Annotated in this window: 38 protein-coding genes (1 of these 38 running past the window's edge); 16 read left to right on the top strand and 22 right to left on the bottom strand. The window is 71.3% G+C overall.

Annotated features, from left to right (window positions below; genetic code table 11):
• Nucleotides 1–130: 130 nt before the first annotated feature.
• The 6 genes from ACH4XV_RS37830 to ACH4XV_RS37805 all read right to left on the bottom strand — a co-directional run bounded on the left by ACH4XV_RS37830 (nucleotide 131) and on the right by ACH4XV_RS37805 (nucleotide 8,732).
• Nucleotides 131–703 carry a TetR/AcrR family transcriptional regulator gene (locus tag ACH4XV_RS37830; protein WP_395797290.1) on the bottom strand — a complete coding sequence of 191 codons (573 nt, stop codon included), beginning with the start codon at nucleotides 701–703 and terminating at the stop codon, nucleotides 131–133.
• A gap of 907 nt (nucleotides 704–1,610) precedes the next feature.
• Nucleotides 1,611–2,516, bottom strand: coding sequence for an ATP-binding cassette domain-containing protein (locus tag ACH4XV_RS37825; protein WP_395797288.1), 906 nt, complete (start codon nucleotides 2,514–2,516; stop codon nucleotides 1,611–1,613).
• Complete coding sequence (locus tag ACH4XV_RS37820; protein WP_395797286.1) at nucleotides 2,504–4,486, bottom strand: dipeptide/oligopeptide/nickel ABC transporter permease/ATP-binding protein; 1,983 nt, start codon at nucleotides 4,484–4,486, stop codon at nucleotides 2,504–2,506. Before ACH4XV_RS37820 ends, ACH4XV_RS37825 begins: the two co-directional genes overlap by 13 nt.
• On the bottom strand, nucleotides 4,483–5,421 hold the full coding sequence (locus ACH4XV_RS37815) for an ABC transporter permease (protein WP_395797284.1): 939 nt from the start codon (nucleotides 5,419–5,421) through the stop codon (nucleotides 4,483–4,485). The genes ACH4XV_RS37820 and ACH4XV_RS37815 overlap by 4 nt, the downstream gene beginning before the upstream one ends.
• 8 nt (nucleotides 5,422–5,429) lie before the next feature.
• Entirely contained in the window at nucleotides 5,430–6,956 is a 1,527-nt protein-coding gene (locus tag ACH4XV_RS37810) for an ABC transporter substrate-binding protein (protein WP_395797282.1), read from the bottom strand.
• Nucleotides 6,957–7,304: 348 nt separating this feature from the next.
• Nucleotides 7,305–8,732: a DUF3089 domain-containing protein gene (locus ACH4XV_RS37805; protein ID WP_395797280.1), complete on the bottom strand. Its 1,428-nt coding sequence runs from the start codon at nucleotides 8,730–8,732 to the stop codon at nucleotides 7,305–7,307.
• An 83-nt stretch (nucleotides 8,733–8,815) separates the two neighbouring features.
• Between ACH4XV_RS37805 and ACH4XV_RS37800 the strand changes: the two genes are divergently transcribed.
• Both ACH4XV_RS37800 and ACH4XV_RS37795 read left to right on the top strand, forming a co-directional pair.
• Nucleotides 8,816–9,508, top strand: a complete 693-nt coding sequence (locus tag ACH4XV_RS37800; protein WP_395797278.1) for a TetR/AcrR family transcriptional regulator — start codon at nucleotides 8,816–8,818, stop codon at nucleotides 9,506–9,508.
• A complete protein-coding gene (locus ACH4XV_RS37795; protein ID WP_395797277.1) occupies nucleotides 9,505–11,892 on the top strand; it encodes a family 1 glycosylhydrolase in 2,388 nt (795 codons plus the stop codon). The genes ACH4XV_RS37800 and ACH4XV_RS37795 overlap by 4 nt, the downstream gene beginning before the upstream one ends.
• Nucleotides 11,893–11,981: 89 nt before the next feature.
• On the opposite strand, the gene ACH4XV_RS37790 is transcribed toward ACH4XV_RS37795, so the two are convergent.
• Together ACH4XV_RS37790 and ACH4XV_RS37785 are read right to left on the bottom strand one after the other, a co-directional pair.
• The gene (locus ACH4XV_RS37790) at nucleotides 11,982–13,853 is read right to left on the bottom strand and encodes a glycosyl hydrolase (protein ID WP_395797301.1); all 1,872 of its coding nucleotides are present in this window, start codon (nucleotides 13,851–13,853) and stop codon (nucleotides 11,982–11,984) included.
• Nucleotides 13,854–14,289: 436 nt separating this feature from the next.
• Nucleotides 14,290–15,276, bottom strand: a complete 987-nt coding sequence (locus tag ACH4XV_RS37785; RefSeq protein WP_395797276.1) for a LysR family transcriptional regulator — start codon at nucleotides 15,274–15,276, stop codon at nucleotides 14,290–14,292.
• Nucleotides 15,277–15,384: 108 nt separating this feature from the next.
• On the opposite strand from ACH4XV_RS37785, the gene ACH4XV_RS37780 reads away from it, so the two are divergent.
• Entirely contained in the window at nucleotides 15,385–16,278 is an 894-nt protein-coding gene (locus ACH4XV_RS37780; RefSeq protein ID WP_395797274.1) for an NAD(P)H-binding protein, read from the top strand.
• An 86-nt stretch (nucleotides 16,279–16,364) separates the two neighbouring features.
• Nucleotides 16,365–16,730: a darcynin family protein gene (locus tag ACH4XV_RS37775; protein WP_395797272.1), complete on the top strand. Its 366-nt coding sequence runs from the start codon at nucleotides 16,365–16,367 to the stop codon at nucleotides 16,728–16,730.
• Here ACH4XV_RS37775 and ACH4XV_RS37770 read toward each other — a convergent pair.
• Complete coding sequence (locus ACH4XV_RS37770; RefSeq protein WP_395797270.1) at nucleotides 16,720–17,616, bottom strand: peptidase inhibitor family I36 protein; 897 nt, start codon at nucleotides 17,614–17,616, stop codon at nucleotides 16,720–16,722. The genes ACH4XV_RS37775 and ACH4XV_RS37770 overlap by 11 nt on opposite strands.
• A gap of 66 nt (nucleotides 17,617–17,682) precedes the next feature.
• Between ACH4XV_RS37770 and ACH4XV_RS37765 the strand changes: the two genes are divergently transcribed.
• From ACH4XV_RS37765 to ACH4XV_RS37745, 5 genes are all read left to right on the top strand, one after another.
• Complete coding sequence (locus ACH4XV_RS37765) at nucleotides 17,683–18,669, top strand: hypothetical protein (RefSeq protein ID WP_395797268.1); 987 nt, start codon at nucleotides 17,683–17,685, stop codon at nucleotides 18,667–18,669.
• Nucleotides 18,670–18,806: 137 nt separating this feature from the next.
• A complete protein-coding gene (locus ACH4XV_RS37760; RefSeq protein ID WP_395797266.1) occupies nucleotides 18,807–19,415 on the top strand; it encodes a PadR family transcriptional regulator in 609 nt (202 codons plus the stop codon).
• 47 nt (nucleotides 19,416–19,462) lie between these two features.
• Nucleotides 19,463–20,200, top strand: coding sequence for a VOC family protein (locus tag ACH4XV_RS37755; protein WP_395797264.1), 738 nt, complete (start codon nucleotides 19,463–19,465; stop codon nucleotides 20,198–20,200).
• Between the two features lie 960 nt (nucleotides 20,201–21,160).
• A complete protein-coding gene (locus tag ACH4XV_RS37750) occupies nucleotides 21,161–22,105 on the top strand; it encodes a Scr1 family TA system antitoxin-like transcriptional regulator (protein ID WP_395797262.1) in 945 nt (314 codons plus the stop codon).
• Complete coding sequence (locus ACH4XV_RS37745) at nucleotides 22,068–22,262, top strand: DUF397 domain-containing protein (RefSeq protein ID WP_395797260.1); 195 nt, start codon at nucleotides 22,068–22,070, stop codon at nucleotides 22,260–22,262. The genes ACH4XV_RS37750 and ACH4XV_RS37745 overlap by 38 nt, the downstream gene beginning before the upstream one ends.
• A gap of 44 nt (nucleotides 22,263–22,306) precedes the next feature.
• Here ACH4XV_RS37745 and ACH4XV_RS37740 read toward each other — a convergent pair whose 3' ends face one another.
• Both ACH4XV_RS37740 and ACH4XV_RS37735 read right to left on the bottom strand, forming a co-directional pair.
• Entirely contained in the window at nucleotides 22,307–22,702 is a 396-nt protein-coding gene (locus tag ACH4XV_RS37740) for an SRPBCC domain-containing protein (protein ID WP_395797258.1), read from the bottom strand.
• 5 nt (nucleotides 22,703–22,707) lie between these two features.
• Entirely contained in the window at nucleotides 22,708–23,310 is a 603-nt protein-coding gene (locus ACH4XV_RS37735; protein WP_395797256.1) for a CGNR zinc finger domain-containing protein, read from the bottom strand.
• Between the two features lie 218 nt (nucleotides 23,311–23,528).
• Here ACH4XV_RS37735 and ACH4XV_RS37730 point away from each other — a divergent pair, with 218 nt between their 5' ends.
• Nucleotides 23,529–23,942 (top strand): DUF3291 domain-containing protein, encoded by a 414-nt coding sequence (locus ACH4XV_RS37730; protein ID WP_395797255.1) that lies wholly within the window; start codon nucleotides 23,529–23,531, stop codon nucleotides 23,940–23,942.
• Between the two features lie 106 nt (nucleotides 23,943–24,048).
• On the opposite strand, the gene ACH4XV_RS37725 is transcribed toward ACH4XV_RS37730, so the two are convergent.
• The 3 genes from ACH4XV_RS37725 to ACH4XV_RS37715 form a co-directional block, all read right to left on the bottom strand.
• Nucleotides 24,049–28,449, bottom strand: coding sequence for a tetratricopeptide repeat protein (locus tag ACH4XV_RS37725; protein ID WP_395797253.1), 4,401 nt, complete (start codon nucleotides 28,447–28,449; stop codon nucleotides 24,049–24,051).
• A 754-nt stretch (nucleotides 28,450–29,203) separates the two neighbouring features.
• Nucleotides 29,204–30,127, bottom strand: coding sequence for a calcium-binding protein (locus ACH4XV_RS37720; protein ID WP_395797251.1), 924 nt, complete (start codon nucleotides 30,125–30,127; stop codon nucleotides 29,204–29,206).
• A gap of 511 nt (nucleotides 30,128–30,638) precedes the next feature.
• Entirely contained in the window at nucleotides 30,639–31,241 is a 603-nt protein-coding gene (locus ACH4XV_RS37715; protein ID WP_395797249.1) for a helix-turn-helix domain-containing protein, read from the bottom strand.
• 271 nt (nucleotides 31,242–31,512) lie between these two features.
• Between ACH4XV_RS37715 and ACH4XV_RS37710 the strand changes: the two genes are divergently transcribed.
• On the top strand, nucleotides 31,513–32,502 hold the full coding sequence (locus ACH4XV_RS37710; RefSeq protein WP_395797247.1) for an alpha/beta hydrolase: 990 nt from the start codon (nucleotides 31,513–31,515) through the stop codon (nucleotides 32,500–32,502).
• 58 nt (nucleotides 32,503–32,560) lie between these two features.
• Here ACH4XV_RS37710 and ACH4XV_RS37705 read toward each other — a convergent pair whose 3' ends face one another.
• The 6 genes from ACH4XV_RS37705 to ACH4XV_RS37680 form a co-directional block, all read right to left on the bottom strand.
• Nucleotides 32,561–34,102 carry a YfcC family protein gene (locus ACH4XV_RS37705; protein ID WP_395797246.1) on the bottom strand — a complete coding sequence of 514 codons (1,542 nt, stop codon included), beginning with the start codon at nucleotides 34,100–34,102 and terminating at the stop codon, nucleotides 32,561–32,563.
• 113 nt (nucleotides 34,103–34,215) lie between these two features.
• Nucleotides 34,216–35,565, bottom strand: coding sequence for a M20/M25/M40 family metallo-hydrolase (locus ACH4XV_RS37700; protein WP_395797244.1), 1,350 nt, complete (start codon nucleotides 35,563–35,565; stop codon nucleotides 34,216–34,218).
• 272 nt (nucleotides 35,566–35,837) lie between these two features.
• Nucleotides 35,838–39,212 carry a serine hydrolase gene (locus ACH4XV_RS37695; RefSeq protein ID WP_395797242.1) on the bottom strand — a complete coding sequence of 1,125 codons (3,375 nt, stop codon included), beginning with the start codon at nucleotides 39,210–39,212 and terminating at the stop codon, nucleotides 35,838–35,840.
• Nucleotides 39,213–39,871: 659 nt separating this feature from the next.
• The gene (locus ACH4XV_RS37690) at nucleotides 39,872–40,249 is read right to left on the bottom strand and encodes a nuclear transport factor 2 family protein (RefSeq protein ID WP_395797240.1); all 378 of its coding nucleotides are present in this window, start codon (nucleotides 40,247–40,249) and stop codon (nucleotides 39,872–39,874) included.
• A gap of 202 nt (nucleotides 40,250–40,451) precedes the next feature.
• Nucleotides 40,452–41,093, bottom strand: a complete 642-nt coding sequence (locus tag ACH4XV_RS37685; RefSeq protein WP_395797238.1) for a GNAT family N-acetyltransferase — start codon at nucleotides 41,091–41,093, stop codon at nucleotides 40,452–40,454.
• Nucleotides 41,094–41,172: 79 nt separating this feature from the next.
• On the bottom strand, nucleotides 41,173–41,637 hold the full coding sequence (locus ACH4XV_RS37680; RefSeq protein WP_395797236.1) for an SRPBCC family protein: 465 nt from the start codon (nucleotides 41,635–41,637) through the stop codon (nucleotides 41,173–41,175).
• 459 nt (nucleotides 41,638–42,096) lie between these two features.
• Between ACH4XV_RS37680 and ACH4XV_RS37675 the strand changes: the two genes are divergently transcribed.
• Nucleotides 42,097–42,579, top strand: a complete 483-nt coding sequence (locus ACH4XV_RS37675; RefSeq protein WP_395797234.1) for a hypothetical protein — start codon at nucleotides 42,097–42,099, stop codon at nucleotides 42,577–42,579.
• Here the strand turns inward: ACH4XV_RS37675 and ACH4XV_RS37670 are convergent.
• The gene (locus ACH4XV_RS37670; protein WP_395797232.1) at nucleotides 42,576–42,827 is read right to left on the bottom strand and encodes a hypothetical protein; all 252 of its coding nucleotides are present in this window, start codon (nucleotides 42,825–42,827) and stop codon (nucleotides 42,576–42,578) included. The two genes, ACH4XV_RS37675 and ACH4XV_RS37670, sit on opposite strands and share 4 nt — an antisense overlap.
• A 394-nt stretch (nucleotides 42,828–43,221) precedes the next feature.
• Here ACH4XV_RS37670 and ACH4XV_RS37665 point away from each other — a divergent pair, with 394 nt between their 5' ends.
• Nucleotides 43,222–43,920, top strand: coding sequence for a DedA family protein (locus tag ACH4XV_RS37665; protein WP_395797230.1), 699 nt, complete (start codon nucleotides 43,222–43,224; stop codon nucleotides 43,918–43,920).
• A 1,706-nt stretch (nucleotides 43,921–45,626) separates the two neighbouring features.
• Here the strand turns inward: ACH4XV_RS37665 and ACH4XV_RS37660 are convergent.
• Nucleotides 45,627–46,508, bottom strand: coding sequence for a LysR family transcriptional regulator (locus tag ACH4XV_RS37660; protein WP_395797228.1), 882 nt, complete (start codon nucleotides 46,506–46,508; stop codon nucleotides 45,627–45,629).
• 208 nt (nucleotides 46,509–46,716) lie between these two features.
• On the opposite strand from ACH4XV_RS37660, the gene ACH4XV_RS37655 reads away from it, so the two are divergent.
• From ACH4XV_RS37655 to nhaA, 3 genes are all read left to right on the top strand, one after another.
• Nucleotides 46,717–47,901: a nuclear transport factor 2 family protein gene (locus ACH4XV_RS37655; protein ID WP_395797227.1), complete on the top strand. Its 1,185-nt coding sequence runs from the start codon at nucleotides 46,717–46,719 to the stop codon at nucleotides 47,899–47,901.
• A 142-nt stretch (nucleotides 47,902–48,043) separates the two neighbouring features.
• A complete protein-coding gene (efeU, locus tag ACH4XV_RS37650) occupies nucleotides 48,044–48,904 on the top strand; it encodes an iron uptake transporter permease EfeU (RefSeq protein WP_395797225.1) in 861 nt (286 codons plus the stop codon).
• 196 nt (nucleotides 48,905–49,100) lie between these two features.
• On the top strand, nucleotides 49,101–50,492 hold the 5' portion of the coding sequence (nhaA, locus tag ACH4XV_RS37645) for a Na+/H+ antiporter NhaA (protein WP_395797223.1). 495 nt of this gene lie beyond the right edge of the window; the window shows 1,392 of its 1,887 coding nt (coding positions 1–1,392); the start codon lies at nucleotides 49,101–49,103; the stop codon falls past the right edge of the window.

Here is a 50,492-nt window from a genome sequence, read left to right as displayed (position 1 = left end):
GCGTGCCGGAGAAGCAGCCGCATAGTGGTTCTCTTCGGCTGTTTCTCCGGTGCGGCGAGGCGAGCGCAGCGAGGAGCCCGAAGGGCGGATGCCGGACGACGCGGCCCCGCCAAGATCCGCCGGACAGGACCTAGGGCTTCACTCGCAGGCCGGCGATCAGGATCTGCGCCAGCCGCCGCGCGTCGTAGCGCGCGTCGTTGTCGGCGCCGATGCAGAGGTTGCCGACACCGCGCATCAGCTCGTACGCCTCGATGTCGGGGCGAATCTCGCCGGCGGCGGCCGCGGCGGCCAGCAGTTCGGTGCACACCGGCAGGAGCCGATCGAGGAAGTAGTGCAGCAGCGCCTCGAAGCCGGCGTTGTCCGACTGCAACACGGCCGCGAGGCCGTGCTTGGTGACCAGGAAGTCGACGAACAGGTCGATCCAGCGCCCCAGCGCGGCGTACGGGGTCGCGCCGGTCGCGAGCAACTCCGGTCCGGCCTCGGCGCAGGTCTGCACCTGGTGCCGATACACCGCGATGATCAGGTCCGCCCGGGTCGGGAAGTGGCGGTAGATCGTGCCCGTGCCGACTCCGGCCCGGGCCGCGATGTCGCGCACCGGGGCCTCCACGCCCGAGGTCACGAAGACCGCGGCTGCGGCATCGAGCAGGATCTCCTCGTTGCGCCGCGCGTCCACGCGCTTGGGCCGCTCCACGCCGTCCTTCACCCTGCCGCCCCTCTCCCGCCGGATCCGCCGTCGGAACAGCGTTCCGCTTGTCCATGATGCCAGAGCGGGCACGGCGGGCCGGCCCCCGTTCGGCGCGACGATCGCGCGTGCCGGTCCCGGCGTGGCCGCCGCCTCCCTGCCGATCCGGTCGGCCCGCCGCCGGTGCGCGATACCGTGCGGGCCGGCCGCCGCGTCCCGGCCTCGCCCATCGTCGTGGCGCAAGTCCCGTGGGCCCGGCAGGCGTCGGCACCGCGGCAGGCCGGGGCGCCGACCTGCGGCGAGGGGGCCTTGGCCGCGGGGGCGGACGGGCGGATGCCGGCCCTCGCCGGGGCCGTGCTCGACAGGCCGGCCGACCGTGTCGGGCATGGCACGTTCGTGGCCGGGATCATCGCGGCGCGGCCGACGCCCGGGATCGGAGTTGGTCGGCATCGCCCCGGGCAGCCGCATGCTCGCCGTGCGCGCGTGCACCGCGCCGGGCGCCGTCACCGTCGGCGGCCTTGCCTGCGCCATCGTCACAGCGGTCCACGCGGGCGCACGGCGCCGAGGCGGACGATCCGCAGAGCTTCCCGGCGGCGTATCCCGACGTGCTCGCGGCCGACGCGACCTCGGCCCGGACGGCGCATGCGCGGCGTACTCCCAGGCCCGACCCGTGCCTGGCCCCGGCCGCGCCGGGCGGGTCGGTCCCGAGCGCGGGACCGGCCGGTCCGGGCCGCTTCGCCGGGAGCGGGGTGCGGCCGGTGGCGGTTCGGCGCCATGCGGAAGAGCTGCCACGGCCGGACCGACCCGGGCGACGGGTCCCAGGGCGGCGAGCCGGACCGGTGGCCGAACTCGGGCCGGCCCGCCGCCCTTCCGCCTCCTCGGCCGATCGGCGCCTCACCACCACCGAGTCTTCGCCGCGCCGCCCCGCCTACCCCACCCGCGCCCCCTGCGCCCCCTGCGCCCCCTGCGCCCCCTGCGCCGCCAACCGATGCCGGGCCGCGCGCCGTTCCGCCTGGCGGGCCGGGTTCGGTACCGGGGCCGCCAGCAACAGGGCGCGTGTGTACGGGTGTTCGGGGTCGGTGGTGACTCGCGCCGCGTCCCCGCATTCGACGATCTCGCCGCGCGACATCACCGCGACCCGGTCGCTCACGTGGCCGACCACCGACAGGTCGTGCGCGATGAACAGGTAGGCCACGCCCGTGGCCTGCTGGAGTTCGACGAGCAGGTTGATCACCTGTGCCCGGGTGGACAGGTCGAGCGCGCTCACCGGCTCGTCGCAGATGATCAGGCGCGGCGCGGGCGCGAGCGCGCGGGCGATGGCGACGCGTTGCCGCTGGCCGCCGGAGAGTTCGCGGGCCGAGCGCTCGGCGGTGTCCGCCGGGAGGCCGACCGCGTCGAGCAGTTCGCCGATCCGCTCACGCGCCGCCCGGCGGGTGTGCGTATGCCGCGCGGTGAGCGGTTCGGTGAGGATGTCCCCGATGGTCATCGACGGGTTCAGCGAGCCGTAGGGGTCCTGGAACACCACCTGGATGTCCCGGCTCAGCCCGCGCCGCGCCCGGCGGCCAAGGCCCTCGATCCGGGTGCCGGCGAAGGTGATCGTGCCGCCGGCCACCGGCGCGAGGCCGAGTACCGCGCGCCCGAGGGTGGTCTTGCCGGAGCCGGACTCGCCGACCAGGCCGACGGTTTCGTGCGCGTGTACCTCCAGACTCACCTCGTGCAGCACGCGCAGCGACGGGCGCCGCCGACCGCCGCTGCGGTACTCCACCACCAGTTTGTCGACGGCGAGCAGCGGCCGCGGCGCGTCCGCGGTGGCCGTCGCGTTCACCGGTTCCATACGATCACCTCGTTCTCCACGCGGACGCAGCGCACCACGCCGTCGCGGTGGGTGGTCGGCTCCGGGTGGACCGCGCAGTCGGGTGCGGCGTACGCGCAGCGCGGAGCGAATCGGCAGCCGCTGGGCCGGTCGTGGACCGAGGGCACCCGGTCCGGGATGGTGGGCAGTCGGCTCCGGGCGCCGGCGCCGTCCGCGATGGCGGCGAGCAGCGCGGCGGAGTACGGGTGCGCCGGGCGGGCGAACAGGTCCGCCGAGGTCGCGGTTTCGACGATCTCCCCGGCGTACATCACCGCCACCCGGTCGCAGATGTCCGCGACCACGCCCAGGTCGTGGGTCACCAGGATCATCCCCATGCCGTGCTCGCGCTGGAGCGAGCGCAGCAGGTCCAGGATCTCGGCCTGCACGGTGACATCGAGCGCCGTCGTCGGCTCGTCCGCGATCAACAGGTCGGGTTCGGCGGCGACCGCGCCCGCGATCAGGATGCGCTGGGCCATGCCTCCGGAGACCTGGTGCGGGTAGGCGGCGAACACCCGGGCGGGGTCGGCGATGCCCACCCGGTCCAGGAGTTCCAGGGCCCGGCGGCGGGCGGCGTCGCGGGACAGACCCAGGTGCGCGCGCAGCGGCTCGACCAGTTGGCTGCCGATCCGAAAGCTCGGGTCGAGATTGGACATCGGGTCCTGCGGGATGTAGCCGATCCGGCGCCCGCGCAGCGCGTTCACCTCCCGCTCGGACAGCGCCGCGAGGTCACGCCCGTCGAACACCACCCGTCCGGCCCGGATCTCGCCCCCGGCGGGCAGCAGGCGCAGTACGGCCAGCGCGGTTTGCGTCTTGCCGCACCCGGATTCGCCCACCAGGCCCAGGATTTCGCCCCGATCCACGCTCAGTGACACCGCGTCCACGACGGCGGCCTCGCCACCGGGCGTCGGGTAGGCGACCTCCAGGCCGTCCACCACGAGCAGCGCGCCGGTGTCCACGCCCACCGCCCGCTCGCGGGCCGACCCCCGTACCCGCCGACGCCGCGACGCCGGGGCCGGCTTGGGCACGTCCTCGAAGGCGTCCCGCAGTCCCGCGCCGAGCAGCGTGACCGCCAGCACGGTGAGGGTGATCGCCGCGCCCGGCCACACCGACAACATCGCGTTGTCGTACACGTGTACCGAGGCGTCGTTGAGCATCGCCCCCCAACTGGCCCGGTCCGCCTCGCCCAGGCCGAGGAAGGCGATGCCGGATTCGATGATCAGCGCGAGGCCGAAGATCAACGACGCCTGGGTGATGATCGGGACCCGCACCACGCGCAGGATGTGCCGCCCCATGATCCGGGGGTCGGACAGGCCGGCGACCCGCGCGGCGTCCACATACTGCTCCCCGCGCACCCGTTTCACCTCGCCGCGCACCAGCCGAAAGACGGGGGCGGCGGTGAGTACGCCGAGCACGACCATCGAGCCGACCAGGCCGGGCCCCTCCACCGCGACGAGGGCGAGCAGGACCACCACGCCGGGAAGGGCCAGGAACAGATTGGCCACCCAACTCGACAGCGCGTCCCACCAGCCGCCCACGTAGCCGGCCGCGAGCCCGGTGGGCACGCCGATCAGCAGCGCCACCCCGGTGGCGATGGCGCCGGCGAACAGGCTGGTGCGGCTGCCGTACAGCAGCCGGCTCAGTACGTCCCGGCCGGAGCCGTCGCCGCCGAGCGGATGGGTGCTCGACGGGTCGGCCAGGACCGCGTCCAACGCGGCCTTGTTGGGACCGTGTTCGCTCAACAACCCCGCGAACACGCCGGTCACGATCACCAGCAGCAGCACGGCCGACGCGGCGACCGCGATCGGGTCCCGGAGGAAGCGCCCGGCGGGCCCGTGCCGGCGCGGTGCGGCGGCCGGGACGGACTCGGCCGCGGGCCTGCCCCGTTGCGCGGACTCCGCCGGGGCCTGAGCGGCGGTCGGCGGCGCGATGGCCGCGGTCTGGTTGTCGTTCATCTCATGCCGACTTTCGGATCGAGCACGCCGGTCGCCAGATCGACGACCAGGTTGACGGAGACCACGACGCACACACTCACCAGGACGACCCCCTGCACGGTGGGTACGTCCGACTGCGAGGTCGCGCCGATGGCCAGCGAACCGAGACCGGGCAGCGCGAAGATCTGCTCGATCACCAGCGCGCCGCCGAGCAGCCCGATGAACTGGAGGCCGACCACGGTCAGCGCGGGCGGGGTCGCGTTGCGCAGCACGTGGACCAACAGCACGCGCCGTGGCGGCAGTCCGCGGCTGCGCAGGGTCCGTACGTAGTCCCGCTCCAGGACCGTGGCCACCGCGTTGCGGGTCTGCTGGGCGATCGCGGCGATCCCGGAGACGGCGATGGTGGCCACCGGGAGCACCAGCGAACGGGCCCAGTCCACGGGCGATTCGGCGAACGGTACATAGCCGGTGGCGGGCAGCCAGTCGAGCTTCACCGCGAACAGCGCCACCAGCAGGATGCCCACCCAAAGGCCCGGGATCGCGAAGCCGGCCACGGCGAGCACGTGCACCGAGCGGTCCACGATCCCGCGCCGGATCGCGGCGAACAGCCCGAGGGCGATGCCGAACAGCGCGCAGACCAGGGTCGCGGTCAGGGTCAGGGACAGCGTCACCGGCAGTTTGGTGCCGATCGAGTCGGAGACGTCGAGGCCGGTGGTCCACGAGGTGCCCAGGTCGCCGCGCAGCGCCGCCCACAACCAGTCCAGGTAGCGCGGCACGACCGGCCGGTCCAGGCCCAACTCCTCGCGTTTGGCCGCCAGTTGTTCGTCGGTGGCGGACACGCCCAGGATGCCGCGGCCCGGGTCGGGCAGCAGGTCCATCAGGAAGAAGGTCAGCGCGGAGACCACGAGCAGCAGGGCGACGGCCGAGATCAACCGACGGGTGAGGAAGGTGATCATGGCGACGCTCAGCCGGCGAGTTTGTAGTCGGACAGGGAGAAGAAGGTCTGTCCGGGCTGGTTGCTCAGCGTGATCCGCTTGGCCGAGAACATCACCGTCTCGCCGCGGAAGAGCGGCGCGAACCAAGCCTGTTCGACCACGTGTGCGTTCAACTGCCGATACAGCGGGCCCTGGTCCTGATCGCTCGCCTTGGCGATCCGTGCCAGCAGGTCGACCGCGACCGGGTCGTTGACCTTGAACGGATTGGTCGGCGCGGTGGGGGACAGCAGCGCGTTGGCGTCGATCCAGTTCTGCGTGGTGCCCCAGACGTACATGAACGCCGGGAATCGGCCGCTGAAGTACTGCACGGAGAGCTGGTTGGTGCTCACCGGGGTGTACTCGACCTTGATGCCGACCTGGTTCAACTGCTCGGCCAGCACCGGGTAGATCGCGGGCACGAAGGCGTTCTCGCTGGGCAGGCTGAGCTTGAAGCCGTCGGGGAAGCCGGCCTCGGTGAGCAACTGCTTGGCGCGGGCCGGGTCGTAGGGATACTTGCGGTCCAATTCCGGGTCGTACGCCGGGGATCCGGCCGCGAACATCTGCGTGGTGGGGGTGCCGACGCCGGCCATGATGGCCTTGAGGATGCCGGGGCCGTCGACCGCGTGGTTGATCGCCTGGCGCACGCGGGCGTCCTTGAGCGGCGGGGCGATCTTGCCGTCCCGGTCGACCAGCCACAGGCCGGTGACCTGGCCGGGTTGGCGGGTCACGGTCAGGCCCGCCTGTTTGGCGGCGTCCATCCGGGCCGGGGCGCCGATGCCGGCGTCGGCCTGGCCGGTGAGCAGCGCGGTGGTGCGGGCGTTGGTGTCCGGGATCGCCTTGATCACGACCTTGTCGAACGGGTACGCCGCGGGGGTGCGGTAGCGCGGGTTGCGGGTGTAGGTGTAGCGGTCGCCGCGGGTGGTGTGGCCGGTGTCCAGGATGTACGGGCCGGTGCCCACGGGTTGTGCGTTGGCGTCGGCGAAGGCTTTGGGGCCGACCATCATCCCGGCGACCAGGCCGAGGTTGAACAGCAGCGCCGGATCCGGGGTTTTCAGGGCCAGTTCGACCTCGGTGGGGCTGTTGACCGTGACGCCGGCGACGGTGGCGACCGCGAACGAGCTGGGTCCGTTGCTCGTGGCCATGCGGTCCAGGTTCTGTTTGACCGCGGACGCGTCGAACGGGGTGCCGTCGCTGAACGTGACGCCCTCGCGCAGGGTCATCCGCAGGTGCCGGCGCTCGGGGTCGGTGTAGGTCCACGCGGTGGCCAGCCCCGGGCCGACGCTCTGGTCGGGGTTGACCGTGGTGAGCGCGTCGTACAGGGGCTGGAGGTAGGCGAGCATGTTGCCCCCGGCCGTCTTCGCCGGGTCCAGGCTCGCCGCGTCGGCCGCGGCGGCCAGGGTCAGGGTCTTGCCGCCGGCGCCCTTCGAGGTGTTCGAGCCGCCGCAGCCGGCGACGGCGGCCACGACGAGTCCGGCGGTGGCGAGGGCCGCTACGCGGCGGCGTCCCAGGATGGTCATGACTGGTCCTTAGTCGAATTCGCGGGACGAATTCGGGAATCGAATTCCCCGGTGCGGTCGGCCGGCCGAAATGTTGGCCGTTACACGTAACGGAAGCGTGCGGTCGGGATACCCGGCGTATTCACGCGACGGTTACGTGGGTCGATGGATATGGCCGGGCATTTCGGCCGACCTCGCGGCGTGCTCGAATCGCCGCCGGACGGCCCGGGGATGCGGGTGGGCGCGGCCGGTGCTGCGGCGGTGCGGGTGCGGTGGCGCGGATGTGGTGCGGGCGCCGGGTGGGGCGGGCCGAGCGGGCCCGGGTGGGCCGAGCGAGCCGGGTCGGTCGGCCCGGGTGGGCCGGTCGGGTCAGGCCGGGTGGGCCGCCCGCCACGTGTTCGCCTGGGCGGCGATCAGCGCGGTGAGGTCGCCCATCGCGACGTTGTAGTCGACGGTGTGCGTGCCCAGCGGGACGGACAGGCCGCTGTCGGGGAACATCCCGGCGCCGCCGGTGATGTCGAACCAGGTCGCGGTGCCGTTCGCGTCCTGGGTGAAGGCGCACTTCCCGCTGATCCTGTCCTGGTACCGGGTGTAGCCGGACGGGTCGTCGGCCAACTCGTACGCGGACAACACGTGCGCGAGGTGGCCGCGCGGGTTGAGCCAGTTGCCGTCCATCAGACGGCGGGTGGGCATGTACATGTCCAGCGGTGTCGCCGTGTCGGCCGCAGTGCCGCGCAACAACGCGGCCGGGTTGACGCACATCATCTGGTGCCCCGGTATGGGTGTGCGGCCGAACGCCGATCCGGCCGGGAGCCCGCCCCCGGGCGGCAGCGCGTAGCTGTTGTACGCCACCACGCACCCGGTCGGGATCGGCGCCTGGGGCCCGGAGCGTACGCACGTGGGGATGTGCTGGAACGTCGAGGCCGGGTCGGCGCCACCGCCCTGGGTCCCACCGATCGGCACCTGGAGGTAGCCGCCGAGCAGCACCGCCGACACCAACCGGTCCTGCACGGCCGGGTTGCCGTCGATCTCCTGCTGCATCACCCGGGACAACACGCCGGTGCCCTGGGAGTGGCCCAGGAGCACCACACCGCGCCGCTGGTGGGTGACCGGGTCGGTGTTGTGGTTGGCCCAGTAGTCGCGCCAGGCGTCCAGGACGTCGCGCGAGCCGGTCTCCGCGTCCAGCGGCACGCCCAGGCCGCCGACCAGCAGTTCGGAGAAGGACGCCTGCCGATACATCGGGGCGAACACCCGACACGTGCCGGCGAAGCGGCCGATCTGGTCGAGGGCGGCCGCGAGCGCGCTGTTGGACGGGCTCGGGGGCAGGGATCCGATCCGCAGGAGCGGGTTGGGCAGCAGGTCGACGGTGGGGTACGCGTAGAAGCAGTCGATCTGCGGGTTCGCCGGCGCGGCGAACGGCTCGGGTACGCGCGAGCCGTCGGCGCGGACCGAGGTGGCGTCGAGCGTGGTGGTCGCCCCGTTGAGGTAGCGGGCGCTGAACGTGCCGTCGGGGCCGGGGCGTTGCGGGTTGCCGGCGAGGTCCTGGTTGCACGGGTTGGTCGCGATGCCGGGGCGACAGAGCCAGACCGTCTCCTTGAGCGGGGAGGTCAGGCTCTTGCCGGCCGCGTCGGCGGTCGAGGTGGTGTTCGCCGGGATGTTCGTGGCGGTGTTCGCGGCGATGTTCGTGGCGCTGTTCGGCGTGCTGTTCGGGGCGGCGGACGTGCCCGTCGGGATGACGGCGGCGGCCAGGGTCAGGGACAGCGCGCCCAGGGCGAGGAGGATTCTCGATCTGCTCATGGCGTGAGCTCCGATCCAGGTGTCGTGAACTTTCGACGGGATGGAACTTACTAAGGACTAAGTAAATAATCTAGAGTGCCGATGTGACTGAGAATTCGGATGCACGTAAACCAGCCGTCGGCCGCGCGCGGGGCCGCACCAAGGCGCCGACCGCGAAGGGGGAGGAGCGACGTCGGGAGATCGTCGCCGCCGCGTCGGAATTGTTCGCCCGGGCGGGCTTTCGCGGCACCGGTATGGCGGAGGTGGCCCAGCGGGTCGGCATCACCGAGCCCGGCCTGCTCTACCACTTCGGCAGCAAGGAGGGCCTGCTCCGGGCCGTGGTCGAGCACCGGGACCTGCGCAGTCAGGCATTCGCCCGGGACATCGCCGCGGTGGGCGGGCTCCAGGCGCTGCGGGAGATGCCCGCGTTCGCCCACCGCAACCGCGAACAGCCCGGTCTGGCCAAGCTGTTCGCGGTGCTGCTCGCGGAGAACCTGGATCCGGGCGACCCGGAGCACGACTTCTTCGTCCGGCGCTACCGCGAGATGCGCGCGGTGGTCGCCGGGATGATCCGCGAAGGCCAGCGCGGCGGCGAGATGCGGGCGGACGTGAGTCCGGAGCTGAAGGCGATCGAGATCCTGGCCGCGCTCGACGGCATCGCCTCCCAGTGGCTGCTCGATCCCGAGGAGGTCGACCTGGTGGTCAGCATCGAGGAGTACGCCCGGACGCTGATCCGGGACCTGGCCACCGATCCCGAGCCGGCCGAGACCGGCGCGCCCGAGGAGGTACAAGGATGATCGACGGCGGCGGTCGGGACTTCCCGCCCGCGTTTCTGTGGGGCGCGGCCACCGCGGCCCACCAGGTCGAGGGCGGCCTGACCGACAACGACTGGATCGACTGGGAGAACGCCGGCCGCACCGCCGAACCCAGCGGCGCGGGCATCGACCAGTGGTGCCGCTGGCCGACCGACATCGCGCTGCTGGCCGAACTCGGGCACACCGCGCACCGGATGTCGATCGAGTGGTCCCGGCTCGCCCCCTCGCGCGGGGTGTGGGACGCCGCCGCGTTCGACCACTACGCGCGGGTGCTTGACGGTGTGCGCGAGCACGGCCTCGCGGCGTTCGTCACCCTCCAACACTTCACCCTGCCGCGCTGGTTCGCCGCGTCCGGCGGCTGGCTCGCGCCCGACGCGCCCGAGATCTTCGCGGAGTTCGCCGCCGAGGCCGGGCGGCGGCTCGGGGATCGCATCCCCTTCGCGGGCACGATCAACGAGCCGCAGATCGTCGCGTTCAACGGCTACCTGAAGGGCAACCACCCACCCGGGTACCGCGATCGGGATCGGATGGTCGCCGCCAACGAGAGCCTGATGCGCGCGCACGACGCCGCCGTGACCGCGCTGCGCGCGACCGCGCCGAACACGCGGGTGGGCGTGTGCCTGCAACTCCCGCTGATACAACCGGCCGACCCGGACGGCGCCGCCGACGTCGAACTGGCGGACTGGTACCGGGAGATGCTGGTCACCCGGCACCTGGAACACCTGCGCAACGCGTCCGATGCGGGCGACTGGGTGGGCGTGCAGTACTACACCCGCGCCCGGGTGAACGCGGCGCTGGAACAGCAGCGACTGGGCGAGCCGCCGGCGGGCACGCCCACCACGCAGATGGGGTGGGAGGTCTACCCGGACGGGCTCACCGAGATGTTGCGGTCGGCCGGCAAAACCACCGGCCTGCCGATCTACATCACCGAGAACGGCATCGCCACCACCGACGACGCCGAGCGGGTGGCCTACCTGGACAGCCACCTGCGCGCCGTCCGGGCGGCCCTCGCGGACGGCGTCGACGTGCGCGGATACCTCCACTGGTCCGCGTTCGACAACTTCGAGTGGACACACGGCTACCGTCCCCGCTTCGGCCTGATCGGCATCGACCGCGCCAACGACCTGCAACGCGTGATCCACCCCAGCGCCCGCGCCTACCAGCGAGTGATCACAACGGGTCGAATAGCCGCCCTCCACGAACCCGACATCGACCCGGCAGCCGACCCGAGGGAGCCGCCGGCCGCCGGCCGCGCGGGGACCGGGCCGGGGCGCCGCTCGGGCGGTGGGACGGGACTTCGTTTCGGGTCCGAAAATTCCGAGTTGTCCGGCCGTTCGGCCGGCTTGTCGAAGGAGATGCTTGTGCGGATCGATCCACCTGTGGTGCGACTGTTGCAGCGTGTGGCCGCCGGGGCGCAGCCCGAGCCGCGGGATCTGGCGCTGCGGCGCGCGCAGTCCGCCGCCACCATGCGGCTCGCGGCGTTCCCGCCGGGCCCCGACATCGAGGTCACCGAGCACACCGTGCCCGTCGCCGACGGCGACATCGCGGTGCGGGTGTGGCGGCCGAGGAACCCGCAAACGCCCGTCCCCGCCTACTTCTTCCTGCACGGCGGCGGCTGGGTACTGGGCAACCTGGACACCGCCGAGGCCGAGTGCGGACCCGTGGCCTCGCTCGTCCCGTGCGCCGTGGTCCACGTCGACTACCGGCTCGCCCCCGAACACCCCTTCCCCACCCCGCTGGACGACTGCCTGACCGCCTACGCGTGGCTCCTTCAACACGCCGGCGAACTCGGCATCGATCCGAACCTGGTCGCCATCGGCGGCGCGAGCGCGGGCGGCAACCTGGCCGCCGCGATGTGCCTGGCGCTGCGCGAACGCGGCCTGCCGCAGCCCAGCCTCCAGGTCCTGGACGCCGCGCCGTTCGACCTCACCCCGATGCCGGACCCCGTCGCCGCCGGCGAACCGGCCCGACCCGGCCTGTCCGTCGCCGAGTTCAACATGTTCGCGCGGCACTACGTGCCGGAAGCCGAGGCCGCCGTCAACCCGCTGGTATCCCCGCTGCGCGCCGCCGACCTGTCCGGCCTGGCCCCGGCCCTGGTCGTGGTGGCCGAATACGACCCACTGCGCGACCAGGCCGAGGACTACCTCGCGGCGCTGCGCGCCGCCGACGTCCCCGCCGCCGGCATCCGCGTACTCGGCCACATCCACGGCGGCTGGGTCGTCCCGGCCACGGTCACCCACACCCTCGTCAACGAAATGCGCGCCGCAGCCCTGCGCCACGCCTTCGCCGGAACCCTGGTCGGCCCACTGACCCCACGCCTGATCGACCGCCTCGCCGCCGCCGAGCAGGCCCCGCAGCCCGCCTGACCGGCGGCCCGGCACCTCCGGGCCGAACCGGGACGGCGGCCGGCGCCGCACGCCGCGACACGTGCCCGTCGCGGCGTGCGGCGCCGGGTTCAGCGGACCGTGACCTCGTCGACGAACACGACGGCTCGGCCCGTGCCACCCGCGCCCCGACGCTCGAACTGCACGCCGATCTCCCGGATGTCGCCGGGCGAGCCGACCCCGGCCAAATTGAGGGTCAAGGTCGTGGCGTCCGGCCCGAGCGGAACGGCGCCGGCGTCGTACCACGTATTGGCGGCGGTGGTCTTGACGTAGAGCTTGGCCGTGCCGCCCGATGCCGTGGCCCGGACCGTGGCGGTCAGAGTTCGGCGACCGGACAGGTCGAACTGCGCGCGGCGGTCCACGTACGCCTCCGGGGCCGCGAGGTCGATCTCGGCGCCGAGCGAACGGCCGCCCTCACTCGCCCAGTCGCTCGTGCTCGCGGGCGCGGTCGCGGTGAGGTAGCCGGTCCAGCCCTCGGTACCGGACTCGAAACCGGAGACCAGGGTCGGCGCGGCGATCGCGGTGACGTCGTCCACGTACACCGCGCTGCGCCCGCTCGCGCCCGGGGCGGGCCGGAACAGTACGCCGATCTCGCGGACGTCGCCGAGGTCGGCCACGCGGCTCAGATCCAGACTCAACACCGCGCCGTTCGGGCCGACGCGGACCGCTCCCCCGTCGTACCAGGCCGACCCCGCGCCGGTGCGGATGTAGAACTTGGCGGTGGTGCCGGCGGCGTGGTTGCCCCACTCGGCGGTGCGGACCGTCGCGGTCAACGCGCGGTATCCGGTGAGGTTTTGCGGGGCGACGCGATTCAAGTACGCCTCGGGGGCGGCCAGATCGACGTCCGCCTTGAGGGATCGGCCGCCCTGCGTCGCCCATTCGTCCACCGACCAGGGCCCGGCCAGTACCTGCCAGCCGCCCCAACCCTGCGTGCCGGACTCGAAGTCCGCAAGCGGGACGGGTGTTCCGGCGGGGATGGGCCCGCCCTCGGTGCGCGCGGACAGGGCGATCTCACCGCGCGTGATCGTCCACGGGTCGCCCATCAGCCGGGCCGCACCGGTGTTGGCGGTCGGCCGCCACTGGTCGTTCCAGGCCATGAAGTAGGCGGTGGCCGGGAATCGGGTACGGATCGCGTCGATCCACTTCCCGTAGTCCAACGGCACGTCGATCACCCCACCGGGACCGCTCCGCGGCCCGATCTCGGCGAACGCGAACGGCTTTCCCAGCGCGACGAGTTCGTCGTACCCCTGAACGGCGGCGGGCTCGCGCACATAGCAGTCCAGGCCGACGACATCGGTATACGCCCCACCCGGGTAATAGGACGAGCGTTTGCCGTAGTTGCAGTCCGGCGCGTACACCCACAGCAGGTTGTGCAGGCCCTTGACCTCGGTGAGGTAGCCGTACATGTCACGCCACACCGCGGCGAACGTCTGCGGATCCTGCGCGCTCCACCAGAACGAGTCGCCGTTCATCTCGTGCAACGGCCGGAACAACACCGGCACGCCCGCATCGGCGAGATCGCGCAACCCCTCCGCGACCCGGTCGAGTTCGGCCTGCCAGCGCCGACCGGTCCCGGTGGTGCGGTCGGTGAGCCGATCGAACGTGGCCAACTTGCTGAACAGCCCGCTCCAGTCCGGCTGATCCGGATTGGGCAGGTGGGCGCTGACGGTGACCAGGCCACCGGACGCCGCCCAGTCCTTCAAGGTCGCGTTGCAGGTGTGGTCGATGGCGTTGCCGTCATGCCCGTAGTCGCACCCCAGCAGCCCGGGATACGCACCGGTCTGCGCCTTCGACTCCTCCACCTGGGCGAGGGAGAACGTCTTCCCGCTGTATCCGGCGAACTGCCCGGACACCACCCGATTCTGTGCCCGATTGCCCAAATGCCCGAGCCAGTCCCGGACATCGCGGGTGGCGGACGTGGCCTGCGGATCACTCGGCGGCACCGAATGCGCCCGAGCCGCCGACACCCCCGTCCCCGCCGAAACCACCACCGCAGCCACCAAGGCCGCACATCTTTGCCCCCATCGCGATCGCACGCAGCTCAACCCCCGTCGAAAGTGATCATCACGACGGCACACAGGCTAGCCACGCCGGCGGCACCGGGGTCGACGCTGGGGCGATGATCTCGCGGGTTTGGGCTGAATACCGCCGCGCCCCCGCGGCCCCCGACCTCTGGTCGCCCCCGGCACCTCCCGCGCCCCAACGCCGGTCGCCGCCCTGAGCCCGCGTCTCGCCCGCGGCGAAGCCGTGTCCGCCCCCGCGCTCACCGGCTCCCGCGTGGTTCGCGACCGGGATCGGGAGGACCCCGGCCACCTCCACTTCGACGCGCCTTCCCCCGATGTGCCGGCCGGCCTGGAGGAGCGACTGGAGGCAGGCCGGCTACCGGACTTCGTCCGCACCCGGCTGCCGGGACCGGGCGGCCCCGGTGTCCGTCGGTGCGCACAGGGTCCGGCGGACCGCGTCACGGAGCCAGCGGTGGGCGCCGTCGGCGGTGTGCCGGGGGTGCCAGGCCATGCCGATGGTCACCACCGGCAGGTCCAGGGGGATGTCCAGCAGGTGCAGGCCGAGGACCTCGGCGTCCCGGGTGAGGAGTGAGTGGGCCGCGCCGGGGAGTGCGGCGGGTACGAGGCAGACGACGTCGCCGCGGGCGGCCAGGGTCATCGCGGCCAGGTGAGCGGGCAGGACGATGCCGACGCGCCGCCGCAGGCCGTGCTCGGCCAACGCGGCGTCGAGGGGGCCGGTGAACCTGCCGCGACGGCTGACCGCGACATGTTCGGCGGCGGCGAGCCGGGCCGGCGTCAGCTTCCCCTCGGTCAGCGGATGGCCCGGCCGGACGGCCGCCACCATGCGCAGCTCGACCAGTGTCTCGACCCGGGTCTCCGGGTCCACGTGGTCGATCGAACCGACCTCCAGGTCGATCCGGCCGTCGCGCAGGGCGGGCCCGGCCTCCAGTTCCTCGGCCCGGATCCGGAACGAGACACCCGGCGCCTCCCGCCGACCCAGCTCCAGCAGCCCCGGCGCCAGCGCCGAGCCGACCACGTCGGCCGCCTGGAGCGTGAACGTACTGCGCAGTCCGGCAGGGTCGACACTCGCCCCGGGCCCGAGCAGCGCCCCCAGGCTGCGGACGACCGCGGCGGCCTCCTCGCGCAGGGCCTGGGCGCGCGGGGTGGGAACCATCGCCTGCCCGGCCCGGACCAGGAGGGGGTCTTGGAGGATGCGGCGCAACCGGGCGAGATTGCGGCTCATCGCGGCGGGCGAGGTATGCAGCCGCGCGGCGGCGCGCGTCACGCTGTGCTCGGCCAGCAGGGCATCCAGCGCGATGGCGAGATTGGCGTCGATGACCGGATCCGGGCTGCTCACCAGCATTATTCCATTTCAGTCAATGATTCCGTGCCGAAGTTCCCATTGTGGCATCACGGCGCTCCTCAGCAGGATGAGGGACGTAACGAACCGGCACGACACACGAGGTTTTCCATGATCGTCATCACCGCTCCCACCGGGAACATCGGCCGTCACCTGCTCTCCGGGCTGCTGGAATCCGCCCCCGCCGCGGGCGAGGAACTGCGCGTGATCGTGCGCGACCCCGCCCGACTCCCCGAACAGGCGCGCGGAGCCGTCGACGTGGTCACCGGCTCGCACGCGGACGCCGACGTCCTCGACCGGGCCTTCGACGGCGCGGACGCCGTCTTCTGGCTCGTCCCCCCGGACGCCGCGCTGACCCCGCACGACGCGTACATCGGCTTCAGCCGCCCCGCCGTCGAGGCGCTCGCCGCCCACGGCGTCGGCCACGTCGTCGGCGTCTCCGCACTCGGGCGCGGCACCGCGCTCGCCGACCGGGCCGGCATCGTCACCACCTCGCTGGCCATGGACGACCTCATCGCCGAAAGCGGCGCCGCCTACCGGGCCCTGGCCTGCGCGTCCTTCTTCGAGAACTTCCTGGAGGAGGCCGACTCGATCCGCGAACACGGCTTCTTCACCGACACCGTCGAGGCCGACCGCAAGGCCCCCCTCGTCGCCGTCGCCGACATCGCCGCCGCCGCGGCCGACCTGCTCCTGGACCGCTCCTGGACCGGCACCGGCAGCGTCCCGCTCCTCGGCCCCGAGGACCTGTCCGTCAACGACCTGGCCCGCATCATGACCGAGCAGTTCGGCCGCCCCGTGCGCTACGAGCGCCAGGCACTGGACGACATGTACACCGCCCTCGTCGGCTACGGCCTCAACGAGGCGTTCGTGCAGAGCATCGTCGACATGAAGCGGGCCAAGGACGAGGGCCTGGACGCCGGCATCACCCGCACCCCGGAAACCACCTCGCCCACCAGCTTCGAGCAGTGGTGCGCCCAAATACTCAAGCCCGCAGTCCTGTCCTGACATCCGGCGTTCGGCGCCCGCCGCTCGGCGCTCGGCGCCCGGCGAACTCCCCGACACCACCTACCACCCACCTTGGAGGCATCCCGATGTCCACCGACCAGACCGAACCCCCGGTCACCGCGTTCATGCTGGTCAAGACCACACCCGAGTGGCTCGCCCTGACCGTCGAGGAGCGTGTGCACGCCTTCACCACCCAGGTCCTGCCGGCCATCGAGGCCAAGACCACCGGCGTGCGATCACGCTTCTACGACACGGAGTTCTACTCCGTACGCGTCACCGACGTCTGGGTATGGGAGGCCGACGACCACAATGCCTACCAGCTCCTGATCGACGCCCTGCGCGAAACCCCGTTCTGGGACCGCTACTTCGAGATCGTCGACCTCCTCGTCGGCACCGAGAACGGCTACGCCCGCACGTACGGCCTCGAACCCGTGACCACCATCAGCACCTGACCCACCGATGCCGCCTCACACGTGTGAGGCTCCGCGGGCGTCGGGCCGCCGGCATCGTCATCGTCATGAAACTCAACCGAACCATCACGGTCCTGGCACTGGCAACCGGTGCCCTCGTCGGCGGCGTGACCCCGGCCCTGGCGGCCGGAACGACCGGCTGTGGCCGGAAGTTGAGTGAAACGCTCGGCCGGGATTCCCCATCCCGGCCGAGCGTTTCGCGTTGCCCACTCGCTACGCGCAGGAATCCGTCCACACGTGCGAACGCGGAAACACGCTCCCGTCGAGGTTGCGGCGGGTACCGGGGGGGGACGCAGCCGATTTCCTTCTGCAGGTGTTTGTCCGCGAAATAGGTGCCGTTGAACAAGGTCTCGCCCGCCGCGGCGCCCTTTCCGTTGTTGAAGACCGATCGTGGCGCCGTGGTGCCCGCCCAACTACAGACGTTCTTCCCCGCGAGCCAGTCGGCTTCGTCTCCCACCCAGGCACACATCCGGCCCCCGCCGTCGGACTCGGTGAAGAAGCAGACGCTGCGCGGGATGCAGCGTCCGTAGGCGACGGGAGAGACCGGGGTGGCCGAAGGCGTGCCCGCCGGCGCGGACGGGGTGTTCGAGTTCTTCGCCGTCGGGGAGTTCGTGTCGTCCGGGCCCAGGAGAAATGCCGTACCCGCCGCCGCCGTGCAGACCGCCGTGACGAGGGCGGCGGAGAGCAGGAGACGCTTGCGGCCCCGCGACTCGGCTACACCAGTGGGAAGTTGCAGCTGCTCGATGCGCCGGAGCAGGGAACGCGCGTCGTGCGGGGCGCGCGCGTCGTGGCTCGGGGCCAGGCAGTCACCGATGATCTCCCGCCATGCGGGCGGCAGTTCGGGAGCCAGGCGCAGAGGATCCAACATCTCGGTTCGTGGGGACAGCCGCGGGGCGGGCTCGGGGTGATGGTTCGGGTCGGTAGCGTGGTCGGCGTGCACATACATCCCGAAGACGAGGCGCTGGTTGCGGAGTTCCCGTGGTTGGGGGACCTCGCCCGGGTCGCGGTGTTGCTGAATCCGGCGAGCGGTGTGCCCGAGGCGGGTGACAGCGGTGTGGGCAGGCCGTTGTTGTGGCCCGCCGGCGAACCGTGGCCGCAGTGCTCCGTCGGCCACTGGGTCTACCACCGCGACCCGCTCAGCGCGGCGGAGCGCCGGGAGTGGCAGGAGATGGACGAGGCCCGCAAGGTCCGCGCCCGCAACGGCACCGGCCAGCACAACGTCCTCACGCACGAGGAGGCGGCAGCACAGAAGCGGATCATGAACGGTGCGAGCTCCCTGGACATGCTCACGTGGGAACGGATCTCGACGCGACCGGACCCGTGCACCGATCCCGTGGCGATGGTGCCCGTGCTGCAGTTGCGCGCGTGCGACGCCCCTCGCGTGTTCGAGGGACGCGACGCGGACCTCCTCCAGGTGTTGTGGTGTCCGAACGACCACGACCGCGAGGACGTGGCCGGCGGATACCCGTACGGCGGCCCGCGCCTCGAACTGCGATGGCGCCGCAGCACCGAGGACGGGCTCACACCGGCCACGCCGCCGCAGCCGCGTCGGGCAGCGGACGGATACATCCCGAGGCCGTGCACGTTGAGCCCCGTCGAGGCACAGGACTTCCCCGAGCACGACCACCTCCCGGAGAACCTGCGGGACGTCGTCGAGACCTGGTGCGAAGAGCAAGACCGGGACTACCACGACGACTTCGCCTGCCTGGGCGGATGGAAAGTCGGCGGGTGGCCGTCGTGGCACCTCACCGACCTCCAACGGATCACCTGTTCCGAAACGGACTGCGGACGCCGCATGCGACTGTTCCTGACGATGGACAGCGGCGGCGATCCGTCCCTCAACGTCGGCCGCTTCGGCGAACTCCGGATATTCGTCTGCCCCGACGACCCGGGACATCCCATCGCCTTGAACATCCAGTAGACGGTTTCGCGAACCGGCCACATGTTCCGCAAACGCCTCGACCCGACGTGACCAAATTTGGCTAGGGAGGGAACGGCGGGTACGCTCACCAAAACGGTAGCCAAATTTGGCTACCGTGACGGAAGGGGGCTCGCTCGGTGAAGCCGGTGAAGCCGGTGCGACTGCTGGTATTGGGCGCGCTGCGCAGACGCGGACGCACGCACGGTTATCAGATCCGCGCGGACCTGGAGTCCTGGGGCGCGCACGAGTGGTCCACCGCCACGTCGGGTTCGGTGTACCACGCACTCAAGAGCATGGCCGGCCAGGGCCTGCTCGCGGCGTACGAAACCGGCCCCTCGGACGCCGGCGGCCCGCCGAGGATCGAGTACGAACTGACGGACAAGGGCGAACAGGAATACTTCGCCCTCCTGCGCCGGGCCTTGGCCGACCGCGAGCCGAGCCTGGACGTTCTGGGCGCCGCCGTCGGCCTGATCGAGGACCTGCCCCGGGAGCAGGCCCTACAGGCACTGCGCGAGCGGGCCGACGCGATGCGCCAGTGGCGCACGAGCATCACCGCACACCTGCCCGCGGACGCGGACCTGGACGCCTGGGGACCGGTGGGCGAGGTCATCTCCCTGTGGCTGGCCACCGCCGACGCCGGCGCCGAGCGGACCCAGCGGCTGATCCACCGCCTGGAAGAGGGTGCGTTCACGATGGACGGCGAGCCCTCCACCGCCACCCTCAGCCCCGTGCGGCCGGACCGGTAGAAGCCGGCGGGCACCGGCGATACTTCCCCTGCGAAACGGAGGAATTCATGGCAAACGAGATAACCGTGCCGCTGCTTCCATGCCGGTCCATCGACGAGATCGTCGAGTTCTACACCATGCTGGGCTTCACCCGGACCTACTACCAGACCCGCCCGAACCCGTGCGTGGGTCTGCAACGCGAAGACCTCCAGCTGCAATTCTTCGGCATGCCGGACTTCAAGGCCGAGGACTCCTACGGGTCCTGCGTGGTCATCGTGGACGACACCCAGGAACTCTTCGAGGCGTTCGCCGCGGGCATGCGCAAGGTCCACGGCAAGCTCCTGGTCTCCGGGATCCCGCGGATGACCCGGCCGCGAAAGCGCAAGAACGCCGACAACCAATCCGGGTTCACCGTCATCGACCCCGGCGGCAACTGGATCCGGATCTTCCCTTCCCCCGGTAGCGACAGCACCGGTGCGCCCGCGGTCGGCAAGCTGGCCAGGGCGCTGGAGAGCGCCGTCGTACTCGGCGACTCCAAGGGCGACAATCAGCAGGCGGCGAAGATCCTGGACGCCACGCTGGCCCGGGAGCAGGACTGCGCACCAGCCACCGAACTGGTCGAAGCGCTGGCCTACCGCGCCGAACTCGCCATCCGCGCCGACGACACCGCCACCGCGGCCGATGCCCTGGCCCGCGCACGCGCCGTCCCCCTCACCGAAGCCGAACGCGGCCAACTCACCGCGCACTTGGCCGGCCTCGAAGACCTGGAGGCCGTCCTCCAACGAACACACGAGTCGAATTCCTGACGGCAGACGACGACAGAACACGCGTCCTGAGCTCCGAGGACGAGTGGTTGACACGCGACCTCGAGTCCGGCCGGCACTCGACACCCGCCGGATTCGGATCGGCTTGGATTTCGGAGGAACGGTTCAGAGTCGGTAGCAGCCGTAGGCGCGGGGGCGGGGGTGCCGGGTGGGATGGGGAATGGGCGGGATTTGGCGGGTGGGGCGCCGTCGCTTGGGAACCAGACGCCGTCGTCCGGTACGAGGAGGGTGAGCGAGGCCGTCCAGGTGGGTTGGGCCGGGTCGAAGGGTTGTACGCGGGCTTCGCCGGTGTTCGGGTCGATGTGCTCGATCGTTCCGGGCGGGTGGGCCCGGCGCAGGCAGTCGCTCGTGTGTTTCGCCTTGTCGCCGACGCCGATGCGGCCGGGCGGCCTGGGCGGTGGCGGGATTCGGCTTACGTCGTCCGAGGGCATGACCCAGGCGACTTGGCCGCCGCGCGGTTGCACGGTGAGCTTTTGGCCGCCGTCCGGGAGGGGTTGCGCCATGAGGATCTGGCCGGGCCGGCGTACCTCGCGGATGGCGTCGTCGGTCGGCTCGACCCAGTCACCCTCGCGATACGTCACGGCCCACCCCAGCGGTTTTGGCGAATCGTCTTCCAACACCCGCAGGTGCCCGCAGTGCGTCCGGAACTCGGTGCCGCCGGCCAGCCGCACGAACGCCTGGAGGTTGATCACGGCGGCGAACGTCCCGATACGGCCGGAGAGTTCGCATCGGACGACGCGCTTGCCGTTGGCCTTCCAGAAGTGGGCCACGTGGTCTTTGGTCCAGTCGTGTGGGCTCTCGGGATAGTTATCTACGGTGGGCATGCCTGTCCTTTCGGTTGCCGCCAGTACTGATTCGGCCACTCTGTGCACAAGCATCGATCCGACGCCTAGGCTGCAATAGCCATTGGGGTTTACGTGACCTGCCAAAAAGGGGGGATCGATGAGCGACGAGGCCCAGGACGAGGCGCCAGTCGTAGAGGTGTTCGGACGCATGGTCGCGACGCTTCGAGAAGCCGCCGGATACCGGCAAGCCGAACTCGCGCGCGCCACCTACGGTTTGAGTGCCACACGGCTGAACCAGATCGAGCGAGGCACCGGGCACCCTCCGACGCTGGCGAACGCAATAGCTTTGGACGCCGCCCTCAATAGCGATGATCTCCTGACGAGGCTGTGGAAGCACGTCACCAGTCGGATCTTTCCGGCGTGGTCCCAGCCCTTCATGGATTTCGAGAGCACAGCCGTCGAGATCCGCAAGTATCTCGTCCAGTTCGTGCCTGGCCTACTACAGACGGAGGACTACGCCCGGGCAGTGCTGCGCTTGGGTCGGGCACTGCGAGACGAAGCTCAGCTCGAAGAACGGGTTCGCGGTCGATTGGGTCGACAGGAAAGGCTCACCGGTCCGGACGCGCCACATCTCTGGGTGGTTCTTGACGAAGCTGTCATTCGGAGACCGGTCGGCGGGCCAGACAGCATGCGTCAGCAGCTCGCGCGCCTACTGGCAACCGAGCACCACGACCGAATCAACGTACAGATTCTCCCCTTCGGTGAGGGTGAACACCCGGGCATGGGGGGCTCGTTGACGCTCCTCACGATGCCGGACAAGCGCAAGGTCGCCTACACCGAGGGGGCGGATGTCGGACGTATGATCGAGGATCCAACCGAGGTCGGACAGTGCGCCATCACTTACGATCTGCAGCAGGCGCGAGCCCTACCGGTCGGAATGTCCATGAACATGATCCGAGAAGCCATGGAGGGCCTAGACCGTGCGCGCTTCCCGAGTTCAGCTCGAGCCCTACGCCTGGCGAAAGTCCAGTCACAGCAATTCAGAGGGAGGAGACTGCGTGGAGGTGGGGAGCACCGAGGTGCAGGCCGAGGTATGGCGTAGGTCGTCGTTCAGCAACGGGACCGGTGGCAACTGTGTCGAGGTCGCCGAAGACGTCCCGGCCGTCGTGCCCGTCCGCGACAGCAAGAACCTGCGCATAGGCCACCTCATATTCGGCGCGGCCTCGTGGGCCGCGCTCACGGCTTCGCTGCGGGTCTGACGTATCGTCGGTCCGATGCCGGCGTGGCTGGCGCGCATGAAACGTCATCGCCGGTCGAGGGCGGCGGCGATCCGGTCCATGGTGAGCTGCCAGTGTGTCCGCTGCTGTTCGCGATCTTCGGCGCTCGCCAGGTGCTCTTGATGGAAGCGGAGCATCGTCCGGGCCCCGTCTGCGGCGGGGGCGAGGGCGATCTGGACCGTGGTGGTGCCGTAGGTGACACGGATGCGGTCGCCCGGGCGGTAGCCCCGCACCTCGCCCACCGCGCCTGCGGCCGTCCGGTACGAAGCACCGCGCTCCGGGGTGAGCACCGCGCCGGGGCCGAGCCACAGGGCGAGCCCTTCGGGGTCGCTGACGAAGTCCCAAACAACGGGCACCGGGTGGGGCAGCGTCCGGGACACGCCGATCTGCCAACCGACGTCCTTGGTGAGTCCTGTGGGCATGGTGGTCATCCTTCCTCGGAGTGGCGGGCGCGCAGCGCCCTGACCTTGTGACGGTTGCCGCAGTGCTCCATGGAGCACCAGCGGCGGCGGCCCGGGCGTGAGGTGTCGACGTAGACGAGGTGGCAGTCCTCGGCGGCGCAGGTGCGGATGCGGTGCGCGAAGGGGCCGGTCAGCAACTCGACCGCGTCCCGGGCGACGGTGGCCGCCAGTTGCGTGCCGTTGGGGGTTCCGGCCCATCGCCGCTGCCCGGTCGGCGCGATGGCGGGTGCCAGGGCCGGACGGGCCGCCGCCTCGTTGACGACTTCCAAGTCGGCGGGCGGGTGCGGCTTGCCGCGCGTGTGGGCGACAACCACGCGCAGCAGTGCGTCACGCAGCCTTCGCATGTCGGCCACCTCGGCTTGGGAGATCTCCAACGCGGGCGTCGGCATCAGCCGCGACCGCTCCGCCCAGGCGGCGAGGTCGGCGGGTTCGTGCAGGACCTCGTATCTCCGATAGAGGCCGGGGCCGCCGGTGGGCAGCAGTTCCAGGCACAGCGCGCCGGGGTCGAACCGGTAGGCGACGCCGGTATGGGAGTGCAGCGTCAGCCCCTTGGCCGCGGAGGAGTCCATGTAACCAATATAACTGGTTACACGACAGAGTCGGAAGCGGAAGTCGGTCATCGACATCCCGAACGCGTCCGCCCTCGCGGACGTCCGGTCCGGGTCGCCATCGGCGCTGGTGGGCGGCGGTCCGTTCCCGCAGGCCCGAAGGCGCGGATCGGTCGCGACCGCTGCCGTCGTGCGCGTATCCTCCGGCTCCTGCCTACTTCGCGATCTTGGAGGCCTTCGTGCCCACCCTGCCGTGGACCGTTCCCAACGCGCCCGGAGACACCACGTCCGCCCTGGTCATGGCGTCGCGTTTCGAGGTGCGCAGCCTCAAGGACGTACCGCGCTTCTTCACCAAATCGCTCGCCGCCTGGCGCCAGGTCAAAAGAGCCCCCGGCTGCCTGGGCGCCTCCCTGATCGCCCGTCCCTTCAAGCGCACCTTCCTGACGCTCTCCGCGTGGGACGACCGCCAGTCGCTCATGACCTTCAACGGCACCGATCCGCACCGCGGCATCGTGACCGCGATGCGCCCGACAATGAAGACGTCGACCTTCGTCTTCTGGAACGTCGAGGTCGGCGACCTCCCCATCAACTGGGCCGACGCCGAACGCCGCATCGCGGAAAAGGCCGCCGGACGGACGGACACCGATCATTGAGGTTGTCGTTTCGGGGTGACGATGGGGCCGGTTGTGTGACCCGGCCCCGCGTGGAAAGGAGGCCGCCCCGGAGTTGGGGGCGGCCTCCTGTGTGGTGCCGAGCGGGTCAGGCTTCGAGTTCGGCGAGTCGTTGCCGTGCTCGGGCCAGCTTCGGGCCATACGTGGTCGGGTCGGTGGCGTTGAGCGCCACGTAGAGGTCGATGGCCTCGCGCACCTGCGCGATCGCGGCGGTCCTGTCACCTGTGCCGATCGCGAGCTCGACGGTGGGTGACATGATCCAGTCGGCCAACTGCGGTCGATAGGCCGGGTTTCGGACCGCGATGGGACGTAGGCCCGCGACGGTGACCGAGGCCAAGGCGGCTGCCCGGGGCAGCAGTTCCGGTTTGCCCGACAGCCGGGCGGCGATCTCGAATGAGTCCGCGGCGAACCGGTAGCCGAGTTCGTCGTCGTCGGGGGACTCGTCGACGAGTACCTGGTAGGTGCCGATGGCTTCGTCGCTCACCGCCTCCGCCTCGTCCCAGCGGCCGACCGCGGCGAGGAACGCGGTGGTGGGGGTAGCGGCCACGTGCGCCAGTTGCGGCCGATAGCCGGGGCTCCGCCGGGCCAGTGCGCGCAGGTTGTCGACGGCCTGTACGGCGAGGTCGGCGGACTTGGTGTGCAGCCCGGGATTTGCCCACAGGTGGGTGGCGACGTCGAGGCATGCGGCCGAGACGCCGTAGGCGAGTTCGTCGTCGACGGCGTTCTCGCCGGCGAGCTTCCGATAAAGCGCGATCGCCTCGTCACCGAGTGCCACGGCCTCGTCCCAGCGGCCCGCGGCGGCAAGGAGCGGGGTCGTAGTGAGGGCGGCCCACTTCGCGAACTGGAGCCGGTAACCCGGGCTCCGCCCGGCGAGGGTCCGCATGTTGTCGGTGCCTTGCACGGCCAGGTCGGCGGCTTTGGCGCGCAACTCCGGGTTGGCCGACAGGTGGGTGGCGACGTCGAGGCACGCGGCCGAGACGCCGTAGGCGAGTTCGTCGTCGACGGCATTCTCGCCGGCGAGCTTCCGATAAAGCGCGATCGCCTCGTCACCGAGTGCCACGGCCTCGTCCCAGCGGCCCGCGGCGGCAAGGAGCGGGGTCGTGGTGAGGGCGGCCCACTTCGCGAACTGGAGCCGGTAACCCGGGCTCCGCCCGGCGAGGGTCCGCATGTTGTCGATCGCCCGGACCGCGAGATCCGTCGCCGTCGGGCGCAGTTCCGCCTTGGCCCACAGGTGGGTGGCGACGTCGATCGACGCCCAGGAGATCCGGTAGACGAACTCGTCGTTGCCGGGATGTTCCGCGGCGAGCGTCCGGTACAGGGCGACGGCTTCCTCGCCGGTGGCGACCGCCTCGTCCCAGCGGTCGGCTCCCGTCAGGATGGTCGTCAGGGTGACCAACGCCTCGCCGATCCGGGGGCGATAGCCTGCATCCAGGGTGGCCAGCCGGCGCAGCAGAGTACACACGGCCGACTGCGGCTCGACCGATTCCGCCGGGCGAACCGCTCCGTACAACTCCCTGGCCCGAACCTCCAGGGCGCCCACGAGTCGCTCCGCGCCGCGCCGTTCGTCGGCCGTCAGGACGCGGTCGGCGGAGGCCCAGTGATACGCCGCCGGCGGACCGCCCGCCAGGGCACGGGCGAACACCTTGCCGGTGGCCGGGCGAAACACCGCAAGCTCGTCGCGGCCGTCGCCGTCGTAGTCGGCGGGCACCGGAAGGTCGCCGACCCCGCCCAGGATCACGGTCCGAGTACCACCGCCCGACGCGGGGGTCACCCGCCAACTGCCGTCGGCCGGATCCCAGATCACCTCGTCCCTCCGGCCGTCACCGTCGAAGTCGGCGGTCAGCGCCATCCGCGCGGCGGGCGGCCCCGAGGGCGTCGCGCCGCGATGCCAGTACCAGAGCGTGAGGAACACGTCGTTGAGGCCGCCGAGATCCAACTTGGCCTGCTCGGCCGCGGACTTCTCGATGGTGATCCGCCAGGTCGCGGCCGGACTGCGCCCCCAGTACGCCTGCCGGACCGACGGCGTGCCGGGGTCGTGCTTGTCGAACGTCGCCTGGACGGTGCTCGAGAGCGGACCCGCCTGGGCGTCCACGGTCGTTCCGTCCTCGGCGCGGTTGGTGGACAGACCTCCGTGCTCGATCACCACGGTCATCCGGGGCGTCTCGGCGCGGGCGCCGAGCAGACCGACGTGTACGTACGCCACCTTCATCGCGAAACGATTCGGGAAGGCGTCGAGCGGGAGGGTGAAGGTGGCGGTGCCCTTGGTGCGCAGCGCGTCCAGCAGTTCGGGGGTGTTCAGGTCGAAGTAGTGAAGATCCTGGTCCACCGGGTACCGATCGTGGAGCCGGCGCAGATCGGCGAGTTGCGGCAGCCGCTGCCACGAGGTCTGGTACTGCCGGAGCAGGCCCTGGACGCGGCTGTCGTCGCCCCGGGGCAGCGGACGATAGGCGTTCTCGATGTCGTCCGGGTGGAGATATCCCATGTCGAAGGTGTACGTGGGGGTGAGATTGCTCAGCGTCCACAGGTCCAGCGCCCGGTGGGCATAGAAGCAGTACTCGATCAGCAGATCCATGTAGTGCCGGTTCTGGTCGATCAGTCGGCGGGCAATGTCCACCAACTGCGCAACGTCGCCCTCCCAGTCACCCTCCAGGTGGGTCAGCCGCGCGATGTCGTTCGCGTTGGCGGCGATCTTTCGCTCGGCGGCGACCACCGTGAGTTGCTTCTGACTCACTTCCAGGACTTGGAGCGCGCGCTCCCGGAGCAACTCCATCTGCCGGACCAACAGGTCCTTCTCGGCGTTCTGGAGCTTTCCGTCCACCTTGGCGTTGAGCAGGTCGGCGACCGTGCCCGCCGCGTGGATGAACTTCGTGGTCTGGTCGCCCAGTTTCTCCAACTTGCCGGTGTCGATCTTCACGTCGGAACGCAGTTTGGGAATCGTGCCTTTCCAGTCGAACCAGTTGACCAGGTAGCTGCCGTCACCGTACTTCCCGGTGTTCGTGTCGAACCCCTCCAGGACCGCGGCGTTCTTGGCGAGCATGTCCCCGGCGGCGAGCAGGGCCACCAGCGAGAGCCCTCCCGTGTACACGGCACTCGCGAGGGACGCGATCGCGATGGCTGCACCGATCACCGGGCCCAGGTCGTTGCCCGGCGGGAACTCCAGCCGCTCCGACACCATCTTCGCGCGTACGGCGTCGAGTTGGGCATTCACCTCGCGCATCTGCATGTCGATGACGTCGGCGCGCCCCTTGGCGTGGTCCAGGCCCGTCTTGGCGGCGTTCCGCTCCACCTCCAGTACGGGTCGGAGGTCGTCGAGATGGGCCACCTGCGTCGCGACCAGTTGGATCTTGTCGGCTTTGCCGATGGCGGTCAGCAGCAGGTCGCGCGCGGCGATCAGGGAGGCCTGTACCAGTGGGCCGTAGATGTCGACGAACTTCTCCTGAGCGGGGAAGTCCGGCATCAGGTCGAGGTCGTAGGGCACGCCGATGGGGGTGAGGTTGTGCGCGAGATGACGGGACAGCTCGGCCGCGCGGGCGAGTTCCGGCTTCAGCACCAGGGCCCGGCCGAACTCGTGTCCGGCGGCGATGCGGGCCTCGGCCCGCTGCGGCAGTGCCGGCGCGTAGGTGCGGAACAGGAACTCGCCGACCAGCGTGCGGTATTCGGCCCACGCCTGGGTGTAGGCGTCGCCCAGCTCGGCGCGCACCGCGGTCCACCACGCGTCGGCGGTGTGGTCGCGCTGGTCCGGCTGCACGCTCGGGCCCGCCGCCTGGCCGGGCAGGCCGTCGACGCCGTCCGGGCCGGACTCGCCGGGCCCGTTCCAGCCGCCGCCCCCCGATCCGCCGCTGCCGCCCTGACCGGCGATGCCGGGATCGCCGCCGCTGCCGTCGGCGCGCACTCCGGAGCGCGTGACCGACTCGACCCGGATCTGCGCGCCGGAGCCGCCGACCGCCGCGTTGCCGCCGTTGCCCCCGCGTCCGCCGGAGCCGGGATCGCGCCCGTCACCGCCCCTGGGTGGCTTGACGCCGTCCTTGCCCGTACCGCCTCGACCGCCGTTGCCGCCGACGCCGCCGCGCGCGTTCAGGGTCAGGTCGGTCAGCGTCGCGGCGAACAGCGTGATCGGGGTGGCCGTACCGCCGGGCATGCCGTTGCCGCCCGGTTCGCCCGGCCGGCCGTTGGTGTTGTCGGGGCCGCTGCCGCCGATACCGCCGGCGGCGCCCGCCTTACCGTTCACGCCGGCCGGCCCGGTGGTGGCGACGGTTCCGCCGTTGCCCCGATAGGTCTCGGCCACCAGCAGCACCGGGAAGCCGGTGAGTGGGAACACGAATCCCGCGTCGTGGACGATCTCCCGGGCGATCAGCACCACCCGGGTGCCGGGGGCGGGTTTTTCCGCCTGTAACTCGGCCAGCAGCGCGTCGTTCACCCGGATGGTGTCCCGGAGATATACCCAATCGCCCGAGGCCACGCTCACGCCGCGGTCGGTACCGGAGATCATCGATGTTTCCTCTCGGTCGAGGTTCCGGGGACGGGACCGTGTCGGTGTCCTCCCCGGCGAAAGCGGGCGCGGACGTCGCCGCAGCCCTGCCTCGGATGGTGTCCTTCGGCGGTTGGCGCCCGCTGGGCATCGGCCGGACGAACACAATGGGGCGGCGCGCTCGGGCCCGGGACGGGTGCGCCCTGCCGGAGACCGGAACCGGTGCGAGTCCGAGCCTGACACGTCCGAGGACCCGCGGGTAGGGCGCGATTCGCTCAGTGGACCGTGCGCCCCCGGGAACACGGCCGTGGGGTTTCACCGCGCCGAGAGCGACCCCGGCGCAACGGCGGCGACCGCGGGGGCACGAACCACGGCGGGGCCAGGGCCGGTCCGGTTTCGGCGATGAAGCCGTCGAGAGGGGCTGGTCGGTAGGCCGGGCGCGTGCCTCGGTCGACTCCCGCATCGCGGCCTCGCCGTGATGGGTGTGGTTGTGGTTGTCCCGGACCGACACGTCGGACCGCCGAGCCGTTGCCGGGCGACAGCGGCGACGCCACCCCCTGCGTGAACATCTCGGCCGCCCGCAACCGCACTTGCCCGCGCCGGGCCCGCCGTCAGGCCACCCCCGCCGGAATACCGCATGACACAGGCACATACGCGATCGACCGACACCCTGGGCCCGGGGTGTCGGTGCGACCAAGCGAAAGTGCCGTGTTCGGCTGAACGGAACACCGGTTCAACGAAGTGACCGGGGCGTACTCCTGGTACGACTACCTACTCACGCCTCGCAGTCGGCGGAGACAGTGCCGCCGTCGAGGCCGACGTCGCACTGGTCGATCCCGGTGCCGCCGAAGAGGGCATCGACGCCGGCTCCACCCCTGAGGATGTCGTTCCCGGCGTTGCCTTCCAGCGTGTCGTTCCCGTCGCCGCCGATCAGCAGGTCGTCGCCTTCGGCGCCGCGCAGCTGGTTGTCGGCGGCGTTGCCGGTGATGGCGTCGTTGTACTGACCGCCTCGCACGTTCTCGACGTCGGAGTGCACGTTGATGTTCGTGTAGCCGTTCTGGCCGTCGTCGGCGACGTCGTCCAGGGTCACCGTCACCGGGCCGGTGGCCAGGGTGAAGGCGATCTCGTCACGACCGGCGCCGCCGAAGACCTCACGCGGCGCGGTCGAGGTGGGGTCGTACACGACGATCGCGTCGTCACCGTCGCCGCCTCGGGTGACGGTGCCCACCTTGGCGTAGAGGACGTCGTCCCCCGCGCCACCGTCGATCTCACAGCGCGACGCGTTCACGATGTCGTCGTCCGCGCCGCCGTTCACACGGCAGTTCACGCCTGCCCTGCCGGTCAGCTGAACGATGTCGTCTCCGGCACCGACGTCGACGACGACCGAGGTGAAGTTGGAACTCGGGCAGACGGCTGCTCCGGAGGCATTCTTCGTGCAACCGTTCCCGACCGTCACGCCGCCGCCGGGAGTGGAGTCCGACACCGTCCAGCCGGACGCGGATCCGGTGACCGTAACGATGTTGTCCACCGCCCCGGCCGAAGTCGTGTGCAGCACACCGTCGTTGTCGACGTACACCGCGGTGCGCGCGACCGCGGCAGCCGATCCGGATGTGCCGGCTCCGGCGATCCCCGTTCCGGCGATCCCAACCGTCACGAGCAGCGCGGTCGATAACCGCGCTAACCGACGTCCATGAGACATCGAAGTTCCTCTCCTTCTCTCACTCTTCGCGCGTATACCCTTCCGGGGGACGCGCGAGATGACACGAACACCGCCACGTCGCGCGGCCATTGGCGGCCCGCGTACGAAACGGGCCCAGGGGAACGTCCCTCGTGGACCCGCGACGGCGTGGGCGTGTACCCACGCGTCACAGAATCCCCTTCCGGAACATCCGCCACAGCGAGGATTTCGGACAAAGAATTCGAATAGTGACGATCTTGGTGTCGGCGGCACGCGCGATCACTCGACGTCTCCAAGGCCGCTTCGAACGCCATTTCGAGTGCCGTTTCACCGGTTTTCGGTCAACGCATCCCACCTCCGACCCGGCGGATACATCCCGAGGTCATCCGAACAACCCGAACAGGACACCCGAGACCATGCGTCGAAGTGGCCCGATCTCGGCGGCCCAGTGGCCAACTCCCTTCGAGGGAAGGCGAGTTCGAAGAGCCGACGGCGGCTTTCGGTGACCCGGACGAGCGGGCCCCGTGCCGCGCTACCGGGGTCCTCGGTCGGGCAACGGGGTGCGTGGGCGCAGACGTTCGCCCTGGGGGCCGAACATGATCAGGTATTCCACCGGGCCGCCGGGGCCGGCGTTCGCGACGCCGTGGGCGGTGCGGGTGTCGAACTCGGCCGTCTCCCCGGCGGTCAGGACGAGATCCTGGTCGCCGAGGGCCAACCACAGGCGCCCGTACAGGACGCACAGCCATTCGTATCCGTCGTGGGAGACCTGCCGGGGCCGCGCGGGCGGCGCGTCGATCGCCGGCAGGACGTGTTTGTGGGCGTGCAGGCCGCCGACGTAGCGGGTCAGCGGCCACACCGCCTTGTCGTCGCCGGCGCGCTGCGGCGTCGGCGGGCGTGGTCCGGCCGGGCCGGCCGGGCCGGCCGGTGCGGTCCCGGCCAGCTCGTCGAGGGAGACGTCGTACGCCTTCGCGAGCCGCAGCAGCACCTCCAGGGTCGGCCTGCGCCGGCCGTTCTCGATCCGGGACAGCGTGCTCGGCGCGATGCCGGTCGCGCGGCCGACAGCGGAGAGCGTGGCGCGGCGCCGCTCGCGCGCGATCCGCAGGCGCGGGCCCATGGCCGCCAGAGCGTCGGCCATCCCGTCGTCCGTCCCCGGCTCCGGCTCCGACCCCGGCCCTGGCCCCCGCCCCGGTCCCGGTCCCGGTCCCGGTCCCCTCTCCGACTCCGACTCCGACTCCGACTCCGACTCCACCATGCCGCTCCCTCCACTGTGTCGCCTCCACCCCCTGTCCTGCAAGTTTGCCAGGATGTCAATGCCACTCGCCCCGCGCACCCGCCGCAACGCATGATCGGTGGGTGACCGCGGCCGGCCGTGAACCGATGAGCCGCCCGTGACCCGAGGAGAAGCGATGCACCACCCCGCGCCGTCCGCCGACCAACGCCACCGCACCATCGAGGCCCCCGCCGGGCGCCTGCACCTGGTCGAGCAGGGCACCGGACCGCTGGTCCTGCTCGTCCACGGCTTCCCCGAGTCCTGGTACTCCTGGCGCCGGCAGCTCCCGGCCCTCGCCGCGGCGGGCTACCGCGCCGTAGCGCTCGACGTCCGCGGCTACGGCCGCTCCTCCAAGCCCGCCACCGGCGACGCCTACCGCATGCTCGACCTGGTCGCGGACAACGTCGCCCTGGTGCGCGCCCTGGGCGAGGAGCAGGCGGTGATCGTCGGGCACGACTGGGGCGCCAACATCGCGGCGACCTCCGCCCTGCTCCACCCCGAGGTCTTCCGCGCCGTCGCCCTCCTGAGCGTGCCCTACGCGCCGCCCGGCGGCCCCCGCCCCACCGACGTCTTCGCGCAGATGGGCGGCGAAGAGGAGTTCTACGTCTCGTACTTCCAGGAGCCCGGCCGGGCCGAAGCGGAGATCGAGCCCGACGTCCGGGGCTGGCTCGCGGGCTTCTACGCGGCCCTGTCCGCCGACACCATGCCGGCCCAGGGCGCGCCCGACCCGCACTTCGTGGCCCGCGCCGGCGGCCGGCTGCGCGACCGCTTCCCCGCCGGGAGCCTGCCGGCGTGGCTGACCGAGGACGAACTCGACGTGTACGCCGGTGAGTTCGAGCGCACCGGCCTGACCGGAGCCCTCAACCGCTACCGCAGCATGGACCGCGACTGGGCCGACCTCGCCGACCACGCCGGCGCCCCGATCAAGCAGCCGTCCCTGTTCATCGGCGGCGCCCTGGACGCCTCCACGATCTGGATGGCCGACGCCATCGCCGCCTATCCGACCACCCTCCCCGGCCTGATCTCCTCCCACATCCTGGACGGCTGCGGCCACTGGATCCAGCAGGAGCGTCCCGACGAGGTCAGCCGCCTCCTGACCAGCTGGCTCTCCGGCCTCCGGGACTGAGTCGCCCGCCCCATCGGCCGGGTTCGCCCGAGGGCGCCCCGGCCGGCGCGGCGGCCGGTCAGGACAGGCCGGAGCCCAGCGCGAGGAAGGCACAGATCAGTACGAACAGGATGGCCAGCAGCGGCGCGGCGAAGCGCAGGTATTGGTTGTAGCCGACCTTGGCCAGCGACACCCCACCCATGATCACCGCCGTCGTCGGCACCCACAGATTCATCCACCCCGACGCCGCCTGCCACGCCGTGACCACCAACGCCCGTGGCACATCGGCGAAATCGGCCAGCGGCGCCAGGATCGGCATCGCCAGCGTCGCGTGCCCCGAGGTGGACGGGATCAGGAAGGCCAGCGGCAGGTTGACCGCGAAGATCAGCAGGCCGAACACCGCCGATGTGGAATCCGAGACCGTGCTCTCCATAGAGTGCAGCACGGTGTCGGTGACCAGAGCGTTGTTCATGATCACGGTGACCCCGCGGGCCAACATGATGATCAGCGCCGGCGAGATGAAGTCCGCCGCGCCCTGGATGATCGTCTCGGACAACTTCTTCTCGCCCATCCGGGCCAACAACCCGACGATGACCGCCGCCACGATGAACAGCGCCGCCAACTGGGCGAAGGACCAGTCGAGTTCCCACCCGTAAGGGGTGGCTTCGGCATCGCCCGTGAGGACCTGCGCCCACGGGATGATCGAGAAGATCATGAACACGAACGTGATCGTCACCGCGACCAGCACGATCTGGTGCGTCCGGGTCAACGGCGCCGGATCCGCGCCGGTCGCCGCCGCCTGCGCCTGTTCGCGGTCCCCCGGCAGGAACCCCACGAACGAGCGGGACGGATCGGCCTTGACCCGGCGCGCGTAGCGCACCACGTACAGGATCGTCACCGCCGTCAACACGACCAGCATGATCAACCGGAGCACGATGCCGTCGCCCAGCGAGATCCCCGCCGCCGACGAGGCCACGCCGGTCGCGAAGGGGTTCACCGTGGAACACAGCACACCCACGCCCGCGCCCAGGATGATCGCGCCGGTGGCCACCATCCGGTCGTAGCCGAGCGCCAGCATCAGCGGCACGATCAGGCCGTAGAACCCCAGCGTCTCCTCGGCGAAACCCTCCACCGAGCCGAGGATGGAGAACACCGTCATGATCGCCACGATCAACACGGCGCCGCGTGTGCGCAGTCGATGCGCCAGCCGGGCGATGCCCCGATCCAGCGCGCCGGTGGCGAACACCACCGTGATGAACGCCCCGATCGCCAGCACGAACAGGAACACAGCCGCGCTGCCGTACAGATCACCGGAGTTGTCCGGCGCGACCTGTCCGCTCTGCCCGTCCTTGATCCCGTACAAGCCGTTGACCGGTGACAGGAACAGGTCGTTGAGCCGCTGGATGAAGTCCTCGGGCGACTTGGTGTGGTGGTAGCTGCCCGCGATCGGCTTACCGTCTTCGCCGCGCCGGTACTCGCCCGTCGGAATCGCGAACGCCAGCGCCCAGACCGCGATCGTCACGATCGCCAATACCGTCAGCGCGCTGGGAAAGCGGAACCCGCGCTTCGGCGAGGGTGTTTCGTCCTCGGCCTCGGTCGGCGGGGCTTGGTCGGTGCTCACGCGGTGCTCCTCGCGGCTGCTGGTGGTTCGATGTGGCTGCCGGTGGTTCGTGGGGCGTCGGGGTCGAGGCGGTGGTGACGCGGGCGCCGGGGCGGGGTCGCGCGTGTCCCGCCTCAGTCGCGCCGGAACCGCTCGGCGTATGCCGTGAAGAAGGCCGCCTCCGCGACCACCGCGTCGCGCAGTTCGCTCACCAGGACCCGCTCGTTGGGCCCGTGCAGGTTGCACATGCTGTCCTGTGCCCCGAACAGCAGGATCTCCGCGCCGGGTTGGGCCGCCGCCAGGCTGTTGACCAGCGGGATGGACCCGCCCGCCGCCGCGTGTACGGGCTCCTCGCCCCACGCCGTGCGCAGCGCCTCGTGCGCGGCGGCGTAGGCCACACCGTCGGTGGCCGCCGCGAACCCCGAACCGGGCGCGCCGGCCTGAGTCACCGTCAGCGGTACGCCGAACGGCCGCAGGCCCTCCAGGAATTCGATCAGCAGCCGCTGTGCCTCGGCCGGGTCCTGGGCCGGGTGGCAGCGCATGTTGAGCTTGGCCCGCGCGGAGGGGACCACGGCGGAGGCCGCGCGTTCGACCGAGGGCGCGTCCAGGCCGGTGACCGTGACGGCCGGGCCGGACCACAGGCGCGAGCCGAGATTGCCGGTGCCGATCAGCGGCATGCCGGCCCGGATCCCGGCGAGCCGACGGAACTCCTCCTCGCTCCAACCGCCGCCCGCCCACTGCTCACGGCGCAGGCCGGGCACGGCGACGTCACCCTTGGCGTCGTGCAGGGCGGCCAGCGCGTGCAGCAGTACCAGGAGGGCGTCCGGTGCGGCGCCGCCGAAGTTGCCGCTGTGCTTCGCCTCTTCGAGCGTGTGCACCTCGACGATCACCTCGACCACGCCGCGCAGCGCCACGGTCAGCGTGCCGGTGCCGGGGCGGATGTTGCCCATGTCGGCGATCACCATCGCGTCGCAGGCGAATTCGTCCGGGTGCGCCTGGGGGTAGTCGTCGAAGTCGCTGCCGTACTCCTCCTGGCCCTCGAACACGATCCGGATCCCCACCGGCGGCCGGCCGTCGAACGCCCGCAGCGCGCCGACGTGCACGATCAGGTTCGACTTGTCGTCCGCCACGCCGCGCCCGTGGATCGCCCCGTCGACGTCGGTCGGTTCGAACGGCGTGGTCGTCCACAACGCCTCGTCGCCGGCGGGCTGTACGTCGTAGTGCCCGTACAGCAGCACGGTCGGCGCGTCCGGGTGCGGCGGCGGGATGTGGCCGGTGATCACCGGGGAGGTGTCCGGCAGTCGCAGCGCGGCGATGTCCTGCACGCCGGCGTCCCGCAGCAGGTCGACCACCATGTCGTGAGCCTGGGTCACCGGCTCCGGCGGGTAGCCGGGGAAGGCGATCGACGGGATCCGGGTGAGCCGCCGCAGGTCGGCGCAGAGGTCGTCGAGCATCCCGTCGACCCGGGTGGTCAACTCGTCCATCGTGGTACTCCTTGGCCGCCCCGCACGCGGCGCGCCGATCGCGTCGCCCGGTCCATACTCGCGCAAACCGGGCAAACGGCCGAGGTCCGGCGCGCCTGCGGGGGCACCCTCACCCGGGTGGGCGCACGGATGCGGCGGCCGATCGAGTGAGGGCGGCTCGGGGACGGGGCGGGGCGCGCACGGAATCGGCCCCCTGCCTCGGACGGGAAACGAGGCAGGGGGCCGACGGCACCGCGTCACGGGGCAAACGCGGTGGGGGTGGGCGGGTCGGGTCAGTCCCGTTGCGGACTGATCCGAGCACCCAGGTACAGGAATCGCCGGCCGGTGCCGAACGAGGCGAAGGTGAGCGGATGCCAGATCGGCGACCCGGGCAGGCGTACCGCGAACACGTCCTCGGCGACCGGCACCATCCGCATCTCGGTGACCGTGTCGGGCAGGGTGTCCGCCAGCGGGCCGGTCAGCTCGCGGCGCAGCACCAGACCGTCGGGCGTCACCGTCACCTCGTCGCGCTGTGCGGCGCGTTCGTAGACCCCGACGTAGCGGTCCACGTCCACGGCCGGCGGCTCGGCGGGCGGGCCGAACGGCTCGTTCGGCGCGATGCCCGCCACCTCGGCGAGGATCTCCGCGAACAATTCCTCGGAAAGCACCTCCCCCTGGCCGCCGTTGGTCAACAGCGCCACCGCCAGGCCGTGTTCGGGCAGTACCTGGAGGAAGGCGAGCTGGCCGACGGTGCCACCGTTGTGGCCGCACAGCTCCTGTCCGTCCACCGACCACAGGCGCCAACCCAGGCCCCAGGCGGTGCCGGTCAACGCGGTGTCGGGTACGTCCACCTGTCGCTCGCGCATCGCGGTCGTGTGCTGCGCGGCGAGCAGTCGGCGGCCGTCGGCGGCGAGGCCGTCGGTCAGGTGCAGCCGGGCGAAGGCGAGCAGTTCGGCCGCGGTGGAGGAGATCAGGCCGGCCGGTCCGAGGGAGCGGGGCAGGCCCGACACCGGTGCCACGGTCGGCGCGCCGCCGCCTTCGGAGACGTGTCCGATCGCGGCGCTCAGAAGCAGCACCTCCTCGGGCAGCGTGACGGTGCGGGTCAGTCCGAGCGGGGTGCTCAGCCGCTCGCGCAACACCTCGTCCCAGGTCTTGCCGGTCAGGTGCTCGATCACCCGGCCGGCCAACACGAAGCCCGCGTTGCAGTACGACCAGCCGGCGCCCGGCGGGAAGACCTGCGCGACGTCGGCGAGGGTGTCCACATAGCGGGCCACGCAGTCGTCGCCGCGCCCGGTGTCGGGGAAGTGGTCGCCGTCGATGCCGGAGGAGTGCGTGAGCAGGTGGCGCATGGTGATGCGCTTGGGCAACTCCGGGTCGGACAGCCGCAGTTCCGGCATCAGTTCGGCCAACGGCTGGTCCAGGTCCAGCAGTCCGTCCTCGACCAGCTGCATGACCAGCGTGGTGGTCCACACCTTGCTGATCGAGCCGATCTGGAAGACCGATTCGGTGGTGACCGGGACGCCGGTGTTCAGGTTGAGGACGCCGTGGGCGGCCTCGATCAGGTCGTCGGGGCCGTTGTCGCCGAGGCGCAGGACGGCGAGCGTCGCGCCGGGGACCTGGTGGCGCGGGGCCAGCGTGGACAGCCGGCGCTGCCAGTGCGCGGCGTCCAGGCGGGCCGGGCGGGTGCGGCCGGCGGGACCGGCGTACTGCTCGACCCAGTCGATGATCCGCCGGTTCCAGTCGAGGCGGTGCGAGGGGCGGCCCTGCAGGATGAACAGGTGCGAACCTTCGGGGTAGAGCACCATCCGGGTCGGCACGCCCTGCTCGCGCAGCGCGCTGAACCACTGCTGGGCCTGGCCGACGGGGCACCGCATGTCGGCGCCGCCGTGCACGATCAGGGTCGGGGTGCGTACGTCGCCGACCCGGGTCAGCGGGTTCATCGCGGCATAGCGCTCGGGCTCGTCGCGGTAGCTGATGTCGCCGAATTCGGCCCGGGCGAGGAAGGTGCCGGCGTCGGAGGTGCCGGAGATGCTGACCAGGTCGCTGACCACGCCGCCGGCGACCGCCGCGGCGAAGCGCCGGTCGCGGCTGGTCAGGTAGCAGGTCATGTAGCCGCCGTAGCTGTAGCCGGCGACGGCGAGCCGGTCGGGGTCGGCGATGCCCTCGGCGACGAGGGTGTCCAGCGGCTCCAGGAAGTCGGGGGCGTCGGCGAGGCCCCATTCCCCGACGGCGGCGGTGAAGAAGTCCTCGCCGTAGCCGTCGCTGGCCCGGGGGTTGGGCAGCAGGATGGTCCAGCCGCGCTCGACCAGCACCTGGTGGTAGAGGTGGATCGAGTCGGCGGTGCCGCCCCACGCGTTGTGCGGGCCGCCGTGGATGTCCATGAGCAGCGGGCCGGGGCCGGTCGCCTGCGGGTCGCGGATCACCCGGGCGTGTACGACGGTGCCGTCGGAGATGGTGAACCGGCGGTCGACGGCGGTGAACAGTTCCACGTCCGGCAGCGCGTCGGCGACGTGCGTGGTGAGGACGCGCTCGGTGCCGTCGGCGGGGTCGACCAGGACGATCTCGCCGTACGAGGTGGGGGTCGCCAGCACGATGGCGACCGGCCCGGGGGCCTGCGGGATCGAGAGGCCGGAGACGCTGCGGTTGTCGCCGCCGACCAGCACGCGCGTGGTGTCGGTGACGGGGTCGAGGACCAGCAACTGGGTGTCGCCGGCCTCCCGGGCGCAGAACAGCAGTTCGCGGCCGTCGGCGGTGAATCGGGGCAGCGCGCCGGGGTATCCGCCGCCGCCGGACATGATGTTGCGGTCCAGCGAGGCGGCGAGTTGGGCGACGGGGCCGCCGGCAAGGGGAATGCGGAGCAGGCGCGCGTGTCCCGTGCCGTTGTGGGTCGCGCCGACGGCGAGCAGGGCCTCGCCGTCGGGGGTCCAGCCGACCGGGCCGGTCATGCCGTCGGCGGGGCCGACCTGCTCGGCCGGTACGTGGGGGGTGGACGGGTCGAGCACGTACGCCGCCGACAGGTTGCTCACGTCGGCGTCGGCGTCGCGGCCGGCGGAGAAGGCCAGCCGGCGGCCGTCGGGCGACCAGGCCGGCTCGCTCGCGTGCCACTCCCCCTCGGTGAGCTGGGTGACCTCGCCGGTGTCCGGGTCGAGTACGTGGAGGTGGCTGCGCATGGTGCCGAGCAGGCCGGCGCCATCGGCCTGGTAGTCCAGGGCATCGACGACCAGCGGCGCATGGCCCCGGGCGGCGCGGGCGGCGTCGTCCTCGCCGGGGACGGCGTGGGTGTCGACGGCAGCGGTGAACGCGATGCGGGAGCCGTCCGGGCTCCAGATCGGGCGGCCGGCGCCCAGCGGCAGGCGGGTGAGCTGCCTCGGGTCGCCGCCGGCCACGGGCAGGATCCAGATCTGCGGCGGGCCGCCGGCGGCGCGCAGGAACGCGATCCGTGTGCCGTCGGGCGACCAGGCCGCGCTGCCGTCGCCGGGACCCTCGGTGAGCCTGGTCGCCGGGGTGTCGCCGGCGGTGGCCACCAACCACAGACTGCGCACCGGACGGTCCGCCTCGGCATCGACGCCGACCAGCGTGTAGACAACACGAGTCCCGTCGGGGGAGATCGACGGCTGCTCCGGCAGCACAATCGCGGTCAGGTCGTCCAGACGCAGACGTCGTGTCATGGCTTCCTCCATCCTGGGTCGCCCTCGGCCCGGTCCCGCCGACCCCGGCGGCGGCGAATGCCACGACGCTAGAGCGGCGAGCGCCCGGGAACTTCGTGGCAACGAACCAAGGTGAAGCCCCCTTTCGGTGCGGCCCCACCAGGCGGGGCGGAACGGGAGGGGGTAGGCCGGAGGAGCGGGGGCGGGGGCGGGGGCGGGGGCGGAGTGGGCCAGGGCCGGGCGGCGGGCCAGGGCCGGGGTGGGCCGGACCGGGCTGGGGCGGGCCAGGGCGGACCGGGGTGGGGCCGGGCGGGGCGGGTCGGGCTGGGCTGGGCTGGGCTGGCCATGGCGGGGCCGGCCGGGGGCCGAAGCCGGGGCGGGGGCCGGGCGGGGCCCGATGCCGGGCTGGGGTGGAAGGGGGCTGGGCTGGGGGCGGTCGCGGGTGGGGGGCCGGCGAACGACTGGGCTGGGTGGCGAGCCTTGGACGGCGGACGGCGGACGGCGGACCGCGGACCGCGGACGGCACGCGGAAGGCGGAAGGCAGCGCCCGCATCCGCAGCGCGAAGGGCATCCGCTGAGGCGGGCGCCGCCTCGGCGCCGCAGCATGACCGACCGCGAACCGCAGTCCCGGAATGCCGAAAGGGACAAGTTCACGAGAAGGACAGCGACAGAAGGACGTCTCAGGAGGCGGACGGCTCGATCTCCCCCGCAAAGACGATGACCTGGTCGATGAGGCTCCGCCGCAGATGGACGACGTCCGTTCCCGCCAGGCGGGGGCCTCGGTCCGGCGTGGTGAAGGCCCACTGGTACCGGGCCCACTCGTCAGGCATGTCCACCGCTGAGCAGTGCACCATCGTGCCGGTCCCCGCCGGGTGGCGCCGGATGTCCGGCACGAACCGCTCGACCGCCGCGATTCCTTCGCTGCGACCCAACGGCCCCCGGAAGACCACGTCCGAGGTCAGGGCCTGGGAGAGCAGGCCAGTCACACGGCTGTCGTCCGAGGCGTTGAACGCAGAGATGAACACGTCGATCGCGGAGCGTGCCGTCTCTTCCTGCATGCCCCAGTAATACCAGCCGTCGCGCGTGCGCTCGTCCCGCGAGGTGCCTTCCGATCACGGTGGACCATCCCGGTCACAGCACTGGCCACCGGCTGCCACCACGCGCTGACCGACCGCGTCTACCGCTGCCGGACGCCGCCGCATGCCAACTGCCGCTCGCCCGCGTCCGCCGCCCGGCGATGCCCGCGCGGGCCGCCGGATGTTACAGCGTTGGCGTCGACTCTTCCTCCTCCAAAGGAAGTTCGTCCCTCAGGAGGCTGTAGAAGACCACGTCGCGCCACCGGCCTGCTCGGAAGAGGTACGCGCGGGCCACGCCCTCTGGCGTGAAGCCGACCTTTTCCAGAGCGCGTTGTTCGGCGACGTTGTCGACCTCCGTCGCCGCCTCCACCCGCGCCACCTGGGTGTGGGCGAACAGGTAGCGGACCAGCAGAAGTTGAGCGCGGGTGCCGAAACCCTGCCCCCGCACCTCGGGGAACAGATTTATCCCGACGTTCCAACAGTAGGAGGTGCGTGAGGTGACGATTTTGCGCCAGGCCACGAAACCCAGGACGTCGGCCCCGCGAACCACCAGCAACTGCCCTCCGGTGTCCCCGAGAAAACCGCTCTCGGTCCACTCGCGCCGCCACCGCCCGGGATCCGCCCAGCCCTGCCAACCGAACGGACCGACCGCCTCGGGATCCGTCGAAAACCGTTCGAGAAGGGGGAGATCGCCCTCGACCACCGGCCGCAGCGACACCTGTTCGTCACTCATGGGCTCGAACTCCGTTCGATCGTCGCGCACTTCCGCCGGCACCGCCGGGGCGCGGAGCCGACCCGCCGGGTACACGATCGGCACGATCACCACGGCAGCCGAGAATACCGCCGCAACGACCGCCTGCCGATGCCCGAACACGACGCCCTTGGGCGGCGCGGAGATCGAACGCCTACTCGGACACTGCCGATTCGAGGGAGTCCTTCAGATACTCATTGCGCGCGACGATCAACCGCACCATGTATCGATGCAGCCCGATCCACCCGACGACGGCACCGATCGGCCCGAACGGAGCGGCGTAGTCCACGACATCGCGCATCACGGTGCCGCCGGCCCCGTCCGAGGTGAAGCGGTGCTCGTGGCGCCAGTGCGCGAACGGGCCGCCGACCTGCTCGTCCACGAACCGACTCGGCTCCTCGTACGCCGTGATCCGCGCGGTCATCCGCCACACCACACCGAAGTGCCGCGCCCGCCAGGTGACACTCTCCCCGAGCCCGATCCGGCCGGCCGTTACCCCACCGATCGCCCGCTCCCCCGACGAAGCCATGGACGCGGTATGCGCGTCGATGTCCAGGCACGCCTCGAAAGCCCGTGCGGGCGTGACACGAATGTGCGTGGTCGTCTCGAAATGCGGCACGGGCCGAGCGTACGCGCCGGCCACGGACTGCCGGTGTCGGGTATGGGGGTGGCCAATCGGCTCTGGCAACACCGCCGAGAACAGCGGCATTTCCGACGCCTGGGCCCGGTCCGACGATCCGGACCGTGCCGGCCGGATGCCCTGAAGCTTCGTGCAGCCTCGTTCCACGCCCGCGTTCATGTGCAGTCGCCCGGTGTTTCCCTCCAGGCCGCCCCGTCTGGCCCGCGGTTGGGCTTGGGTAGTCGCGGACGAGCCATCCCCGCCGCATGCGGCGCGGCGCGGACCCGCCTGCACCCCGCTCTGCCGTTCGACACATCCGACGTGACGAATCCAAGGAGCAAGGCCATGAGGTTCCCCCAGTGCCCCCGGTGCGGCTTATCGAACGAAGTCGTGCCGGATCGGAGCCGCCAACCGGATCATCCCGGGCCCTCGACCGGGATCCCCCCGTGGTTCGGCTGGGTGCTCCTGCCTGCGGCCACACTCGCCCTGTCGGTGTTCGTGGGCCTGTACATCGGAATGCCGTTCGGGGCGGTCTCGTTCGGGGCCTGGTTCTGGGCCCGATCGGACACGAACGGCGGCAGCGGTCGCCCACGGCCGCCCGGCAACGAATTCCTGTGCAACCGCTGCATGCACAGATTCGCCACGCCCGGACACATCCAGATCGCGTGCAGGCACCGCAACCGGCCGACCACCAGGGTTCGTTCGGCGGCCGACAGCCGACGGCGTCCGCGCACATTCGTGGTCACCACCGGACAGGCGTGCCACGCACCACAGTTCGAGAACGCCTCGCCCAGACACGGTATCCACATCCGCATCCGCGTCCGCGCGGTATTCCCCAAGCCGCCCGACGGGGAGGCGCATCGGAGGTGTCGCGGTCGACGCGGCAGATATCCCGTCGCCCTCGACCCGCGCGGCATCGCCATCCGCCGCGACACTGCCTAGTCGTTCCGGGCGTCGCCGTCGTTCGAGCGGTTGGCGCGGCGGCGACGCATACGTTCGCGGAGAGAGTCCGTCGAGGGGTCGAGCATCGGTCGCTCGGCCGAGCTGTCCGGGGACGCTTCGCTCCACTGCCGGGCCTGCCGTACCAGTGCGGCCAGTTCGTCGGAGCCGTTCTCCCGCGATGAGTCGTGGTGCGTCATGGTGGACCCGATGCCCGCGCACTTGCCGGCCCACGGCTGATAATTGGTCACGAATATGCGGCATATCGATAACAACAGTGGCGAAGGGGGCGTACCGAGGGGCGGTTTTCAGCCGCCACATCTCGGCACGGCGCACTGCGCTGCGCGTGTGCATCGGACCACGACCGAATGCCACCTCACCCACGCGCTCGCCAATCACGACCTGCACGACCTGCACGTCCTATACGACGGCGACCGAGTCCCACGCGGCGGTGTTCACCGACGCATCCGGCCCGGCGCGCCGGCGCCCGTCCCCACCGCGTCACCCGCCCGGCCCACAGCGCTCTCGGCCGACTCTCAGCCGTGATGCGGCATCGTTTTCGAGGACAGAGCCCCGGTATGTCTTTCCCGCCGTGACCACGGCCGACCGACACCGGATCGCGCGTTATCGAAGGAGGGAGCGCCCATGCCTTCGTCGGCCGTGTCCGACCTGGCCGTGAACGTGCTGGACGCGAGTTCGTTGTTGTCCGCCTTCGGGGCGCTCGGCATCGCCGTGGTGTTGTTCGCGGAGACCGGCCTGCTGGTCGGCTTCTTCCTGCCCGGCGACTCGTTGTTGTTCACCGCCGGACTGTTGTGCGTATCGGGCTCCTCGGACCGGGTGCACCTGATCCTGTGGCAGGTGTTGCTCGCCGCCGTGGGCGGCGCCCTACTCGGCGCCCAGGTCGGCTACCTCCTCGGCCGGCGCGGCGGACGCGCGCTGCTGAGCCGGTACAGGAACCGCAGCCTGCACGAAGGCGTGGCGCGGGCCGAGGAGTTGCTGGGCAAGTACGGACACGCCAAGGCGGTGGTCCTGGCCCGCTTCGTTCCGGTCGTGCGCACGGTGCTCAACCCGCTGGCCGGCGTACTGGAGATGCCCGTGCGCACCTTCACGCTGTGGCAGATCATCGGCGGCACGGTCTGGGCGATCGGCCTGGTCCTGGCAGGCTACGGACTTGGCTCGTCCGTACCGAACGTGGACACCTACCTGCTGCCGATCGTGGCGGTGGTGGTACTGATCTCGCTTCTGCCGATCGCACTGGAGGTCCTCCGCCAACACAAACACCGCCCCGGCCCCGGCTCGGGCTCGGGCTCGGACCCGGGCCCCCACCGCCGAGATGAACCGTGACCGACCACACCTTGTGCGGGTGCTTGGGCGTTCCCGGTGCACGTTGCGCTTGTGGTCGCGGGTGGCCGGTGCGGGGTCTGTCAGAGTCGGTGGTGGGCCGCCGCCGGCGTGCGGGGCTCCAAGAGCTGGGGCTTCTGGCGAGACGGGCGCGTTGGTCGTCGAAAACCGGCCGGCAGCGAGGGGGCGGGAGGGCGGTCGGGTCGAGTCCGCCGGGGGGCTTCCCGGGTGGGCTGCGTGCCTTCGGCGAGATCGCGCTTCTGGTTGCGTGGGCCGGTGCGGGGCCGGTCGGAGTCGCCGGGTCGGCCGCCGCCGGCGTGCGGGGCTCCGAGCGTCGGGGTGCCCGGCAAGACGCACGCGTTGCTCGGCAAAAACCGGCCGGCAGCGGGGAGCAGGGAGGGCGGTCGAGTCGAGTCCTCCGAGCGGCCTCCTCGACTGGGCCGGGCGTTTCCGACGGGCGTTGCGTCTTGAGTTGTGTGGGCTGGTCCGGGGCCGGTCAGAGTCGGTGGTGGGCCGCCGCCGGCGTGCGGGGCTCCGAGACTCGAAGCTCCCGACGAGACGCCCGTGTTGGTCGGCGAAAAACCGGCTGGCAGCGAGGGAGCGGGAGGGCGCTCGAGGCGAGTCCTCTGGGCAGCCTTCCGGAGTGGGTCGGGGTGCTTTGGGCGCGTTTGGAAGGGAGTTGGGGCTCGAAACTGAATCGCGATCGATGGTTGTGGGCTTTGAGCCTCGGTGACCTGCGGTTTTGTAGTGTCGGAGCGGAAAGTCGGGCGTCGAGTGCCGGTTTTGTACGGTCCGACCCCCTGAACGCCGCCGCGAAGACCAAATCGCCCGATCTCAGCCGACTTCGGGCGCCGCGATCTCGCAGAGGCCGTCGAGGAGACCACAAGTGCCCAGCTGGGGCCGAAACCGGATCCCGAGACACCTCAAACGCTCCCACTCTGTGCTGACCTGCGGTTTTCTCCCACGCCGAGGCCACGACGCCTCACGCCGTCCGGTTTCGTAAAACTCTCACCCCACACGCACGCCCACTGCGCCTCGAAATGCCCTGCCTGCCCCACTCGGGAAGCCTCCTCGGCGGGATCGACCGGACCGCCCTCCCTCCCCGCCGCTGCCAGCCGGTCTTCCGCCGACCAACACGGGCGTCTCGTCGGGGGCTTCGAGTCTTGGAGCCCCGCACGCCGGCGGCGGCCCATCACCGACTCAGACCAGCCCCGCACCGGCCACACGCAACCAACAGCGCAACGCCCGCCGAAAGCACCCGACTTCCCCGGGAAGGCCCTCCGGAGGACTCGACCCGACCGCCCTCCCGCTCCCTCGCTGCCGGCCGGTTTTCGCCGAGCAACGCGCCCGTCTCGTCGGGGGCTTCGAGTCTTGGAGCCCCGCACGCCGGCGGCGGCCCACCACCGACTCAGACCAGCCCCGCACCAGCAACAGGCAACCGACAGCGCAACGCGCGCCGGGAACGCCCGGCCCACTCCGGAAGGCCCCCAAAGAACCCGGCCCCACCACCCACCCGCTCCCTCACCGTCGGCCGGTTTTCGCCGAGCAACGCGCCCGTCTCGTCGCGGGCTTCCACTCTCGGAGCCCCGCACGCCGGCGGCGGCCCACCACCGACTCTGACCAGCTCCGCACCAGCCACACGCAACCCAAGCGCAACGCATGCCGCAAGCAGGCCCGGCTCCGCTCGGCCCGAGACCTCCGGGGGCGTGTCAGGTGAACGCTGTGGCCAAGTGGGTGGACAAGGCCGCTGCTGCTGGATGTTGGTCGTGTTGTGGGGTGATCGTGTAGATGCCGCGGGTTGGGGGGTCTACCAAGGTCGCCGTGGTGACGTCTGTGCGTAGGGCGATGGTCAGTGCTGCGGGGATCAGGGCGATGGCGTGGCCGGTGGCGACCATGGCGATTTTGCCCGGTAGGTCGGCTGCGGTGAGGTCGATTCGGGCGGTGGTGCCGGCGCGGGCGGCGTGGCGGCGTAGGAGGGCCGCCGAGCCGTCGTTGTCCTCGACCCAGGTCTGGTCGGCCAGTTCGTGGATCGGCAGTGGGCCCCGGCCGGCGTGTGGGTGGTCGGCGGGCAGGACGACCACCATCTCGTCCACGCCCAGGAGCCGTCGTGCCACCCGGGGGTCGTCCGGCAGACCCGGCGGCGCGTCCGTGACCACGGCGATGTCCAGGTCGCGGGCGAGCACCCGGTCGTAGAGGTCGGCGCTCGATCCGGGCAACAGGCTCCACCGCAGCGGGCCTTCGTCGTCCAGGAGGCGCCGCATCGCGGCGGGTACGATCCCGGCGGCCAGGGACGGCGTCGCGCCGACGGTCAGCGGCCGACCCGGTGCCCCGTCCCGTACGTCCCGAACCGCGCGCACCGCCCGATCCGCCTCGTTGAGCACGACCAGGGCGTGGTGCCGGAACACCTCGCCGGCCGGCGTCGGCCGCACCCCGCGCACCTGCCGCTCGACCAGTGCCACCCCGAGTCGCCGCTCCAGGCCGGCGATCTGCCGGGAGACGGCCGACTGGGTGTGGCCGAGTTCGACCGCCGCCGCCGACAACGACCCGACCCGACACACCGTCACGAAGGTCCGCCACACGGTCAGATCCACGTTGCCTCCTCCATGGCACGGGCACGGCATGGGCATGGGCACGGGCACAGCCATGCGCAGACTCGTGCTCGTGCTCGTGCTCGTGCTCGTGCTCACGAGCCCGGCACGAATATGCCGGCCCCCGCGCAGGCTATATGCGAGACACGCATGCCTGCCCTTCCAAAGTTGCGCTTGTCGCAGAGCTTGCCACTGCTTCACGCTGGGGCGCATGACCACCCCGCCACGCACGATCGCCGTCCTCGGCCTGGGCCGCATGGGCGCCGCTGTCGCGACACGACTCGCCGAGCACGCCCACCAGGTCATCGGCTGGACCCGCTCCGGGCAGCCCGCCACCGGAAGCCCCTTCGACACCACCCCCGACCCAGCCGCCGCCGTCGCGAAAGCCGACGTCGTGCTCCTCGCGCTGTTCGACGGCCGGGCCTGCCGCGAGGTTGTCGACCAGGTCCGCGCCTCGCTTCGACCCGACGCCATCGTGGTCAACACGAGCACGATCGCCCCCGCCGACGCATCGGCGCTGGCCCATGAACTCGGGACCTCCTACGTGCATGCGCCTGTGCTCGGCTCGGTGCCCGCCGTCGCTGCCGGGACCCTGGAGGTCCTCGCCGGCGCCGACCCCGCCACGCTCGATCGGGTGCGGCCGGTGTTGGCGGCGCTCGGCACCGTGCGGCCCGTCGCCGACGCCGGTACCGCCGCCGCCCTCAAGCTCATCGCCAACAGCAGCCTCGCCGGCGGGGTCCTGGCCCTGCGCGAGGCGTTGCGGCAGGGGGACGCGCTCGGCCTGCCGCGAACCGAGGTGCTGGACGTACTCGAACTCGGCCTGCTCGGCGGACTCGTGGCCCGCAAACGCAGCATCCTCACGAGCGCCGGCAACCCGGCCACGGCCGCCCCCACCGCCCCCGCCCAGTTCACCATCGCCGCGCTGGCCAAGGACCTGGACCTGTTGGCCGCCGCGTCCGGCACCCCGATGCGCAGCGCGGCCGACCTGGCCGACACCCCGACCGACCCCGAGGCCGACATCGCCGTCGCCGCCCTGACCCCCGCCGTCCCCGACGCGGTGCTCGAACCCCTTCGCGCCTATATACGCGGACACGCCACCGGCGACCCCGCCCACTTCCGCGCCGCGTTCCTGCCCACCGCGCACGTCGAGGGAATCCGGGACGGCGCGTTCGTCTCGTGGGGCCTCGACGAATATTGCGCGCTCTTCCCCGGCCGGCCCGCCCCGGACGAGCCGACGCGCTCGCGCCGCATCGACACCGTCGACGTACACGGCACCATCGCCACCGCGACCATGACCCTGCGACACGGCACCGACACCTTCACCGACGTCTTCCTCCTGGCCCACATCGACGAGAAGTGGCGCATCACCAACAAGGCCTACCACCGACACCCCTGAGCCCCAGCCCCCCCAAACCGCCCGGCCCCAGCCGCCCGCCCACTCGGACATGACCGATCCCATGTTGACGACGCATCCGAACGGGTGCTTTGGTGAGCCTCGCCTAAATTCCGAGATATGTTCGATCGAGCGGGGTCACCTGGTGTTCGCCAACTACCTGATAGGTCTGCGCGAAGGGCTGGAGGCAGCCCTCGTGGTCAGCATCCTGATCGCCTATCTCGTCAAGAGCGACCGCCGGGACGCGCTGCCCGCCGTCTGGCTCGGGATCGGCGCCGCCGTTGCGCTCAGCGTCGCGCTCGAGGCCACCCTCGAACTGACCTCGGCCGAGATGACCTTCGAGCAGCAGGAGCTGTTCGGCGGTTCGCTCTCCATCCTGGCCGTGCTCCTGGTCACCTGGATGATCTTCTGGATGCGGCGTACCTCACACGCGCTCAAGGCGGAGTTGCAGGGCAAGCTGGACCACGCGCTGGCGATGGGCACCGGTGCGCTGGTGTTGACCGCGTTCCTGTCCGTGGGGCGGGAGGGTCTGGAGACGGCGGTGATCGTGTGGGGCACGGCCCGCTCCACCGGCGAGAACACCGAGCCGATGATCGGCGTCGCCCTCGGGCTGGCCACCGCCGTCGTCCTCGGCTACCTCTTCTACGCCGGCGCCGTGCGGATCAACCTCGCCAAGTTCTTCCTCTGGACCGGCGCCGGCCTCGTCGTCGTCGCCGCCGGCGTACTGGCATACGGCGTCCACGACCTCCAGGAGGCCGACTACCTCCCCGGACTGTCGAACCGGGCCTTCGACATCAGCGACACCATCCCGCCGGACACCTGGTACGGCACCCTCCTCAAGGGCATCCTCAACTTCCAGCCCGACCCCACGGTCCTCCAGGTCACCGTCTGGCTCCTGTACCTGATCCCGGTCATGGCGCTGTTCTTCCTCCTCCCCAAGGGCGGCCCGAAGGGCGGCCCGAACAAGGCCCCAGCCCCCGCCGCGCCGGGAACCGCCTCCGTCTGAGCGGACCGCGCCCCGTGGCGCAAATCACGCACATCGCCGGCAGGTCACGGCAAGCCACGGCAGGTCACGACAGATCACGCGGACCGACCCGATCCCACGCCGGGTATGTCCGGGAAGATCATCCATCGCGCACCGACGGATATCCTCTGACCCGGTCCGGCCGAGGAGCGCCGAACACGTACAGGGGGGCACAGGCATGACGCAGCCGCGCAACGGGGACGGCCTCGCGGGCCAATCCCTCGACGAGGGCGGGGCGCGCACCGCGCGGTGGGCGTTCATCCGCACCGAGAGCGGCAGCGCGACGGTCCTCCTGGTCGCCACGCTGGCCGCACTGGCCTGGGCGAACATCGGCGCCGACTCCTACGAGTCGTTGTGGCACACGCACCTGTCGATCCGGCTCGGCGACTCCGGTGTCGCGCTCGACCTGCGCGAGTGGGTCAACAGCGGCCTGATGACGCTGTTCTTCTTCGTGGTCGGCCTCGAGGCCCGGCGCGAGTTCGACCTGGGCGAGTTGCGCGAGCGGCGCCGGCTGACGCTGCCGTTGCTGGCCGGACTCAGCGGCATGGCCGTACCGGTGCTGGTCTACCTGGCGATCAACGCGGGCGACTCCTCCGTACACGGCTGGGGCGCGGCGATGTCCACCGACACCGCGTTCGCACTCGGCATGCTCGCCCTGCTCGGCAGCCGGTTCCCGCGCCGGCTGCACACGTTCATCCTGACCGTGGCCGTGGTCGACGACTTCGTCGCCCTCGTGGTGATCGCCGTCGCCTACAGCGACCACATCGACGTGACCCCGCTGCTGATCGCGCTGGCCCTGCTCGGGGTGGTCCTGCTGGTGCGCGGCGCGCGGATCCGGCGTGGTGCCCCGTACGGGGTGCTGGGCGTGATCACCTGGGTCGCGGTGCTGAAGTCCGGCGTGGATCCGGTCGTGGTCGGCCTGGTGTTCGGCCTGCTGACCATCGCCCACCCGGCGTCGCGGGCCGAGCTGGAACGGGCCACCGGCCTGTTCCGCTCCTTCCGCGAGCAGCCCACCCCGGAGCTGGAACGCACCGCCCGACGCGGCATGGCGGCGGCGCTGTCGCCCAACGAGCGGCTGCAACGGATGTACCACCCGTGGACGAGCTACGTGATCGTGCCGCTGTTCGCACTGGCCAACGCCGGGATCACGCTGAACGGCGGGCTGCTCTCCCGGGCCTTCACCTCGCCGATCACGCTCGGCATCCTGTTCGCCTACGTGCTCGGCAAGCCGATCGGGATCATCGGCGCCAGTTCGCTGACCACCAGGCTCAGCGGGGGCCGGCTGCGTCCGCCGGTCGGCTGGGGGGCGGTGGTCGGCGGCGGCGCGATCGCGGGTGTGGGCTTTACCGTATCGCTGCTGATCGCGACGCTCGCCTTCGAGGGCGCGCAGTTGGACGAGGCCAAGGTCGGCGTGCTCAGCGCCGTCGTGTGCTCGTTCGTGGTCACCTGGCTGGTGTCGGTGGTGATCTCGGCGCTGCCGCGCCCGGCCCGGTCGCGGGCACTGCTCGGCACCGGGCAGAGCCTGGTCGACCTGGCGGTGCCGGTGGATCCGGACCGCGACCACATCCGG

Source organism: Embleya sp. NPDC020630 (assembly GCF_044334985.1).
Taxonomy (GTDB): domain Bacteria; phylum Actinomycetota; class Actinomycetes; order Streptomycetales; family Streptomycetaceae; genus Embleya.
The sequence above is the reverse complement of the archived record's forward strand: the minus strand, read 5'-3'. Positions and strand labels throughout refer to the sequence as shown.

Coding starts and splice junctions, on each gene's coding strand:
- ACH4XV_RS37825 (WP_395797288.1), bottom strand. CDS start 2,516: ATGGAACCGGTGAACGCGACGGCCACCGCGGACGCGCCGCGGCCGCTG.
- ACH4XV_RS37820 (WP_395797286.1), bottom strand. CDS start 4,486: ATGAACGACAACCAGACCGCGGCCATCGCGCCGCCGACCGCCGCTCAG.
- ACH4XV_RS37815 (WP_395797284.1), bottom strand. CDS start 5,421: ATGATCACCTTCCTCACCCGTCGGTTGATCTCGGCCGTCGCCCTGCTG.
- ACH4XV_RS37810 (WP_395797282.1), bottom strand. CDS start 6,956: ATGACCATCCTGGGACGCCGCCGCGTAGCGGCCCTCGCCACCGCCGGA.
- ACH4XV_RS37805 (WP_395797280.1), bottom strand. CDS start 8,732: ATGAGCAGATCGAGAATCCTCCTCGCCCTGGGCGCGCTGTCCCTGACC.
- ACH4XV_RS37795 (WP_395797277.1), top strand. CDS start 9,505: ATGATCGACGGCGGCGGTCGGGACTTCCCGCCCGCGTTTCTGTGGGGC.
- ACH4XV_RS37785 (WP_395797276.1), bottom strand. CDS start 15,276: ATGCTGGTGAGCAGCCCGGATCCGGTCATCGACGCCAATCTCGCCATC.
- ACH4XV_RS37780 (WP_395797274.1), top strand. CDS start 15,385: ATGATCGTCATCACCGCTCCCACCGGGAACATCGGCCGTCACCTGCTC.
- ACH4XV_RS37775 (WP_395797272.1), top strand. CDS start 16,365: ATGTCCACCGACCAGACCGAACCCCCGGTCACCGCGTTCATGCTGGTC.
- ACH4XV_RS37770 (WP_395797270.1), bottom strand. CDS start 17,616: ATGTTGGATCCTCTGCGCCTGGCTCCCGAACTGCCGCCCGCATGGCGG.
- ACH4XV_RS37755 (WP_395797264.1), top strand. CDS start 19,463: ATGGCAAACGAGATAACCGTGCCGCTGCTTCCATGCCGGTCCATCGAC.
- ACH4XV_RS37750 (WP_395797262.1), top strand. CDS start 21,161: ATGAGCGACGAGGCCCAGGACGAGGCGCCAGTCGTAGAGGTGTTCGGA.
- ACH4XV_RS37740 (WP_395797258.1), bottom strand. CDS start 22,702: ATGCCCACAGGACTCACCAAGGACGTCGGTTGGCAGATCGGCGTGTCC.
- ACH4XV_RS37735 (WP_395797256.1), bottom strand. CDS start 23,310: ATGGACTCCTCCGCGGCCAAGGGGCTGACGCTGCACTCCCATACCGGC.
- ACH4XV_RS37725 (WP_395797253.1), bottom strand. CDS start 28,449: ATGATCTCCGGTACCGACCGCGGCGTGAGCGTGGCCTCGGGCGATTGG.
- ACH4XV_RS37720 (WP_395797251.1), bottom strand. CDS start 30,127: ATGTCTCATGGACGTCGGTTAGCGCGGTTATCGACCGCGCTGCTCGTG.
- ACH4XV_RS37715 (WP_395797249.1), bottom strand. CDS start 31,241: ATGGCCGACGCTCTGGCGGCCATGGGCCCGCGCCTGCGGATCGCGCGC.
- ACH4XV_RS37710 (WP_395797247.1), top strand. CDS start 31,513: ATGCACCACCCCGCGCCGTCCGCCGACCAACGCCACCGCACCATCGAG.
- ACH4XV_RS37700 (WP_395797244.1), bottom strand. CDS start 35,565: ATGGACGAGTTGACCACCCGGGTCGACGGGATGCTCGACGACCTCTGC.
- ACH4XV_RS37695 (WP_395797242.1), bottom strand. CDS start 39,212: ATGACACGACGTCTGCGTCTGGACGACCTGACCGCGATTGTGCTGCCG.
- ACH4XV_RS37690 (WP_395797240.1), bottom strand. CDS start 40,249: ATGCAGGAAGAGACGGCACGCTCCGCGATCGACGTGTTCATCTCTGCG.
- ACH4XV_RS37665 (WP_395797230.1), top strand. CDS start 43,222: ATGCCTTCGTCGGCCGTGTCCGACCTGGCCGTGAACGTGCTGGACGCG.
- ACH4XV_RS37655 (WP_395797227.1), top strand. CDS start 46,717: ATGACCACCCCGCCACGCACGATCGCCGTCCTCGGCCTGGGCCGCATG.